Raw genomic sequence first — 57,671 nt, forward strand, 5'->3', positions numbered from 1 at the left:
TGGATTTAATGTAGAGAGATCCTTATAACCCAGGCCTTTCTTCTCCAACCCTCCGGTCTTGAAATTTTCGACCAGGACATCGCATTGTGTCGCCATTTCACGGACCAGGGCCTGTCCCTCGGGTGTCCCGATATCCACGGTAACCGAGTACTTTCCGCGATTCGCCGAGAGGTAGTAAGCCGATTGTGTGGTGGGATTACCATCCCGGTCTTTAAGCCAGGGCGGCCCCCAGTGGCGGGTGTCATCCCCCAACTGAGGTCGCTCGATTTTAATCACTTCAGCGCCCAGGTCCGCCATTATCTGTGTGGACCAGGGCCCAGCCATAACGCGGGACAAATCAAGTACTCGAATTCCTGTTAACGGACCAGGCATGCCGGACTCCTGAATCAGAGTGAGTTTTCAGCGTTGCGGATCATCTGCTTCGCAATGACCAACTGCTGGATTTGGGAAGTGCCCTCGTAAAGCCGGAACAAACGTACATCCCGGTAGAATCGCTCAACGCAATATTCACTGATGTAACCGGCGCCGCCATGGATCTGTACAGCGCGATCCGCTACCCGGCCAACCATCTCCGTGCAATAAAGCTTGCAGCTGGCCGCATTCATGGAAACAGCCATGCCCTCATCGTACGACCGTGCGGTTTCCTCGACCATACATTTACCGGCGTAATACTCGGTTTGACTGTCTGCCAGCATCGCCTGTATTAACTGAAAGTTGGCGATTTCAGTGCCAAACTGCTTCCGTTGAGTTGAATAGGCGACACTCTCGTCGATCAGCCGTTTGGCTGTTCCAACACTCAGAGCGCTGATGTGCAACCGCCCCCTGTCCAGAACCTTCATCGCCGTTTTAAATCCTTGCCCCTCTTTGTCTCCAATCAGGGCGGATGCCGGCACCCGAACGTCCTCGAAAATCACATCGCAGGTATGAGATCCCTGCTGGCCCATTTTCTTATCAGGCTTGCCCAGCGAAATACCCGGCAAATCCGAGTCCACAAGAAACGCCGATACACCCCGGCCACCATCCTCAACGCTGCCGGTCCTTACCATCACAGTGAACACGCCGGCACGAGGAGCGTTGGTGATATACCGTTTACTCCCATTGATAATATAGTCGTCACCGTCACGCCGTGCGGTGGTTCTGACAGAGCCTGCGTCAGACCCGGCATCTGCTTCCGTCAGTGCAAATGAACCGATAAGCTCCCCGGAAGCCAGCTTTGGAAGATATTTCGCTTTTTGCTCGGGGGTGCCGTCTATAATGATCCCCTGCGAGCCGATGCCCACATTGGTGCCAAATACAGACCGGAAAACCGGTGACGTGTACCCCATTTCCTGAACGATCGCCACCTCTTCAGGCATAGTCAGGCCCAACCCACCGAAATCCTCGGGGATAGAAAGGCCAAACAGTCCCATCTCTTTCATTTCCCCGATAACTTCGTCGGGAATCCGGTCTTCCTCGGCAACCTGCATTTCCAGAGGAATCAGACGCTCCCGGACATATCGGCGAACGCTGTCAACGAATTGATTCAAGGTCTCTTTATCCAGTGCCATGATGTCCTCCACAACTATTAGAGACAAGATTTCTTAAAATACTTCACTAACCAAAAGAAATTACAGTGGCTATTTGAGCGACTTAAAATTTCATATCATTAAAAAATGCCCCGACCCATCGGTCGAGGCCAAGTGGGGTATACAGTCTTCGCTAAAATTCAAAAATTGTATTTCACCATGGCCTGTAATCGAGTAGCGTCTCCGCTGACATCATTATCCAGGCTCCTATAGTGATTACTTAACTCAACTCCATAATCAATCTTTTCGACTGGCGACCAAATATAGTTTATATAAAAGCTTCTATTTTCCTCGACCCTGTCGGTTTCTGGTACGGAAGCGTTCAGATTCGCACCATCCCAATCAGCTTTTGCCATTCCATATGAAACATTAAAATTACCAGGCCCAAGCCCAACAGTCAGACCCAGCACACCACCGAAGGAAGCAATAGTGTTTAATTCGTTGTTAGTGGGATCATAATAAGCAGGAGGTGCGGGATTTAACCACAAATACCCGCCGATTCCGTCACCATAGACGACAGCACCTCTGAGGGTGACTGATTGAGACAGCGAAACGCTTGCGGATAAAGCAACACCATATCCCAGCTCTGTTTCAACCTGCGTGGTTATATCGCTATGGACATCAAGCTGCCTCAAAACAAGCGCTGTTGAATATGCCAATCTATCAGCGGAGCCTTCATACCTGACAGAAGCATCCGGAACACTGTTCTTTACTTCGGTGGAAGGCGTATTTTCGAATGGTTGTCCCCCGAGAGTCCCCGGATCTTCCAAAGAAAATGAGAGCCCTCCCCTTGTGTACCTGAGCTGGGTTTGGCGATCGATATTCGTCTGCCCTACCAGTCCGGTAAAATCGATACTCGGGGTGTACGCCAGAAAAGTTGAGAAGTTTGACCAGGTTTGACCAGCCAGAATTCCATTCCAGGAACCATACCCATGTCTGAGTCGAAAGGTGCCACCAGCGCCGTAAAAATCTCCTTCAATTCGTGTCGTGAGATTTCCCTTGTCAGTTGGTGTATTTGTCGTGATTCCCAGACGCGATTCAAAAGCATGGGCATCAAAATGACCATCTGCCCCTTCCTCGTCATCAAGCCGGATATTTTGATGCGATATTGAGTTGCCTAAAGGGGAGTCGAGATCGTAAATGACATCGAGCTTGGCGTAACCATTGACTGATACAACAGTGTCCCCCAATTGCGCCGTTGCGGCGAGGACTGGAATCGGCGTCAAAAAAACTATGAAAAATGCGCGGGCCAGCGTCCTCAAAACGAAACCTACATCTCGTCGATCATTCCATACAGCAGCTTTAATTGTTGTTTTTTTGATCACTAAACTTGCTCCTTTTGTTGATTTTGTGAAAGCACAGTCATGATCCAAGAATTGCTACTTCACTTATTGAATACGCTTATCTTTCTTTGGTACAAAATGGTAAATACATCAGAAATATTTCTGACAGAAAGAACTGAGTGACACAGGAGAGAGCTCCCCAAAAGGGAGAGAAGAGAAAGACAATCGGATGAATCTAGATATCTATCGATATCTAAAATTATTCTATTATTTCAAGAACAATGGAGTCTCAGAAGAATGCTCTGGAGACTTTTGTATTTCTAAACTTCATTGGTGTAACTGAAAACTTATTTTTGAACAACCTGGTGAGATGGCTCTGGTCAGAAAAACCACACTCCATCGCAACAACCTTTATCGGAATATCCGGAGACGACTGCAGCATTTCTTTTGCTTTTTCCAAACGGCGTGCAAGAACATAGGCATGCGGAGGAACGCCCACATCATTGCGGAAGAGTCGTATGAAGTATGACTGGCTAAATCCTACAACTTTGGCCAAATCATCGATTGTTATGTTTTGATCCAGGTTCTCAACAATGAACTCTTCGATCTTTTTCCGTTTTAATGGAGGAATACGCGATTCAACCTGAATTTCACGAAGCTTGCATTGTGCGTATTTCCGAACCAGGTGAATACAAATCTGCATCTCAATGGTAGACGCATAAAGCTCCCCACCAAGCCCTCCTTCGAGGCATTCCCGCTCATAAGACTCCATCAATGCGGTTAATACAGGGTCTTGAGCCGAAGCTATATGCTCTATATTCAGATGATCAATTTCTTTATCGAAGATATCATTCGCAACCCTCGTAACTGCAGACTGAGAGACATAGACATGGGACACATCTATATCTTCCATCCAAAACCAACGAGAGGGCTCTCCTCGCGCCAAAATTGTCACGTCACCGGGTATAACTGACTGTTTCAACCACCTATTTCCGGAATAAAACCCGAGTTTCGAAGCTTCCGACCTCCATCTGACCAGCTTATAGTCTCTCATGGAAGGGATATAAACATCCGTTTTATCAAACCGATAGCCTCTGACCGCCAATCCATTATCAGACGCATTATCCACGGTCCCATCAAAAGTTACCTTGCCGGGAATAACCTTCAGAATCTGGTCTGGAGTTAACAGGCCATCAGCCATGATCAAGCTCCTTGTTATTTTATATTGATCTATATCGTTTATTTAGTTTCTTATTATAACATGAAACCTGTATAGTTTTTGACCAAAACGGTCATTTCCGAAAGAAAATAAAAGAAGCAAGGGAACGGTTAGCAAGCTTTTTTTGGCCTCCCGCTCAGATTATCGCGCGGGAAGCCAAAATCACTACAGCGAGAAACCTCCGTCGACGGCTATTGCCTGCCCGGTAACGTGTGCCGCGCCGGCAAGATATACAACCAACTGGCCCATGTCCTCCGGCGTCTGGGCTACTCCCTGTGGAAGCAGGGTTTTCTGGTGTCGTTCCCAGGACTCCTCTTCAGTCTCGCCTTCCTGGGCCCAGCGGGCGGACAGCCCGGTTTCTCCTCGCCACATTCCGGTCCCGACAACCCCGGGGCACAGAGCATTCACGGTGATGCCATCGTCCGCCACTTCCTTGGCTACCGCATTACTGAACCCAATGACAGCGAACTTGGATGCTGAATAATGAGACAGCTCCGGGAAACCGACCTTTCCTGCGATCGACGAGACATTGATGATCCTGCCGAATTTCCGGGGACGCATGACGGACAGTTCAGCCTGAGTACACAGGAAAACCCCCTTCGCGTTAACCCCCATGACTTTGTCCCATTCCTCGGCCGACAACTGGTCCACGGAACTCAGACTTACAATACCGGCGTTATTGACGGCGATATCCACAGCCCCAAAATCCGCCGCCACTTGTTGAACCATTTTCCTGACGGATTCAGGCTCAACCACGTTTACTTCCAGCGCCAGTGTACGACGCCCGAGTTTCTCGATCTTCTCGGCTGTTTGCTGGGCAACCTTAAGATCCAGGTCCGCAACGGCAACGTTCGCGCCCGCTTCCGCCAAGGCGATTGCAATTCCTTGTCCAATGCCTCGTCCGGCACCGGTAACCAATGCATTCTTTCCATTCAGGGTCATGACTGTTCTCCTTTAAATGTTGTCGCTCGTGATCGTCTTTGAACCACCGACAGTCAATTTTTCTGAGAAACGAACTTGGTAGTGAGATAGCCCTCGAAGGTCTCGCTACCACCTTCTCTTCCGTAGCCACTCTCCTTGATGCCACCGAAAGGCGTCTCTGCAATGGCTAACCCGATGTGATTGACAGAAACCATCCCGGCCTCAAGTCCGTGAGTAATGGCGTGAGCATTGCCCAGCGAAGTGGTATACGCATAGGACGCCAACCCAAAGGACAGGCTGTTTGCCCACTCCAGCGCGTCAGAAACTTCATCGAAAGGGACGATCCCGGCAATGGGCCCGAAGGGCTCTTCCCGCATGAATTTTGCAGTCTTGGGAATATCCGTGATGACCGTCGGCGCGAAAAAGTTTCCAGCACCGGAGAGTGCGTGACCGCCAGTCACGATGTTCGCTCCCTGCTGACGGGCGTCCTCAACAAACCGCTCCATCTCGGCCACACGGCGGGCTTGCGCCAGCGGTCCCATTGTTGTTGACTCATCGGTTCCGCAACCGACCTTGATCTCTTGAGTCTTTTCGACAAATCTGGACACAAACTTTTCGTAGATTCCCCGCTGTACGAAAAATCTCGTGGGGCAAATGCAGATCTGTCCGGCATTTCTGAATTTGAATGCGACAAGATCATTCACGGCGTCTTCAATGTTCGCGTCATCACAGACAATGACCGGCGCATGCCCCCCAAGTTCCATGGTGCAGCGCTTCATATGGGCGCCCGCAAGCGCTGCCAGCTTGCGACCGACCGGTGTCGAGCCGGTAAATGATATTTTCCGGACAACAGGCGACTTGATGAGATAATCGGAAATCATCCCGGAATCACCTGAAACGACATTAAATACCCCCTTTGGCAAACCGGCATCGTGAAACATGCGGGCCATGAGGAGTACGGAAGCGGGGGTATCACTCGATCCCTTCAGAATAATGGAGCAGCCGGCACCGATAGCGGCCACGATCTTTCTGAAAGCCTGGCTGAAGGGGAAATTCCATGGTGAAAAAGCCACACAAACCCCAATGGGCTCGTGCACTACGGTTTGTTGAACATCGTACTTACGGGCAGGAATGATGCGGCCATAAATTCTACGACATTCCTCCGCGTGCCACTCGGCGTGTTCTGCGCAAGACATTACCTCGCCGACGGCTTCCCCAGTCGGCTTTCCCTGCTCAAGCGTCAGCACGTGTCCGGTTTCCTGAGCCCTTTCACGGATCAGCGAAGCGACCTTACGTAATAGCTCTGAACGCTCAATGGCAGGCGTTCGCCGCCAGGATTGAAAAGCACGCTCCGCAGACTGAAGCGCAAGGTCCAGATCGGACTCGTCCGCCTGTGGCAATTTTCCGAGGACCTCACCGTTAGCCGGATTGGTAACATCCTGGTTACGCTCTCCGCGCCCCTCAACAAACTGGCCATCGATGTATAAACTCAAATCAGGGTACATTTTACTCTCCGTTGGAATGATACGCTGCGCTCCCTGACTCAACCCCTACCGCTTATCATTATTCAAAGCGACGGGGGCTGATCAGGGAGCGCATACCTTACGTTGGACGTTAATTCCCTAGGCCGACTTCCTCGACTTTTCAACACCGGAGTCAAACACCATGCCCTGATAATTCGATTCCTTAATTTCCTTCAATTTATCCCCATAGGCTTTGAGACCGCCCATATAGAAATACACCTGGTTCTTTTTACCCGGAATGTTGGAGCCAAATATCCAGGATTCAGCTTTAGGGAATAGCGTCATAGCCGCAATTTCGTTGCACGTATCGGTCCACATTTTTACTGCAGGCTGGCTTGCCTCAACAGATTCAATATCGTTGCTCTCCGCATAACCAATAAGGTCACTGATAAATCGAACCTCAAGTTCAATAGCGGGCGGCAGGTTTGTGAAAGGTCCATTGGGGCCAAGAACCATATACATATTCGGATAATCGTTATTACAGACTCCCAAATAACTACTAACGCCATCCTTCCAGTGGTCTTTCAACAGCTTGCCGTTTCTGCCGCGCACTTCGAACTTGATATAGTTCCCATCGACCGCATCAAACCCTGTTGCAAAAATAATGACGTCAAGCTCATGCTCAACTCCATCATCCGTCAAAATTCCTTTTTCCGTTATTTCCCTGATGGGGTTGGCCTTCACGTCGGTCAAACTGACATTTGAACGGTTAAAGGTTTCATAGAACCCACTATCACAAAGTGGCCGCTTTGCGTACAAATCATAGGGGCAGAGTTTTTCCGCGGTCTCAGGATCTTTTACAATTTCCCGGATCTTGTTTCGAATAAACTCCTGAGCGTATTCGTTGGCACGCTCATCTATTGCGATATCGCAGAAAGTTTCAAACATGAAGCGGAAGCCACCACCGGTGTCCCAGGCCTTCTGGAAGATTGCATCCCGTTCTTCATCTGAAACATCCAAAGCAGACCGGCTGGCCTCTTCTTTCAGGCCGAAGCCAAGATTGGAATTCCACACGTCATCCCAAATGTCATCATAGTTTTCCCTGATGCTTTGCTCGTACTCGGCAGACGTAGGGCCATTTCCTGCAGGAACGGTATATTGAGGGGTACGCATGAACACATTCAGGTGTTGTACGTCGGGAGCTATAGCCGTAATAATTTGGGTGCCGGTTGAACCGTTACCGATAACTCCAACCCTTTTCCCTTCAAGATTGACACCATCCGGCCATTGAGCCGAATGATAACATTCGCCCTCAAATCGCTCTTTCCCTCTGATATTCGGGACATTTGATGCGGACAGTAGACCCAGAGCAGTTACCAGATGCCGAGCGGTATATACCTCGTTCTTATCAGTAGTAACTTCCCAGAGGTTGTCATTTTCATCAAACCGGGCACTCTCAATACCGGTATTGAATTCGATACTGCGTCTGAGGTCATGTCGGTCAGCCACTTCCTTCAAATACGACAGAATTTCCGGCTGCTTGATGTAGTGGGAACCAATAGCACGCTCCTGAAGATGCTCCTTGTCCCAGGAATACCGGTACAAATAGGTCTCCGTATCCGAGAGGGCACCAGGGTAGCGGTTCCAATACCAGGTACCACCGACGTCTCCAGCCTTGTCAAAAGCTTTAACATCCAGATTCTGTTCGTCTCTCAGCTTTTTAAGCGTATAAAGACCACCAAATCCAGCACCGATGATAATCGCATCTAATTTGTTTTTGTCACTCATAACAGATCTCTCTTTCATAGTGTTCGTGATCTTTCAGATTTGTTTTTGTCACAAACATCATGCGGGTTCGGCTCAAGGCCGTATTGAACGGATCTGTCTAAACATTGAACAAAACTGACAAAACAGAGGGCGGGATTTCGGGAGGGGGCGCCGGGGCTACCGACGCCGTGCAGTGTTCTATTCGAATGCAAATATATCCATAGCCAGCACCCCGTACTCGTAGCTGCCGTGCAAGCGCTTGACCGTTGATGCGTTACCCGCGGCGCCCATGGCCACGAACAGCGGTGATATGTGCTCTTCGGTGGGATGATTACGTTTCGCAAAAGGTGCTTTTTCGTAAAAGTTCACCAGTGACTCCGAGTCATTCCGTTCCAGTCGCTCGCTCATCCACGTGGCAAATTCCGTCACCCAGGACGGCACGGGGGCATTTATATCGTGGCCACGCAGCTCGTACAGATTGTGGGTAAGCGATCCGGAACCAATCACCAGCACGCCTTCCTCGCGAAGTTGGCTTAATGCGCGCCCAATCCTCAAATGCTCGTCTGGCGTAGCGCCGCGTACCACGGAAATCTGTGCAACCGGGATGTCCGCTTGTGGGTACATCAGGCTCAAGGGCACCCATGCGCCGTGATCCAACCCGCGGGTGGCGCTCGTTTTGGCGGTCAGGCCTTCGTGTTGCAGAAGTTCCGCGGCACGTGCGGCGGTTTCCGGTGCGCCCGGCGCGTCATACTGAATCTCGGACAAGGCCCGGGGAAAACCGCCGAAATCATGGATTGTTTCGGGTTCGGCCGCCAGGGACAGCGCCGGCCCGCCCACAGATTCCCAATGGGCGGACGCCACCAGGATCGCTGTCGGCTTTGGCAAGGTCTTCCCAAGCCCCAGCAGAAACTGATGTGCCGGGCTCTCCTGAATCGCCAACATGGGTGAGCCATGGGATATGAAAAGGGTCGGCATACGCGCCATCATTATTCTCCTCGCGGGTCCGGATTACTGGCGGGTCCCGCCGGCACAATCCCGGTGGGGTTTAACGCCTTGATGGAGTAATAGCCCGCCTTGATGTGATCAAGGTTCACAGTGTTTGCAATACCGTCAAGCGCCAGAATCCGCTGCATGTAGGCATGCAGGTGTGGCATGGCCCTCAGGGTATTACGGTTACATTTGAACAGCCCGTGATAAGCGGCATCAAAACGCACCAGGGTGACGAACAGGCGCACGTCGGTTTCCGTCAGGCGGTCACCAAACAGGTAGGTGCGTCCGTCCGCTAATCGGGACTCCTGTTCGTCCAACGCGGCAAACACCTTGCTATAGGCCTCTTCATAGGCCTTCTGGCTTGAGGCAAACCCCGCCTGATACACGCCGTTGTTCAGGTCCGTGTAAAGATAAGCGTTCAGGGCATCGATGTCGGCGGCGAGGTCCTCCGGGTAAAGATCCGGGCCCTGATTGACGATCCCCGAGAAGGCGCTATTGAACATCCTGAGAATATCAGCGGACTCATTATTGACGATGGTTCCAGCCTGCTTGTCCCACAGTACCGGTACGGTGGCACGTCCGGAGACCGCCGGATCAGCGCGGGTGTAAAGCTCATGCATATAGCGTGCGCCATTGAGCGCGTCTTCATCGGCACCCGGGTACCCCCCGAACTGCCAGCCCTGATCGGTCAGCCTCGGATTGACAACCGTGACGCCAATAACGTCCTGCAACCCTTTCAGTTCGCGAGCCATCAGCGCCCGCGACGCCCACGGACAGATATACGCAACGTAAAGGTGGTAGCGCCCGCTCTCCGCTTTGAAGCCTTCAGAGCCGGTCGGGCCAGGGGCGCCATCAGGTGTGATCCAGTTCCGAAATGACGAGGTCTGGCGGATAAAGCGCCCCTCGTCGTCTTTCGCCTGCACCGGTTGCCAGTTTTCTTGCCATTTGCCGTTGACCAACATGTACCCTTCTCCTGCTATAGAAGCGCTCCCACTCATGGGGGAGCGCCAGTACCACTGTTAATAGACGAATGTGTCCATGCCAGAGACGTTCACACGTTCGCACGCTGCTGGTACCCGGCTCCACCGAGGCGCTCCAGCAGGACGTTGTCCAGCGCAAGCCGTCCAGCGCCTTGTACGGCCAGGGCCAGCGAGACCACAAACAGAGTCAGGGCATATTCATAACCGTTGTTGGCCATGAACAGACCGTTACCGATATGAACGGAGAATATGGCCACCAGCATGGCAAAGGCCGTAACCAGGGCCGCCGGTCGTGTCAGCAGGCCCAGTACCAGCGCCAGACCGCCAAAGAATTCCGCACCGCCGGCGAGCAAGGCCATCAGGTAGCCCGGCTCCAGGCCGATGCTGGCCAGCCACTGCCCGGTCCCTTCCAAGCCATAGCCACCGAACCAGCCAAAGAGTTTCTGAGCACCGTGGGCCGCCAGGATCAGCCCGACCGGTACCCGCAGAATAAGCGCCGCATAACCGCCGCTGGAATTGAACAACGTCTGTGCAAATTTGGAGTTCATAATGATCACCTTGAAACTTTCTCTGTTGATGTTTCCTGAAGCCCCGCTCCAGATCATGTACTCACTGTACTATCAACTTTTATAAAGACTAAGATGACTAGTGTTGCTTAATTACCAACATCACGTTGATAATCTGAAAAACTTACAGCCACAAGGACAATCCAATGGACCGGATCGATGCCATGCACGCTTTTGTCACTGTGGTGAACGAAGGCAGCTTTACCCGCGCTGCCGAGCGGCTGGAGATGTCTCCACAGTTGGTCAGCAAGTACGTTTCCCGACTTGAGCAACATCTCGGCGTACGTTTGCTCAATCGCACCACTCGCAAAATACATCTGACGGAGGCAGGCACACGCTATCAGCACCTCGCCCAGCAGGTACTTAACGATATCGACAACATGGAGAACCAGCTGGGTGACCTGCAAGGACAGGCCCGGGGTGTGTTGAGAATCAGTGCGCCCGTATCCTTTGCCATTCACCACATGGCCCCGCTGCTGAGCGAATTTCAGAAAGTCCATCCCGCCGTGGGAATCGATCTGCAACTGAACGACCGCAAAGTCGACATTGTGGAGGAGGGGTTCGATATAGCCCTGAGGATCGGCCACCTGAAAAGCTCGTCACTCATCGCCAAACGGATTGCACCGGTAAGGCTGGTGCTGTGCGCCTCACCGGATTACCTGAAACAACACGGCACGCCCGAACGACCTGAAGATCTCAGGAACCATCGTTACCTGCGCTATAGCTACATGGAGTTGGATGCTAACCATCCAGTATACCGATGGCTGCAAAACACGGATCATGACAAAAACACAGAGATGGTCAGTAACAACGGTGATGTGCTCGTCGCTGCGGCGATAGCCGGTGCAGGTATCGCCCTGCAGCCTACGTTTATTTCTGGCTCTGCCATCAAGCAGGGAAAGCTGCAAGTCGTCTTACCAGACCATGAGCCAGAGCCGATGGGGCTCTATGCGGTGTACGCGCACAGGCAGTTACTGGCGAGCAAGGTCCGTAGCTTTATTGACTTCATGGAGGGCTTTTTTGGCGATCCGCCCTACTGGGACCAGTTTGAATAACGGGGCAGAGCGTGGAGCGAGGTGCAACCTCCTATTTTCTTTTGCTTCAGACACTTACAACATGCGACGCCAGAGTCTCAGCTAAGCGTTGAAGTTCATCCGCTTTTTCGAGCCCCTCAAGAAATCGTTTTGGTATACCACTCATACCAACTTGTGCACCCGTGAGAGTACCAGTGAGCATGGCTCGCACCTGATTTTGCCCCCCACCGTTCACCGCGTGTAGCACTGCAGACTCAAAATCGTCATGGAACAAGGAGGACAGGTAGTATGCCGCAGGGAGCTGATGGTAAATGGCGCAAGGCATACCGTATACGAGCGAGACTTTCCAGGCCGGTTCAATTCGAATGTCAGGATCTGATGCAGCCGCAGCCATGAAAGAAGGGGTCAACAATGCATCGGGGGAGGCAAAACGACCCGCGCGTGGCGGATCAGGATCACCGGGGCGAGGTGGTTGCAGGTTGTCGCCAGTGACGGCATGAAACGGCAATTCACCGTTTTTAACTTGGGCCATAAGTTTATCAGACACATCAGCATCCATGCTGTTTCCCTGAATCAGAAGTCCCAATAAAGCCCCAAACGCAACGGTCATTGATACCACGGTATCATCCACTTGGGTCAGAATCGTGTTATCGGTAATGGCAGCCGCCAGTTTGGCAGGTTGGAATGCATAACGGACAGCGATCGCAAGGGTTCGCTCGATAGCTTCAGTTGTATCAGCATGTCCACCGGCTTGGCCCCAGGGCAGGTCTTGCTGAACCCGTTTGTGCCAGGCGTCACGCATAGACTGGCTTGTATAGCCACCCGGCCCGCTTACGGGTGTTCCGTCAAGGAGAGGAAAGAGTTCCTGGTCCAGTCGTCGGCAAAAATCTTTCTCATTGTAACCTTTGGCCTCAACCAGGGACCGCAGCATAAGAGTAAGAATAAAGCCGGCTTGTGATAACTGACCGGCTTTCAGGCCATCATGGTATCTACCGGGTTTTGGATCGGTGTATCCGTCAATCCAATCACCATAATCCCTGCGTAATTCAGAAAGGTCGTAGTACCAATGCGGGCCCAGTGCAAGTGCGTCGCCGATAAAAGCGCCCATTATTGAGCCTACGGCGCGATCCTTGATTTCCGAAGGACTAATCATGATCCCTCCTTTGGATGGGTGAGGTGCTACCTGCGACGCTTTACAATGTGTCAGCACCGCAGGTTCTTGCGGGCGATTAACGCCCGACGTTTAATCCGATTTCTTCAACGTTTCAGAGAAAAGTTCACCTGAGATAGCCCAATCAGAGGTTTTTACATCGTTGAAAATGACATAGACGTACTTCGGATCGATACCGGCATTTTTGGCAATGGACTCGGTTACGGTTTTGGCAATTTCTGCTTTGGCGCTCTCGCGCCCCTCAAACATCTGGATATTAACGACTGGCATGATATTTCCTGCTTCAGTGATTTTGGGTTTTGGTATCAACGATACCGCACGCCAGAAATCCTACAGGCAGGAGCAACAGTGGATAAACACACCGAATTGCCCTTCAGTATGGAATAAAATTCGACAATCATCAGCTGAAAGCGCCCTCTGATGAGAGGTGGACGAACTCGTCGATGATAAATCTTACGCTGGGCATCAAGTGCCGGTTACTCGGCCAGATGATGTGCAGTCCTGTTGGAGATGGCGTCAATGCCGGCAGTATCGGCGTGAGCTTGCCCGCGTTGATCAGCGGGCGCAGTAATGACTCGGGAAACTGCACGATGCCCGCACCTGCGACGCAGGCATCAACCATGGCATCACCATCGCTGATTTGATGATGGGGGGTGGCATGGAAATGAATGTCATCACCCTCATCGGATTTCAACAACCAGGGTAATGGCCGACCGCCCCGCCAGGCCATAATACAGCGGTGCTGAATTAAATCGTTAACAGAGGTCGGTTGACCAAATTGTTCAAGATAGGTTGGCGAGGTGCATAGAATCAGCCGTTGCTCATTGAGTTTACGCGCCACCAGCTCACCGCTGTCTTCCAGGGCCCCGAAACGGAATGCCAGATCAAACCCGGCATTCAGTGGATCAACAAGCTTGTCGTTAAAAGTGAGCGTCAGTTTCAAGTCAGGGTATCGCGCCGCCATCTTCAACAGCACGGGCATGACGACTCTCCGCCCAAAAGCGGCTGGCACGTCAATTCGCACGTTGCCGCTTGGCCGCTGATGTTTTGACTGCAGGGAGAGTTCAGCGGATTTTAGAACACTCAGCGCGGATTCGCAGCTGGCAAGGTAGGCTTCGCCTTCAGTGGTTAAACTGAGCTTGCGGGTGGTGCGGTGGAGCAGCCTGGTTGATAAATGTTGCTCCAGTTTGGCAATACTTTTCCCCAGTGCCGACTTTGATATTCCCAATTCATCGGCAGCAGCGGTGAAACTGCCCGCCTTGGCAACAGCGACAAAGTAAACAATCGAGCGGAGTGAATCAGCCAGTACAGGACTATTCATTCCGAGAACATCTCAAATATCAAGCTGCGCATCCAGCGATTTCCCGCGTCCTGGTGAAAGCGGCGATGCCAGAACATGTTGATGGGGATTTCAGGAAAGGGCACAGGATGCTCATGTATTTTCAGCCCGAATCGATCCTGGGTTGCCATGGCCAGCTTGTCGGTAACCGTCACTACCAGGTCACTGTCACTTACGATATAGGGCACCGCTGCGAAATGTGGCAATTTCAATCGGACTGGGCGCACGATACCCGCCCGGGCCAGTTGTTCCTCCACGACGCCGTGACCGGTGCCCTTGGCGACGACCACCGCATGTTTGGCGCCCATGAAATCATCAAGCTCAAAATCACTCGATGATAAGGGATGGTCCTTGCGCATCAGACAGACGTAGCGCTGAACGAATAACCTTTGCTGATAGAAACCAGCGCCGAGCTGCGGGATCAACCCGATGGCCAGGTCAACCTTCCCTTTCTCCATATCTTGTTTCAGGTTTACGTTATGACTGCGCACCGTGCTCAGGGAGATACCAGGCGCCTCATTTGCCAGGCGTTTGAGCAAACGAGGCAGGAAGAATATCTCGCCGATGTCGGTCATGGCGATATTGAATGTGCGGTCGCTTACCTCCGGGTCGAATTCATCGGGTCGGTTAAGGGTTTCCTGAAGCTTGGCCAGGCAGTCGGCAACGGGTGAATGCAGTCGCATCGCCAGCGCCGTAGGCATTAACCCTTCCGAAGTGCGTTCGAAGAGCTCGTCATTCAACAGGGCGCGCAACCGCTTCAGGGCATGGCTGACAGCAGGCTGTGTAACGCCGAGACGCTCAGCTACCCGCCGGGTGTTCTTCTCCTGGTGGAGGAGGTCAAAGACCACCAGAAGATTCACGTCGATCTCCGTCAGTTTGATCATAGATTTCTCATTTCCAGCAGGTATTTCTACGCACACGAGCATTAGACTAAAGTCTAAGTAAGGGCAACAGAAAACAACACAGGTTTCTGATTTTAATACTTATTAGCCGTGCTAATACTATAAATGCAAGGTGTTGTGTGGACCCAGACAGGTGATACGCCTAGCGTGAAGATTCATTCTCATTTCGTACACGTGAGCAAGACCATGGTATCCAAAACACAACAAAAGAAACTTTCCATTGGCATCATCGGGGGCGGCATCGGCGGTGTCGCCCTCGCCGTAGCCCTGTCTCGTGACCCGGAGCTTGAGGTGCACCTGTTCGAGGCCGCACAGCGTTTCTCCGAGATCGGCGCCGGCGTCTCTTTTGGCCCTAATGCGGTCCGCGCCATTCAACTGCTCGAACTCGAACAATCCTACTATAACATCGCCGACTCATCGCCAAGTCCTTTCGAGGATGTCTGGTTTGAGTGGCGGCGCGGTATCGATGACGCCTACCTGACTTCTTCACTGGCCCCTGGCTGTGGCCAGTCTTCGGTACATCGCGCCGATTTCCTCGACGCTATTGTAGCTAACCTGCCCGACGGGATTGCCCAGTTCGGCAAGCGTTGCGTGGATATCCAACAGGACGCGGATGGCGTCGAGGTGGCGTTTGAGGATGGCAGCCATCACCGCTGCGATATTCTGATCGGATTCGACGGTATCAAGTCAGCGGTTCGCCAGCACGTATTGTCACCGGAGCAGTACCGTGACCTCGCCCCGTTCTGGAGTGGCACTTATGCCTATCGGGGGATGATACCCACCGAGCAGTTGGAGCAGTCCATGGAAGCCAGGGGCGCAGATAAGCGGCTGGCCCTGGTACCGCAGATGTACCTCGGTCCCGACCGGCATATTCTGACCTTCCCGGTGAAGCAATCCAAATTGATTAACGTGGTGGCGTTCATCACAGACCGTTCCACCCCGAACCCGACGCTTCCCGAGGGCGAGGCGTGGGTCAATACCGTCACCCAGGAGGAAATGCTGGACGTATTCGAGGGCTGGGGCGCGGCTTCCCAGGCCATCCTTGAGTGCATTCCCGAGCCAACCCGCTGGGCCCTGCATGAGCTTCCCGAACTGCCTCATTACCGTCGCAACCGGGTGCTTATCACAGGGGATGCGGCGCATGCCATGGTGCCACACCAGGGCGCGGGGGCCGGTCAGGCTCTGGAAGATGCTTACGTCCTGGCCAGCCTGCTGACAGACAAAAACTGCACCAGAGACAACGCCGAAACTGTGCTCGCAGCCTTCGAGACGGTTCGCCACGAGCGCACCTGCAAGGTCCAGCGGACATCCCATGAAGCGGGTGATCTCTACGAATACAGCGCTTCCGACATTGGCAATGACGAGGCGCGCATCGCCGCCGACCTGGAGACCCGCTTCGACTGGCTCTGGAATCACGATCCCCGGAACGATGTCATTGCAGCCAGAAAGCACCTGGCCAAGGACGCCAAGCCACTTACCGCATCAGCCTGAAAGGCGAGCGCATCGACAAAGCCGGCAACCAGTCGGCTGGGGTCTGCTGAGCAGGCCCCAACTTCAAGCCCCAACAACAAAGACAACAACACCGGAGCACATCATGAAACATATAGAAAAGGGCGTAAGCCTCAGGCACGCGCCCCGCGACTTCGTCCGTGACCTCAACGTTGACAACCTCAGCGCAGGCCTCGTTGCCGGTATCTTCGGCCTCAGCGCAGGCATCATCCATATCAGTGCCGGGACGGCTGCCGGGCTCGATTCCCATTTCATCATGATCTGGGTCGTCAGCTATCTGCTGATCAACGGCCTGTTCGGGCTGTTTCTGCCGGCTTATTACCGGCTGCCCCTCCCCATGGCCAACTCCATCCCCGGGGCTTTGCTGTTCGCCGCGATCATTCCTGTCGTTGGAATCGAGGCGGCACTGGGGGCCACGCTGATAGCCGGCTTTATTTCCCTGGTGGCCGGCCTTGCCGGGGTGATGGGCATCGTGATGCGGTTGATTCCCATGCCTATTGTCATGGGTATGGTAGGCGGCATCCTGCTCAAGTTCGGCCTCAATATGGTCGCACCGCTGGAAAATGCCCTCGTGCCGGCCACCATGATGATCCTTGTTTTCTTCCTGTCGGCGCGCTTCCTGCGTCGGATTCCGCCGTTGATTGTGGCCATGTTGGCCGGCATCACCTACATGATCTATTCCGGCGTCGACTTCTCGGGTGTCGAGTTCTCCGTAGCCTTCCCGGAATTCATCGTTCCCACATTCACCCTGGAAGCATTCCTGTCCTACGGACTGCCACTGGCTCTGATTCTGGTGGGCATGGAGACCCCCGCCGGGGTGGGCCTGGTGAAAGGCATGGGCTACAAGGATGTGCCAGCCAACGGCATAACGTCGGTGGGCGGCTTCGCTACGATGATATCCGCCTTCTTCAACCTGCACAGCACGTGCATTGCGGCCCCCGCCACTGGCATCTGCGCGTCGCCGGAGGCCGGAAAGCCGGAAAAACGCTGGGTAGCGGCAGTGATCACCGGAGCTGTTTTCATGCTGGGCGCTCCCTTCTACGGATACGTGGTCAGCCTGATCCAGGCCATGCCGGGCTACTTTATGGCCATCATCGCCGGCCTCGCCCTGATGCGGGTGATCGCTTCGGCGATGCGAATGGCTTTCGCCGGAAAACACGAGATGGGCGGCCTGTTCGCTTTCCTCATCGCCGCCTCTGGAGTACAGATCCTGGGGATCGGCGCCTCCTTCTGGGCACTGATTCTGGGCGTGTGCGTATCGCTGATCTTCGAGATCAGGGATTTCGGTTTCACAACCGCGCGCCCACCGGTCAGCAGACGGCCTCTGGGCAGGAGCACAGGCTAAGAGCTGACTAAGGAAGTAACCGGATCGATGAATCCCGCATTGAAAGTTGCGGTCTCGCACAATCAAAATACAAAAGGGTACCTTTATGACAACGACAATTACTGCGGCAGTTGCACGAGATACCGGAGCACCGCTCACCGTCGAATCACTTGAGCTGGATGCGCTGAAGGATAATGAAGTCCGGGTAGCCATGGTGGCTACCGGCATCTGCCACACGGACGCCATCGTGAGAGATGGCATCTACCCCACGCCACTGCCCGCAGTGCTGGGCCATGAAGGCGCGGGGATTGTAACGGCAGTAGGAAGCGCGGTCAGCAACATCGAGATTGGCGATCACGTGGTCCTCTCAGCGGCTTATTGCGGAACCTGCAAGCAATGTCGGGCCGGTCGCATGGCCTACTGCGAGAACCTTTTCGCCGAGGACTTCGGCGGACGACGCCGGGACGGCTCAACCTCCCTTTCATGCCACGGAGAGTGCATCTCCTCTCATTTCTTCGGACAGTCATCCTTTGCCACCCATGCCAACGTGGTTCAGGAGAGTGTCGTGGTGATCGACAAGGATGTGCCTCTTGAACTGATGGGCCCCCTGGGATGTGGGCTGCAAACCGGAGCGGGTGCGGTTCTTAACGAACTCAAGCCCGAGGCCGGAACATCGTTGGTGGTCTTCGGTGTCGGCGCGGTAGGCTCTGCAGCCATCATGGCCGCCAGGATTGCCGGCTGCACGACCGTCATTGCGGTGGATATTCATGATTCACGCCTGAGTCTGGCCCGTGACATCGGGGCAACGCACACCATCAATTCCAAGGGAAGTGATGTTGTCGATGAGATAAACAAGATCACCGAGGGAGAGGGCATACACTACGCGTTAGACACCACTGCGATTCCCGGTGTCATCAAGCAAGCTGCTGAAGCCCTGGGGATTCGGGGCACCCTGGTCCTGGTCGGCGCGGCAGCTCCCGGTACGGAGGTTCCCTTCGAAGTAGGGAAATCACTGGTCAAGGGATGGACCTTCAAGACCGTGGTCCAGGGCAGTTCGATCCCGCAGGAATTTATTCCACGCCTGGTCCAGTTATGGAAGCAAGGGCGCTTTCCTTTCGAGAAGCTCGTCGAGTTTTACTCGCTGGATGAGATCAATAAAGGATTTGAAGACTCCAGGAACGGGTCTGTTATCAAGCCAATCGTGAGACTGAGGAGTGATTCGGAAAAACGGACATAGAAGCTTCGGCTCCAAGACATACCGATCGTAACCAAGGAAACTGATATGAATTCTGTTAATAGCGATGCCGTGAAAATCGGGCACCTGATTTCGGGTGATATGGTGAATTCTGGTGAGTATCGCGACCATGTGGATCCAGGCAAGCTCTCGGACATCGTAGCCAAAGTAGCCGTGGGAACGGCGGACGATGCCGATCAAGCGATCCGGGCAGCGCATGAAGCCTACCTGTCATGGCGGAAGCTGGAACCAAAGGCGCGGATTGAAATGATCATGAAGGCCGACGAAGTGCTGGGTGACAGCGCTGAAGACCTGGCACCACTGCTGGTTCGCGAACATGGCGGCATGCTGTGGGAAGCACAGACTGACTTTGCGCTGGGCAAAGGCGTACTTCAGCACACCGCCAGTCTCGCCGAGACCTTCCTTGAACCCGTCCATATCGATGATGACCAGTGCACGATTCGTATCGAAAAGCAGCCGCGTGGCGTTGTGGCGGCCATTGTGCCCTGGAACATGCCGGTTGTTCTCACGATGATGAAGCTTGCGCCGGCTCTGGCGACAGGCAACACCATCGTACTCAAACCCTCACCCTTTGCGGCGGCGGCACTGACCCTCGCCCTGCAGCGCATGGCGGCCCTGTTCCCCGCCGGTGTCATCAATGTTGTTCATGGTGACGCCGATGTGGGTGAAGCACTGACAACCCATCCGCTGGTGCGCAAGGTCGGGTTTACCGGAGGCACCACAACCGCTCGCTCGGTGATGGCCAGTGCTGCAGGTTCCATCAAGAACGTTACCCTCGAACTGGGCGGCAATGACCCGGCGATTGTACTGGACGATGCCGATATCGAGACCACATTGGACCGTATGATCCCCGGCATCTTTACGCGTTCCGGACAAATCTGCTTCGCCGTCAAGCGGGTCTACGTGCCCCGGTCCATGCATGACGATTTCGTCGATGTCCTGTGCAAACGAGTTGATGAATTCGTGGTCGGTCATGGTCTGACAGAAGGCGTCAAATTCGGCCCTATGGCAACGGAAGCCCAGTATCATAGTGTTCTTACACTCATTGATACGACTAAAAAAGCAGGGGCCGGGGTTGTTGAGCTCGGCCGTCTGGCGGAGGGCGTCGAACAACAGGATGGTTACTACATTCTTCCCCATGTGGTCGTCGGAGCTTCTCATGATGACGAAGTGAGCTGCTGCGAGCAGTTCGGGCCGATCATTCCCGTGATCCCCTACGACGACGAGGAACAGGTCATTGAGTGGGCAAACGACAGCGATTACGGCCTTGGTTCTTCAATCTGGACCAGCAATCATGAGCGTGGATTGAGCATGGCTTCCCGTATTGAAGCAGGAAGTACCTTTATCAACACCCACTCTTTTGAATCTCTGGATCTGAGGATGCCCTTTGGCGGCATCAAGCTTAGCGGAATAGGTCGCGAGTTTGGCGAGTTCGGGATGGCAGAGTACGTGGAGGATCACTCAATCCGGTTGCTCAAATAGGAGCAAGCTAAAAGGCCTCCGCTAAATCAACATTAGCGGGGGCCTTTTATCATCAAAACCTTTATATTCTCAGACACTAACGGCCATCAAGGTTCTTCCTGTCCCGTAACCGCCGGTAAAGCGTGGCCCGACCAATACCCAACCGCCGGGCAGCTGCCGCGACATCACCGTTTTCGCTGGCCAGCGCATGGTCGATAGCTTCTGACTCCAGAAGTTTCAGGGAGCCAGGCTTTCCATTACCGTTACCATTTCTCCCCGCCCGAGCCTGCTCAATAATCTCCGTCGGCAGATGGTGGGGCTTTACAACATCATCAGCATCGGCAACCACATCCGCATAGGTCAGTGTGTGGCCTAACTCTCGTACATTCCCGGGCCATCCATAACCAAGAAGGACATTCAGGGCCTCATCGGAAAGCTGGCGCCCGTCAGTGTGTTCGTAGCACAGACGTTCAATGAACTCCCGCAGGCCAGAGCGCTCCCGCAACGGTGGCAGCTGAACAGCCATCCCCTTGATTCTGTAAAGCAGATCTTCCCGGAATTGCCCGTCATGCACCGCATCGGATAGCTCCCGGTGGGTCGCGCAAACCAACTGGAAATCGAGTTGCCTGCTTTTTTGCCCCCCAAGACGAGTCACTTCACGGGTCTCCAGCACCCGCAGCAATCGAGACTGCAGCGCCAGTGGCATGTCTCCGATCTCATCCAGGAACAAAGTTCCTTTGTGGGCCTGCTCGATCTTGCCGGGCGCTCCACCCCGTTTTGCTCCGGTGTAGGCGCCTTCGGTGTGGCCAAACAACTCACCTTCAATCAGGGTATCCGGTATGGCAGCACAATTGATGGCGACAAAATTTCCAGCCTGATATCGGCTACCCTCATGCAGGGCCTTTGCCATAACCTCCTTTCCGGTCCCGGTTTCCCCCAGTATCAGCACAGGCAACCCTTTATCCAGCGCCCGCTTTGCAACAACCATCTGGCTGTCGATCCGTGGATCGCCAAAATCCTTAGATGAAGGTGACCGTTTCTCCGGACTTTTTGCGACAATCCGCCTGCTGGACTTTTGCGACCCGTTCTCCACCGGACGAAGCGAGAACGACAGTCCGGAGTGCATTCGAACCGTGATCGGTTGCTTACGGCGCTGGAAACGGTCCACCAGGTCTTCGAAGCGCATATCGAACAAATCCTGAAAGCCCAGGGTCCAGTCGGTCGACGTCAGCCCTGTCAATTCACGTATCCGTGGCGACAGACCTAAGACCTGACCGTCCGGGCCGAGCGCCACTAGCAGGTCACCATGAGCGTCTCGTTCATTCAGCTCCCAGCCCAGACTGACCATCAGAAAGGGCGACAACATCCCCATCAACTGGCGTTCAACCCGAGATGAGCACTGTTGCACCAGTGAGAGGGCGGTGCCGGGTTCCAGCGGGTTTTCCCGGGTAATATCAATGGCGCCAAGCACCCGACCCATGGGGTCTACAATCGGGGAGGCAGCGCAATTGAAAACACGGTTGGCGTGTAGGTAATGCTCAACTCCAGAGACCAGTACCGGCCGCCGTTCCGACACGGCACAAGACATGGCCGAGGTTCCGATCGTCGCTTCAGAAAGATTAATGCCCTGGCGGAACGCCCCGCTGATCAGGGTGTTAACACATCGCTCTGAGCGCCGTGCCGTCAGGGCGACGCCCTTGTCATCGGTCAGCAGAACCGAATAGCCCGCCCCATTAACGGTCTGTCCCAGCTGTTCCACTGGCTGGGTGGCCGCTTCGAGCAACACCCGGTTGCTATCCATAAGTTCCAGCAGGCTGGTTCTGGACACGGTATCGAACTGAACCTGTTCGCTGACGCTTTTGCTTGCCGCGGCACAACGCTGCCAGGAATGCACAATGGCATCATCAACCAGCCCCGTCGGAATCTGACCGTGTTCGAAAAACACTTCACGTGCCTTGGCTCGCCTGTAGTCGGCAGGAATAAGCGCGCGCATTGTCTTACCTCTCTCGCAGGATAAATTATTGTCTTTCGATGCGACCCTGCGTTTTGGCCATATTGGCTCTTTTTGTCATGCCCGAAAACTTTAACACGTATATCGCAATGACTTCCGTAGAAATTCAATAGTGCACCCGGGAACCGTCTCGTTTTGAGACTCTGTCTCGGCATTTCCCGGATTGAGACGCCCAGCGCTTGGAATGCGTTTTACATGAAAATAAAAACACTTATTAAAACAACAGGTTAATTGAAATTCAAAGCAAGTTGGTTGTTGGCACGATAGTCGCTCTCCTGCTTTCGCGTTGATAAAAACAACACGAAATCTGGAGCCCAACTATGCGATCTATCCTGAAGAAAGCCACTCTCGAATCCCTTGCCACGAGCTCAGCCCTGGTCCTTGCCGCAGGTCTTTTTGCCGGCACCGCCCAGTCCGCCGAGATTGCCACCGACCCCGGCGACTACACGCCACTGCCCGCGGGCGTGAATCTCGGCCTTCTCTATGGCCAGTACACCACCCGCGACACGGTCTATGCCGATGGCGACAAAGTGCCCGCTGATGCGGGGCTGGATACCACCATCGGATTGGCCCGGTTTGTCCATTTCACGGACATTGGTGGCGTGATTGTGGATCCGCAGATCATCGTGCCATTCGGCAAGGTAGACCTGAAAGAACCTTCCGGGCCGTTGCAGGCGACATCTGAAAGTGGCGTGGGTGACCCTATCGTCGGCGCAACTGCCTGGGTCATCAACAATCCGGATGACCAGGAATGGGTTGGGCTGTCTGCTTTCGTTTCCGTGCCGGTGGGCCAGTACGATGAAGACAAGGGGCCAGTAAACGTTGGAGAAAACCGTTGGAAAGGTATTTTCCAGGCGGGCTACGTAAAACACTTGACTGACAGTATCGCTCTGGACCTGCTGGCAGAGTACTCGATATACGGGGACAACGACGATTTCCTGGGCTTCAAGCGCGAGCAGGAAGACGCGCAAAGCCTGCAGGCGCACCTGCGTTACCTGATGTCCAAGAAGAGCCACATTGCACTTTCCTACTACCATTCCTTTGGGGGCGAGACCACCGTCGGTGGGCTGGAGCAGGATGATCGGGTGAACACCAATCGGTGGTTGGCAACCTACGCCACCTTCATCGACCCGACCGTGCAACTGCAGGTCCAGGCTGGCCAGGACATCGACGTGGAAAACGGATTCAAAGAAGATACCCGCCTGAACTTCCGTGTACTGAAGGTTTTCTGATCCCGCATCGCCAGAACCACGCCTTCTCAATCCAGGCAATTATTTCGGAGAACACTATGAGTCAGATGAGCGATCAGACCAAAGAAGCCATCGACCAGATCAACGGCCTGAGCCGCCGCAGTTTCCTTAAAGCCGCCAGCGGCCTTGCGGTGGCAGCCTCCATCGGCACCGGGCTTCTCGGTGCTGCGAATGCCTTCGCCTCAATGCCAGAGGGCATCAAAGTGATGTCCGCCAGCGAATACCAGGTTATGCACCGGCTTATGAAGGTGATGCTGGTAACCGAGGGAACTGGCCTGGTTCCCGCCAGCGAAATTCCCGTTATGCAGACCCTCGATGCTGCACTGCTGGCCACCATGGAACCGCACATTCTGGAGGGTCTAAAAGGTGGTATCACCTACTTCAACGAAGGCCCCAAAACCAAGTACGGCAAGCCTTTCGTGGAACTGTCCGACACACAGGCCGCGGCCTTTTGCGACACCTGGGCCGATTCCGATGAGGCACCCCACCGGGCACTGGCCATGGGCCTGAAAAAGCTCGTTGGCCTGGCCTACTGGGCAAACCCGCCAACCTGGGCCCCTCTCGGATACGGCGGGCCGGTGACGGAAAAGTGGAACCTGGAATCGCTGGGCAATGCCCCTCTACCGAAAAGCTGAAAGGCGGGAGTAGATCATGCAAGAAACAATAAAAGCTAAAACAGTGCCTGCCCATGGCTTGCAGGTAACCCAGGCGTCGGATGTCACCAGTGACAACATCGAACTCAATGCCGACGCCGTGATTATCGGCTCGGGTGCTGGCGGTGCGATTGCCGCCTACGAGTTGGCGAAAGCGGGCAAAAAAGTGGTGGTACTGGAAGCCGGCCCCTACGTGCCTTCCGAGAAATTCACCGAGATGATGGCGGTCTCCATGGATCAGCTTTATGCCGACCATGGCGGGCAATCCAATTCCGCCGGCGACATCTCGATTCTGCAGGGGGCCTGCGTTGGCGGTTCCACGGTGGTGAATGCCGCTCTGTGCTTCCGTACCCCGGATTACTATCTCGATCGATGGGCGAAGGAGTTCGGGCTGACGAACCTGACTCCCAAGGTCATGCGCCCTTACTTCGAGAAAGTCGAAGCCAACCTCGGTATCTCCCCCAACAAGGCCTTTGAAACCAGCCCCGGTGCCCAGCTTCTCAAGGGCGGCATGAAGAAGCTGAACCTTCCCGAAGGTAACGCCGTACGCAACATCCGCAACTGCGCCATGACCGGCTTCTGCTTCGCCGGCTGCAAGTCGGACCGCAAGCAATCAATGCTGATCACCTACCTGCCCTGGGCCGTGGCCTACGGCGCAACTATCTATTCCGACACCCGGGCCACGCAGATCCTGGCCAACAATGGCAAGGCAACCGGCGTACTGGCGGAGATCGTCGACCAGCAAAGCAAGACCGTCAAAAGCAAGCTCAGGGTAAACGCTCCGATTGTGGTCGGCGCCGCAGGTCCGATCCAGATGCCGATCCTGCTGCAGAAAAGCCGCCTCGCCAACAGCAACGGCCAGGTGGGCAAGAACTTCGCCTGCCACCCCACCATGTCGGTCACCGGCATGTTCGATGAAGACGTCGACAATTTCTATGGCGCCACCCATTCCCTGTACATGGATAAGTACACCATGCCGAAAGACGGTGGCTACCTGCTGCTGGACGCCATCCAGGACCCGGTTGAAGCCAGCTTCCAGGTGGAGCCGGGCACCGGCAAACCCTACGCGTCCTACATGTCGAAGTACCGGAATACCGTTCGCCTTATAACCCTTATCCACGACCAGAACGTGGGCGAGGTGAACTGGAAAAACGGCGTCAAGGAGATCAAATACTTCGTGGATGATGGTGACTTCGAGATCATGAAAGCGGGGCTGAAAACCAATGCCCGGGTGCTGTTTGCTGCAGGTGCAAAGCAGCTTTACATCCCGACCTCCCAGAAACTGACCATCGACAGCGAAGATCAGATTGATGCCGTCATTGACGGGCTCGACAACGAACCCGCGCGCTACCGTTATACCTCGTTCCACCCCCAGGGAACCTGTCGCATGGGCGCAGACCCCAAGACCACCGTGGTCTCCCCCATGGGCGAAACCCACGAGGTGAAAAACCTTTACATCGTGGATGCGAGCCTGCTGCCCACATCGATTGGCTACAACCCGTCGGAAACCGTGTACGCGCTGGCTCACTACATCAGCGACCAGATCAACCGGGCCCACGCCTGATGACGATGAACAATGTTAAGGAGCACACACCATGGATATGCCAGTAAACCCCGTGTGGCAGCAGCACCTGTTTTTGGGTGCCTGGCAGAGTGGGGACGGAGAGCAGATCGCTGTTACGGAACCCGCAACCGGGGATGTCATCTCACAACTGAAAGCCGCCACCCCGGCTGACGTTGACCGGGCCGCCACGATTGCCAGCGATGCCCACAAGCGGTGGATGGCCGTACCCTTCGACCAGAAAGCCGAGATCCTGCGCAAGGCCGCCGCCCTGCTCAAAGAGCGGGCCGACGAGATCAACAGCTGGAACACCCGCGAATGCGGTTCCATCGGCCCCAAAGCAGACTGGGAGCTACAGGCCACTTACGAACAGGCACAGATGGCCGCTGCCCTGCCTATGCAACCCAGTGGCGAGATATTCCCGTCCAACATCCCGGGCAAGCGCAACTACTGGAAGCGGGTGCCCATTGGCACCGTGGGCGTTATAGCGCCCTGGAACTTCCCTATTCTTCTTGCCATGCGATCCGTGTTCCCGGCGCTGGCCATGGGCAACTGCGTGATACTCAAACCGGACCCCAAAAGTGCCATCTGCGGCGGTGCGCTGATGGCCCAGATACTGGAAGACGCCGGGCTACCCGAGGGGGTTTTCCATGTGCTACCCGGCGGGCCTGACGTGGGAGAAGCGTTGGTTCAGCATCCATTGGTCAGGATGATCTCGTTCACCGGTTCAACCTCAGTGGGCAAGAAAATCGGCGAAACATGCGGTCGGATGCTGAAGAAAGTCGCACTGGAGCTCGGCGGCAACAACGCCCAGGTGGTGCTTGAAGACGCAGACGTGGATATCGCCAGTTCCTGCGGCGCCTGGGGCTCGTTCCTGCATCAGGGGCAGATCTGTATGCAGACCGGGCGTCACCTGGTGCATCGCTCAGTGGCGGATGAGTACATTGAGCGTCTGGCCGCCCGTGCTGGAAACCTCGCTTGCGGTAACCCAGCACAGGAGCAGGTTCACCTTGGCCCCCTGATTAACGAGACCCAGGCACAGCGTGTCGAAGACATCGTCAATCGCTCTGTTGCGATGGGTGCAAGGATCGTCGTCGGCGGCAAACGCAACGGCAACTATTACGACGCCACCGTCATCGCGGACGTCACTCCGGATATGCCGGTCTTCTCCAAGGAAGTCTTTGGACCGGTGGCGCCGGTAATGGCCTTTGGCTCAGATGCGGAGGCTTGTGCGCTGGTCAACGAATCCCCCTATGGTCTGGCGGCAGCGATCCATTCAGGTTCAACAGAACGGGCGTTGAAAATCGCCAACCAGATACAGGTCGGGATGGTTCACATCAACGATCAAACGGTTAATAACGAGTTCCAGGTGCCCTTTGGCGGCATGGGCAGTTCAGGCAACAGCGGTCGTTTTGGTGGCCCTGCCAATATTGAAGAATTCACCGCCAGCCAGTGGGTGAGCGTAATGGAGGAAGGTATCCAGTACCCGTTCTGATCTTTACCCGCCGTATCTCGATTATCAGGACCCGCAGGACAGTCCTGTCCTTGCCCGGCCCCCTCGCGTCCGGGCTTTTTTATTCATGCACATCACGGACATCTATCTGCGCTAATTGGGTAGAGGCACTTACCCTATCTCCTCGAGCGAGATCGGCCTCGCCAGCGGCTATATGACATTCGGCACTGACTCGGGTCACCGCAACGCGGATGCCTCGGGGCCCACGGAGATGGCGTCTGGATAAACGATGCGGAAGTGGAAACGCTTGGTCAAGGCGTCGTAGCTGCCTGTGACGAGGGACGACAGCCTCTCCGCTGCGCAAGTTGGTCTGGTTGAGGCCATCGGTTCGCGTTACAGCTTCAGCTCAACGGATTCAGCTCACTCGTATTGCTCAACAATCGATTCCAGCTCCCCCGCACTCCGGGCCGCATCCATAGCATTCCGGAGCGCAGCGACAATCTCCGGAGATGTTTCGTTACTGACTGACAAATACAGTGGGGTCTCCTTGAATTCCAGCACAGGATTCAATCCTTCAATCCCGTACTCTGCCTTTGCTACAAGCGGCCCCATAACAGCGTCGGTTACCCAAAGATCAACCTGCCCCAACACCAAGCGCCGGGCATTTACATCTCCCGAGGCACCCATCGTCAGGTTAAAGCCCTGATCCACCAGATATTGCGACATAACATCGCCCTTGTAGCCGGCAATACGCAAGCCCCTGGCGTCTTCAAGATCGGACAGGGTGATGTCGGATTTTGGGGCCGAAAACAACGTCCATCTAAGGGTCATCAATGGCCCCACCCACTGGAACAGGTCTTCGCGCTCATTCGTGCGAGCGGTACAGAATACACCGTGATTTTCACGTCCCTGAACCCGATTAAAGGCATAGCTCCAGGCCCGCATTTTCATCACATAGTCGTACTCTGTCCGGGCCATGATTGCTTTCACCATGTCGCTACACACGCCCTCGATTTCATCTTCACTGTGAGCAAAATCCTGACCGGATTTGGAAGCGTGTAAGGGTGGATAGTTCTGCGTAAAGAGATAAAGGCGCTCCGCAGCCAGCGCTTCAGGGCTGGCTGCAACCAGTCCCATTATGAACATTACAGCCCTGGCCGTCCGAAAAAAGCAGCCCATGGTGAGTGCGGTCATGATGTGCATTTGAAAATCCTTTGTCGATTCTTGTTGGATAGCGCGAAACACATTGGCTTCAAATCTAAAAAATAATTACAAATAGTTATCTCGAATAGAGCGATACGGCCTGGTTATCGACCAGAAGTATCACCGCAAATTATCGATGATTTTTTATCGCGCCAATATCCTATTAAAGAAACCGTATTATCCGTTTTCTGAAGCCTCCAACCCGACCGCGCACCGCCAACTTCGCTGATGGCGCATTCAATATCGAACCCAAGCTCGCGGATGCATGTAGGGGACACCTCTGTGCAGAAAACGGATATCTCTTGAAAGCCTTCCAGAATCTAATGACAGAACCCAAAACAACAATCTGAGGTGTTGAAATGAGCAGGACCAAAACGCTTGCCAGCGCTGTTCTGGCAACCACCCTTACCGCCGGGCTTTCAACCTCTGCCCTGGCGGCTGCCGGTGACCCGGTCAAAATCGGCATCATGCTGCCGTTCAGCGGTATTTATGCGCAACTCGGCGAAGCGGGCCGCGATGGCCTGAAGCTGGCGCTGAAGGAAAAGGCTTCCCAACTTCACGGTTCCCCGGTTGAATTCATCGAACTGGACACCGAAGCCAAACCGTCCCGGGCGCCGGAGCTGGCATCATCACTGCTCAACCAACACGAAGCAGACTTCGTCATTGGCCCGGTTCACTCCGGGGTAGCCATGGGCATGATCAAGATGCTGCGCGGCAAGGACACCATCATGATTATCCCCAACGCCGGTTCCGCCGCGGCCACCGGCCCGCTATGTTCACCCAACGTCTTCCGTACCTCTTTCTCTTCCTGGCAGCCGTCTTATCCGATGGGCAAGGTCGCACTTGAGAAGGGCTACAAGAAAGTTTACGCCATCAGTTGGAACTACGGCATGGGCCGCGAAAGCCTGGATGCCTTCGCCGAATCGTTCGAAGCCGGCGGCGGTGAGATTGTCGAGAAGGTGCTGCTGCCCTTCCCCTCCACCAACTTCCAGTCTCATGTCAGTGACATTGCCGATGAGAAGCCGGATGCCGTCTTCACCTTCTTTGCCGGCGGTGGCGCCATCAAGTTTGCCAAGGACTTTGATGCCATGGGCCTGCGCGGCAAGATCCCGCTGCTGGGTTCCGGCTTCCTGACCGAAGGTACCCTGGAAGCTCAGGGCCCGGCCGCCGAAGGCATCATGACCGGTCTGCACTACGCCGAGCAGCTTGATGTTCCCAAGAACCAGGAATTCCGCGAGGCCTTCAACACAGAATACGGTCACTATCCGGACATCTACGCCGTTCAGGGCTACGACGCCGGCCAGGCCATCGCTGACACCATCGGCCAGCTTGGTGGTGACATCTCGGACAAGCAGGCCGTGATCAGCACCATGGAGAAACTGACCATCGACAGCCCACGGGGGGAATTCACCTTCTCCCGGGCCCACAACCCGATCCAGAACATCTATCTGCGGGAAGTGAAAGATGGCGTGAACGTGGTGCAGAGCGTGGCTGCCGAAGCGCTGGAAGATCCGGCTCGCGGCTGCAAGCTCTGAGCACGGGTTCCACTGGCTCCCGGCAGCCGCCGGGAGCCTCTCCGAAGCTGCCTGCCCGCCCCTGAACTGATTTATCCGTAAAACCGTTGGGTATCACTATGTCTACCGAACTTTTCTTCGTGCAACTCATTAATGGTCTCCAGTATGGGTTGCTGCTGTTTCTGATCGCCTCCGGCCTGACCCTGGTATTCGGCGTGATGGGCATCCTCAACCTGGCCCATGGCTCCATGTACATGGTAGGTGCCTATCTGGTGTGGTATTTCGTCGCCGTAACCGGCAGCTTTACCGCATCCGCCATTCTCTCGGCGGTCATCGCACTGGGCCTCGGCATATTCATTGAGCGGGTTCTGATACAGCGGCTGTATAACCGTAACCACCTGGACCAGGTGCTGCTGACCATCGGCATGATCTTCGTATTCAACTCCCTGCAAAGCATTCTCTGGGGCAACGATCCTTACGGCGTTGCTGTTCCAGACGCGCTTGGCGGCTCTGTGCCCTTCACCGACAACTCCAGCTATCCGGTGTACCGCATTTTCGCGGCGCTCATCTGTATCGCTATCGCCGCCGCGCTGTATTTCGTGGTGAGCAAAACCCGCCTCGGCATGCTGATCCGCGCTGGCGAATCCAACCGGGAAATGGTGGAAGCCCTGGGCGTCAACATCAAAAGCCTTTACACCATCGTGTTCGCCATCGGCGTCATGCTGGCCGCAGTTTCCGGCATTATTGCCGCCCCCATGCGCTCCATTGTTCCGGGTATGGGGGAAAGCGTGTTGATCACCTGTTTCGTGGTGGTGGTTATTGGCGGCATGGGCTCAATCAAGGGGGCCTTCGTCGGTGCCTTGCTGGTGGGGGTTATCAGCACCTTTGCCGCGGTACTGATGCCCACCATGTCCAACATGATTATCTACATCTTTATGATCCTGGTGCTGCTGGTGAAGCCCCAGGGCCTGTTCGCCAAGTAAGCGGGAGCCGAACATGATTTTCGAGAAACGCACCGAACGCATCTTCCTGGCGATCTTCTTTGTCATCGCCCTCTGTATTCCCCTGTTCCTGGAGGCCAACTCGTTCTTTGTGGGCAAGGTCACCACCATCCTGATCCTGGCAGTGTTCGTGATGTCCCTGGATTTTCTGGTGGGGCGTGTTGGCCTGGTGACCCTGGGGCACGCACTTTTCTATGGGCTGGGGGGCTATCTGTTTGTGATCCTCACGCCGGAGTATGAAGCCGTCAACTTCTGGGTCTACGCCTTCTATATCCTGGGAATCAACGCTGTGGTCGCCCTCGTTATCGGTGCTGTGGTGTTACGCACGTCGGGCATCTACTTCATCATGATCACCTTGGCCATATCACAGATGGTCTACTACTTCTTCTTCGACTCCCTGGAGTTTGGCGGAAACGATGGCCTGTTCATTTTCATGAAGCCGGAGACCAGCATCTTCGGGCTGAGCTTCCTGAACCTGGATAACCCGACGCACTTCTACTATCTGGCATTGCTGGCCGTGCTGGTCACCCTGCTGGCCATCAAGATCATCCTGCGTTCGCGCTTTGGTCGAATCGTCGAAGCGAGCCGCCTGAACCCGGAGCGTACCGAGGCCCTGGGCTACAACATCTTCGCCTTCCGCCTGATCAGCTATGTCATCGGCAGCACCCTGGCCGCCTACGCCGGTTTGCTGTTTGCCCTGCAGTACGGCTACGTGAACCCGCAGTTCATGACCTGGGAAATGTCCGGCACCGCGCTGGTGATGTCGATCCTCGGCGGCATGGGCACGATCTACGGCGCCATTCTCGGCACCATCACTTACGAGGGCCTGCAGTATTTCTTCGAGCACATGAGCGAAGACTGGATGCTGTTTATGGGCGGCGCCATCATCCTGATGGTGTTGCTGCTGCGTAAAGGCCTGGCCGGTTACCTTGAAAAGCTGCTGGAGAAATAATCATGGCCAACGACATCATTCTGGAAACCGAATCCCTCAGCAAACACTGGGGCGGCATCAAGGCGCTCAACGACATTTCGCTGCAGTTCCACGATAAGCAACTGCACGGCGTGGTCGGCCCCAACGGCGCGGGCAAGAGCACCCTGCTCAACATGTTGTGCGGCACCCTGAAGCCCACCAGCGGTTGTATCTTTCACAAGGGTGCACAGATCGAAGGCATGAAACCCTGGAAGTTCGTGCGCCGGGGTATCGGCCGCAGCTTCCAGAAAACCAATATCTATGCCGACGCCACCTGCCTGGAAAACTGCGCAGTGGCCGCCCAGCGCCGCTTTACCGGCAGCTTCAATCTGTTTGCGTCACGCCACTCCAACCAGTTGGTCAAACAGGCCGCGGAAAAGGCCCTGCATCAGGTCGGCCTGGAAAGCCGGATCAACACCGTTGCAGCGGAAATTTCCTATGGCGAGCAACGCCAGTTGGAACTGGCCATGGTACTGGCAACCGATCCCTGCATCCTGCTGCTGGACGAGCCCATGGCCGGCATGGGGCATGAGGAATCCCAGCGCATCATCGAGCTGCTGAACGAACTCAAGCAAACCTACTGCATCGTTCTGGTCGAGCACGATATGGACGCCATTTTCGAGCTGTCAGACCAGCTGACCGTGCTTGATAACGGCACTCACCTGGTCACCGGCACCGTCAACGAAGTACGCAACGAGCCCCGAGTGAAAGAAGCCTACCTCGGGAAAGAAGAGGAGGAGGAAGCGGCATGAGCAACAACCTTCTGGAAGTCCGGAACATCAACACCCTCTATGGTCGCAGTCACATCCTCCATGACCTGTCGTTCCAACTGGGCAAGGGTCAATCCATGAGCCTGATGGGGCGCAATGGCATGGGCAAGACCACCACGCTGAAATCCATTCTCGGGATTGTGACGCCGCGCAGCGGCCACGTGTATTTTGACGACGAAGATGTCAGCAAACTGCCCACCTGGAAACGGATGCGAAAGGATATTGCCTATGTGCCCGAGGGCCGGGGCATGTTCCATAACCTGACGGTCAGGGAACACCTACAAATGGCCGCACGCCCCGGCAGCAACGGTGAGACCAACTGGGACTATGACCGCGTGCTGGAAACCTTTCCCCGCCTGCAGGAGCGCTTGTCCAACCTCGGAACAGAGCTGTCCGGCGGTGAACAACAAATGCTCGCCATTGGACGCGCGCTGGTCACCAATCCCCGGCTAATGATTCTGGATGAGGCCACGGAAGGGCTGGCCCCGCTGATTCGCCAGGATATCTGGAACGTCATCGCCACCATTCGGGAATCGGGCATATCCACCCTCGTTGTCGACAAGAACATCAAAGCCCTGAAAAAGCTGTGCGACCGCCATGTGGTGATCGTGAAAGGCAAAGTTCACTTCGATGGCAGTTCCAAAGAGCTGGACAACAACCTCGAAAAAGTGGAAACAGCACTCAGTGTATAAAATGGATAGGGATGGTTATTAACCAGATATTCGTGCCCAGGATCACCATCAGTTGATCACCGCGCCGAGCGACTCAGCAAAATAATCAAGCAACATTCGCACCTTGGGCGACAGATGGCGGTTATGGGGATACACGGCCCAGATGCCATCATCATCCTCCTGGTGATGGGTCAGAAGCGGTAACAGGGCACCAGACTCCAGTGCCGGCTGAACGTAGTAATCCGGCAACTGGACGATACCAATGCCCTTGAGTGCTGCATCCAGCAGGGCCCTCCCGCTGTCGCAGCGGACGTTGCCGCTTACCCGGATATTGCGGGGCTTGCCCGCTTCCTGAAAGCGCCAGTAATCGAGATTGCCCTGAAGGCAGTTATGGTGTTCCAGTTCAGACAATGAATGAGGGGTACCGTGGACCGAGAGATAGGCAGGCGAGGCACACACATACAGGGTCCGGGAGGCCAGGCGTCGGGCCATCAAGCTGGAGTCCTCGAGCTTACCGAGTCGCACTGCAAGATCGTATCCTTCGGCCACCAGATCCAGTGTCTGGTTGGTGAGGTTCATTTCGACGTCGAGTTCCGGGTAACGCAATACAAAGTCGTTGACCAGGGGTGCTATCGACTTCTCTCCGTAGGTCACCGGTGCAGTCAGCCTCAGCCTGCCCCGGGGGACGAGCTGCATATTGGTGATGGAACGTTCCGCCTGTTCAAGGGCATCGAGCACCGGCCGACAATGCTGATAGTAGATCTGTCCGGCCTCGGTTACGGAAACCCGCCGGGTCGTTCTATAGAAAAGGCGGGTGGATAACCGTGATTCAAGCGCACTGACCTGCCGGCTAACCTGGGCTGTCGAGACACCCAGTCGTTTCGCAGCACGGGTGAAACTTTCTGTTTCTGCCACAGCAACGAACTCGTTCACGCCTTCCCAGTGATACATACCCTACCCTATGTCGTTTCTTCCGGCCCTTATTGTTGCACACAGGTAAAAGTGATTTAACGGGATCCGCCATTATCAATCAGTTTGAGGTAAATACAATGGGCTGATGAGTCGGGCGGCTTCCCGCCTGCCACGTATGACCAACGGAGAGAGTTATGGCTGAGATGATCAAATCGAAAGCGGCAATTGCCTGGGGACCAGGCCAGCCACTGTCAATTGAAGAAGTGGATGTCATGCCCCCGCAAGCGGGAGAGGTTCTGGTGAAAGTCATCGCCACCGGTGTCTGTCACACCGATGCGTTCACCCTCTCCGGTGAAGATCCGGAAGGCAACTTCCCGGCGATCCTCGGTCACGAAGGCGGCGGCATCGTGGAAGCGGTCGGTGAAGGTGTCACCAGTGTCGAGATCGGGGACCACGTCATCCCCCTGTATACGCCGGAGTGTGGCGAGTGCAAGTTCTGCCTGTCCGGCAAGACCAACCTGTGCGGTAAGATCCGTGAAACTCAGGGTAAGGGGCTGATGCCCGATGGCACCAGCCGTTTCTATAAGGACGGCCAGCCCATCCATCACTACATGGGCTGCTCCACCTTCTCCGAATACACCGTGCTGCCAGAGATCTCCCTGGCCAGGGTCAACAAGGACGCGCCGCTGGAAGAAGTCTGCCTGCTGGGTTGCGGCGTGACCACCGGTATGGGCGCGGTGATGAACACCGCCAAGGTGGAAGAAGGCGCAACCGTGGCGATCTTCGGGCTCGGTGGCATTGGCCTGTCCGCCATTATCGGCGCCACCATGGCCAAAGCCAGCCGCATCATCGGCATCGACATCAACGAGAGCAAGTTCGACCTGGCCCGCCAGCTTGGCGCAACCGACTGCATCAACCCGAAAGACTACGACAACCCGATTCAGGAAGTGATCGTCGAGCTGACCGAGGGTGGCGTGGACTATTCCTTTGAATGCATCGGTAATGTGGATGTGATGCGATCAGCCCTGGAGTGCTGCCACAAGGGCTGGGGTGAGTCCGTCATCATTGGTGTCGCCGGGGCTGGCCAGGAAATCTCCACCCGTCCGTTCCAGCTCGTCACCGGTCGGGTCTGGAAAGGTTCCGCCTTCGGCGGCGTCAAGGGCCGGTCCGAGCTGCCGGGCATTGTCGAGCGCTACCTGCAGGGTGAGTTCAAACTCAATGATTTCATCACCCACACCATGGGGCTGGAAGACATCAATGAGGCCTTCGAGCTGATGCACGAAGGCAAGAGCATCCGCAGCGTCATCCATTTCGACAAGTGATCCTAATGGCCGCCTGCCCTGTCAGGCAGGTGGCCCGTCGACGGAGTTTCCAATGACCCTTGAAAACCTGAGCAGCAACAAAAGTTTTGGTGGCTGGCACAAGCAGTACAGTCATCGGTCCGACAGCCTTGGCTGCGCCATGCGCTTCGCGATTTACCTGCCACCGCAGGTCGCCAATGGGCAAAAGGTACCGGTGCTTTACTGGCTGTCCGGCCTGACCTGTACCGATGAGAACTTCATGCAGAAAGCCGGCGCCCAGCGCGTGGCAGCGGAGCTGGGCATGGCCATCGTGGCGCCGGACACCAGCCCGAGAGGCGAAGGTGTTGCCGACGATGAGAGTTACGATCTGGGCCAGGGTGCAGGCTTCTATGTCAATGCCACCGAAAGCCCCTGGAACCGGCACTACCAGATGTACGATTACGTGCTGAATGAGTTGCCGGCTCTGGTCGAGGGCGTTTTCCCGGTCACTGACCAACGCTCAATCGCCGGCCATTCCATGGGCGGTCACGGAGCTCTGGTGCTGGCACTGCGCAATCCCGAACGCTACCAGTCAGTCTCCGCGTTCAGCCCGATCAGCAATCCGGTCAACTGCCCCTGGGGCAAGAAAGCCTTTACCGCCTATCTGGGCAGGGACACCGCTCACTGGGCGGATTACGACGCCAGCTTGCTGATGCGGAAAGCGCGGCAGTTTGTACCGGCCCTGGTCGACCAGGGGGACGCCGATAACTTCCTGAAGGAACAGCTACACCCGGAAGCCCTCGAGTCTGCCGCGGCCATAAGCGGTTATCCGCTGGAGCTGAACCGGCGCGAGGGCTATGACCACAGCTATTACTTCATAGCCAGCTTTATCGAGGAACATCTCCGGTTCCATGGTCGTTACCTCAGGTAATTCGCTCACATTATTAAATGACGGGCATCCGGATTTAATGGTTAATGGTGGCTCTAATGTCCTTCTCTTTACATGGCCACGAACGGGGCCTCGCGATGGCGGCCGTCGGTGTCACGGTCCTGAGCTTTGACAGCTTGCTAGTCCGGCTGGCGGCGACGGATGGGTGGAACATCATCTTCTGGCGAAGTGCCCTGATGGGACTATCGCTCGGCTTGCTGTGCCTCACCGGGCGCCGGCTGGCGACGCTGCGCGGGAATCTTGGCGTATCACTGTGCTCCGCGATACTGCTGGGCATCACCTCCAGCCTGTTTGTCCTGGCTGTCATGAACACCAAGGTAGCGAATGTGGTGGTCATCCTGAGTGCCGCCCCCCTGTTTGCTGCCATCTTCACCCATTGCTTTCTGCATGAGACAGTGGCCATGCGAACCTGGATGGCGATCATCTCGGCCATGGCCGGCATGCTGATCGTCTTCTCTGGTTCGCTGTCCGGAGATGGCCTGGTCGGCGATGTCTATGCGGTGATCGCAGCGGCCGCCGTCGGGGGTAACCTCACCCTCCTGCGCCGGCACCCCAACCTGGACAGAATTCCCCTCATCGCCATAGGGGGCGGCTTATCAGCGCTGATTGCCTGGCCGATGGCAACGCCACTGGCCCTCACGACACAAAGCTACGGCGTATTGGCCCTGATGGGGCTATTGCAGATGCCATTAGCCACCGCACTGATCAATAGTGCAACCCGCCATCTGCCGTCCGCGGAAGTTGCCCTGTTCTATTTGATTGAAGCCGTGCTTGGCACCCTGTGGGTTTGGTGGTGGTTGGATGAGCAGCCACCACAGGCGACCCTGCTGGGCGGTTCATTGATCCTGTTGACGCTCTTCGTCAATGCCTGGTTTGGCCTACGAACCTCCCGGATGGTGCAGCCCGCTGGCGAGTACCGCACCCCGTAGCGATCAACTCACTCGTCTGGAAGCAACTTCTACATACAACAATTTGTCCGCCCGTTGCACCTCACCCATCAACAACCACCAACCTGTGCTATGTTCTTTGGTACCTTCCCAAACAGGCAGGCGGTGCACATGAGCAACCCAAAACACACGTTGTTCTGGATGACACTATTCCTTGCCGTTGTGGTGGCTGTGTGCGCGCTCATCCACGCGCCCCTGACCACAGCGTTTATGGCCAACTGGGTCTTCAACCTGTTGATCGTCTGTGTGTTGGTCATCGGCATCGCGTTGACCTACCGGCAGGTTTTCATACTGTTCCCCGAGCTGCGCTGGATTGCCCAGTTCCGTACCGGCAACGCCGGGCTTTCGGTTTTGCAGGAGCCGCGGCTGCTCAAGCCACTGGCGAAACAGCTGGGGGACGAATATAAGCGTGATCGTTTCACCCTTTCCACGCTCTCGCTGCGCACGGTGCTTGATGGCATCCACTCGCGCATGGACGAGCAGCGGGAAATCACCCGCTACTTCATCAGCCTGCTGATTTTTTTGGGGCTGCTTGGCACATTCTGGGGGCTACTGGGCACGATCAACGCGGTAGGTGATGTCATCACCAACCTCAACATGGACCAGGACGATTTTGGCGTTGTGTTCGCCGATCTGCAGGCGGGCCTGCAAACGCCGCTGCAGGGCATGGGCACCGCGTTCAGTTCGTCCCTGCTGGGGTTGGGTGGATCACTGATCCTGGGATTTATGGACATCCAGGCGGGCCATGCCCAGAACCGTTTCTATGACGGGCTGGAGGAATGGCTTACCAGCGTCACCAACCTCGTGGATACCGTTGAAGATCATGGCCAACAGATCGGGTAATGCCTCGTGATCGGTTCCAAGCGCCGCGCCCGCAGCACCATCAATGTCTGGCCGGGTTATGTGGATGCCCTGTCAGCACTGCTGATGCTCATCATTTTCATGCTGCTGATTTACGTCGTCAGCCAGCTGTACCTGTCCCAGACCCTGTCCGACCGCAACATGGAACTGGCGCGGCTGAACGATCGCCTGAATGATATTTCCCGCCTGCTGGGCCTGGAGAAAGACAAGAATACCGTGCTCCAGAGCCAGCTGGAGGCAAGCCTGACCCGCAACGAAGAACTCCAGATGCGTTTCGAGAGCGTGCGAAACCAGCTCATGCAACAGTCAGCCGAGGCGCAAGCCCGGGAAGAACAGCTGAACGCCCTGCACCAGGCGGCGGAAGAGCGTGAACAGGTGCTGGATGAAAAAGACGAACTCTCCGCCAGCCAGCAGGACATGATCCTGCGTTTGTCCAACCAGATTGCAGCCCTTGAGCATCAACTCAGGCAGATTGCCTCCGCCCTGAAACTTCAGGAACAGCAAACGGCGGAAAAAGAAGCCGAACTGGAGGATGTGAGCCGGCGGCTCAATACCCTGCTGGCCGAGCGGGTGAACGAACTGGAGCAATATCAGTCGGAGTTTTTTGCCCGGTTACGGAGAATTCTGGAAGAAAACGAAAATATCCGGGTGGTCGGCGACCGCTTCCTGCTGCCGTCGGAGCTGCTGTTTGCCTCCGGCTCGGCGCAACTGGGCGAAGATGGTCAGGGCGAGTTGGATAAACTGGCGGAGGTGTTACTGGATGTGGTCGAGCGGATACCGGGGGACATCGACTGGATTCTGCGGATCGACGGGCACACCGACGTAATTCCCATCAACACGCCCCAGTTCCCGTCCAACTGGGAGTTGTCCACTGCTCGCGCGGTGGCGGTAGTTCGCTACCTGGCCGAACAGGGCATTCCCGAGCGGCGCATGGTCGCAGCCGGCTTCGGCGAATTTTTTCCTGTTACCGAAGGCACCTCACCGGAAGCACTTCAGCAGAACCGGCGAATTGAGCTCAAGTTGACCGACCGCTAACCTCAATCTTACGCACTTCCCTGATATCTCATAAGGTTATATCAACCTGCATGCCACTGCGGCCTTCTGAACGTTGGCCGGATTGAACCCGCCCAATTGTAAATCTCTGTAAAATCTGGCAATTACGGCGCAAAAACTGGTCAATTTGCCGCCCCTACCGGACTTTTCGGCCAATGCCCGCGCACAAACCAATGACGTATGTTCCGAACCATTAACAATTAGAAACATTCTGAAACATTTCGCCAAAAGTATACCTATCTTACGCGCCGACGGATCACCGGGCGATAACAAAGAATCAAAAACGTGAAAAGGATCACACACCTATGACTCAACTCCATAAATTACTGCTGGCCGGGTGCATCGCATTGCCCGCCAGCTGGGCACACGCCGACTCCGAACATTTTCCGCTTTCATACAGTTTCATCGGCGCCGAAGTGGGCTACGTCGATTCCGGTAACTCCAAAGACAAATCCTCCAACATCGACAACCTCTCCAACTATCCGGAATACGGCCTGACACTGGGCCACCAGTTCACGCCTAACTTCACCCTGATGGGAGCATTCAGCTACGGCGATTCCGAAACCCGCTCAACCAACATTGATACCGAGATTCTGAGAGGCTCGCTCGCAGGCCGGATTCATCCAGGCAAGTTCCGGCTCGCCGGCTGGCGACCATTTGCCGGCCTGGGATACAGCTATTCAGACATTGACGTGGACGGCGCGCCCAGCTCCAAAACCGAGGACGCCATCTACCTGGAGGGCGGCTTCCAGCGCATGATGACGAAGCGTTTCGTTTTCGAGGCCGGTATACGGGCCCGCACCGAAGTTGAAGACGGATACGTGGATGGCCAGGCTTTTGCCGGCGTCCAGTTCCTTTTCAACCGCTCCTACCCCGAGCGTCCCAAAGACACATTAAGCAAACGCCCGGAACCCGTCGAACCGCCCAAGGATTCGGACGGCGATGGCGTTGTGGACCCCCGTGACCTGTGCCCGGGCACCCCGAAAGGCGCTCTGGTGGATTCCGACGGTTGCGCCAAGGAGCTCACCAAAGAAATCAAGGAAACCCTCTACGTCGAGTTCGACCTCGATGGCACTGACGTGAAACCCGAATACTTCGATGAGATCGGGCGCCTGGCGGACCTGATGACCCAGTATCCAACCAGCCGGATGCTTCTCGAGGGCCACACCGACAGCACAGGCAGCGCACGCTACAACCAGAACCTTTCCCAGAGCCGTGCCGACTCGGTGATGAAGGTATTGGTCAAGGAATTCGATATCAGCTCTGAACGCATCTCAACTACGGGCATGGGGGAGTCCCAGCCCATCGCGGACAACGCGACAGATGAGGGCCGCGCGCAGAACCGCCGGGTAGAGGCCATCCTCACCGGCAAACACACTGAAATAATGAAAAAATAAAGAGGCTCAACATGGCTAATATCCGATATCAACTGGGGGTGGGTGTCACGGCCCTTTCCCTGATGATCGCAGGCTGTGGCGGTAGCGGCGGCCCCAGCGATCCACGTATTCCCGCGGAAAACACGCCTTCCGGCAACAAAGACTCAAATGTCGGCGGCGATTCGGAAACCTTCTGTTCCTCCGAGAGCACCGCATTTGAAGTGGCCGAATTTGTTCCGGCGGATGGAGAGCAGGGCGTTGAACTGAACCGCAGCCTTCGGGTGACCTTCAACGCTGATGTCGATGAAGCGTCTGTCAACCAGAACTCCCTGCCGCTGACAATTAATGGCAACGCGACTGTGGTGTCCGCAACCTACAGCGTGATGGGCAAAGCGGTTGTGATTAACCCCAACCAGGATCTTCAGGCCAACACCGACTACATGGTGAGCGCAACGTCAGACCTGCGCGCCCTTTGTGATCAGGAAGGTGACCTGACCAAGAATCTGACCGAAAACGACTCCGCCGCATTCAAGACAGGTAGCGAAGTGGATGGTCAGGGACCGTCAGCTGTTTCCTCCTCGCCTGAGGATGGCGAAACGCTGGCTCCGACGGACACCAACATCTTTGTCGAGTTCGATGAAGAGATCGACCCCCAGTCCGTCAACGCAAAAAACTTCACTGTCACGGAGATCGACGAGAACGGCAACCCGGTTGCTACCGTCGAGGGTGTGATCAACCCGGTTGGTAACTCTATCGAGTTTGACCCCGAAGCCAACCTGGATTTCCAGACCTTCTACGAGATCACCGTCGATACCACGATCACGGATCTTGCGGGTAACACCCTTGAATCGGAAGCGACCTATACCTTCCGCACGGGCGGCCTGGTTGTCATGCTCGATAACACCTTGCTGGCCGAGCCCCAGACAGCCCAATCCGGAGAGGGTTTTGACAGCGGGATACTGGTCGATGGACTGCATACTCTTGGTGGAACCCTGTTGTCCGCCCTGGAGTTCGGTGATTCCGAAGACGGCCTGAACAGCGTTGATAATGCGCTGATCCTTCAGATCCCGCTGGTGGAGGACCTGGCAAACGCCCTCACGGGCCTGAGCGCAGGTGAAACGCCTTCATTGGAAGGCACCGACCCCGCCGAATACTCATCTGCGCTTGTCGCTGTTTGTGATCCGAAATCAATCAGCACCACGGATCCAAAAGCAGATTGCGCCCTTGGCCTGGACCTCGGTCTGGATGCAACCCAACTCCAGAGCCTGGCCGATGCCTTTACCGGCGGTAACCCGGAGCAGGTTCCCGCTCTGATACAAGCCATGGCAGAGACCTTTGCGTCTGGCGACTTCAACAACCTTCCGCCGGAACTGTCGGAGGCTCTGGGAGGTCAGCTGTTCCCGGCTAACGATGGGTTCGGTGTCGAGTTCCGACTGGTGGACGACAGCAGCATTCCGCTGCCTGCCCAGGGCGAAGACGCCCTGCTGGAAGTGCTGGAAGCGTTCAACGCGATTCCGGTGCTCGGTGACCTGTTCAACTTGAATGATGACAAAGCGTTGGTAGATCTGGGCCTGTTTGAAGGTTCCCTGCTTGGTGTTGACCTGGGCGGACTGGCGTCACTGGATGTCCTGAGCGGTACCGAAACGTTCATCGGTGAGAAAGGCGTTCTGAACCTCGGCGGCTCCCTGTTCGATATGCTGCTGGAAATGGTTCCCGAGCCGGGCGGTACGCCAGGCGATATGCCGATCGACCCCGAGGATCTGCCTCTGATCGGCGATCTGCTGAACATGGAAGACAGCCCGCTTGATCCCGCCCGTCTGGGGGAACTGGCTGAAATGCTGGAGCTGCCTGAGGGCTTCGAGTTTGATCCAGAGACTCTGCCGCTGATCGGCGATATCCTCTCCGCGCTGCCCAGTGACTTCCCGGGCGAAGGCGGTGAAACGCCAGGGCTGGATGATCTGCCCGTGCTGGGCGACCTCGTCCAGTTGCTGGATCCATCCAGTCTTGAGGAGCTCGACGGCGATCAGCTGACATCCATTCCGGTGCTGGGGGATCTTGCTGAGCAACTGCTGGCGCTGAGCGATGGCGGCGAGGTGGATTCACTGCCGCTGGTTGGTGAGCTGACCACGCTTCTGGATGGTGGCGATCTGGGCGGCGACAGCCCTCTCGGCCCACTGACCAATCTGCTCAACCCGGATCAGCTGAGCGATCCGACGACGTTGTTGGAAGATCTCCTGGGGCTGCTGGATCCGCTGGGCCTGCTAAGCCTTTAAATTCAGGCATTCAGCCATCAAAAAACCCGCCAATTGGCGGGTCAATCTGAGGAGCTCCCCAGGGAGCTCCTTTTTTATGTTCGAACTACCCGATGATACGGGGCGCAGGCTTACCGACTCAAAAGTGAATCACCGACCGAATACTCTTACCCTCATGCATCAACTCAAACGCTTCATTAATATCCTCCAGCGGCATGTTGTGGGTAATAAACACATCCAGCGGGATCTCGCCTTTTTCGGCTTTTTCCACATAACCCGGCAATTCCGTCCGGCCTTTCACACCACCAAACGCCGAGCCCTTCCAGACCCGACCGGTCACCAGCTGGAACGGACGTGTACTGATTTCCTCGCCGGCGCCAGCCACGCCGATGATGATGGATTCACCCCAGCCCTTGTGGCAGCACTCCAGGGCTGAGCGCATCACGTTCACGTTGCCGATGCACTCGAAGGAGTAATCCACACCGCCGTCCGTCATTTCAACGATGACTTCCTGGGTCGACTTGTCGTAGTCCTTTGGGTTGACCACGTCGGTGGCACCGAGTTGCTTCGCAATATCGAACTTGCCCGGGTTGATGTCGATGGCGATGATGCGGCTGGCTTTAGCCATGGTCGCGCCGATGATGGCCGCCAGGCCGATACCGCCGAGGCCGAAGATGGCGACGGTGGCGCCCTCTTCCACCTTGGCCGTGTTCAGCACCGCACCAATACCGGTGGTAACACCACAGCCCAGCAGGCAGACCTTATCCAGTGGTGCTTCCTTGGGAATTTTCGCCAGGGAGACTTCCGGCAGCACGGTGTATTCAGAAAAGGTGGAGCAACCCATGTAGTGATAGATAGGCTCACCTTTATAGGAGAAACGAGAGGTGCCATCGGGCATCACGCCCTTGCCCTGGGTTTCGCGTACCGAACCACACAGGTTGGTCTTGCCGGAGGTGCAAAATTTGCACTTGCCGCATTCGGCTGTATACAGAGGAATCACGTGGTCACCCACTTCCACCGACGTGACACCTTCGCCGACAGCCTCGACAATGCCGCCACCTTCGTGGCCGAGGATCGCCGGGAAGTTGCCTTCGGAGTCGGCGCCGGACAGCGTGTAGGCATCGGTATGGCACACGCCGGTGGCGACAATGCGCACCAGCACTTCCCCTTTCTGGGGCGGGGCGACATCCACTTCCACAATTTCCAGCGGTTTGTTGGGGGCAAACGCCACCGCAGCACGGGATTTAATCACTTTCAGGCTCCTTTCGGATACGTTGAACAGGCTCTGATTACTACGCTGTTCACTCATTGTAGATGACCGTATCCACTAAAAGGACTGTTTCACGCAATTCCGACCGGATTCTTTCGCACTGTACAACGCCGCGTCTGCACGCTGGATGAGTTCATGGGGCGTATCTCCTGGGCGAAACGCGGCAACGCCCACACTGATAGTGACGGGTTCCGGGATCGAGAAACGGTGGCTTTCAATGCTGTTCCTCAAGCGGTCAGCGACCGGAACAGCACTGTCCAGGGGAGTCTCTGGCAGGATAATCAGGAATTCTTCGCCGCCCCAGCGACCGGCAATTTCCGACTCACGAATGCCGTTGCTGACCAGGGTAGATACGCTGGACAACACCGCGTCCCCCTCATTATGGCCGTAGCGATCGTTAATCGACTTGAAATGGTCCAGATCAAAAATGATGAGCGAGAAGCTGCTCCCGTATCGGGTGCAACGCGCCACTTCCTGATCCATGAAACTTTCAATCTTGTGGCGGTTGTAGAGACCGGTCAACTGGTCATGCACGGCCTGGTAGGTCAGTGAATGCAGCAGCTGATTACGGTTCAGCGCACTGCCAAACAGGTTGGCCATCAGCTCTGCGGTCTGCGACCTCTGGGGCGTCCACGGATTAACTGCGGCGGTCATCTGAATACCCAGGATGCCCGACACCCTGTCACCCCGATGCACCATGGCCAGCAGAACCGATTGTTTGCTTCTCAATGCCAGCAAGTCCTGCAGGAACTCCAGTTGCGGGGGAATATCACGTTCAGTCGAGAAAATCACACTCGCCTTACCTGCAAAAACCTTGGCCAGGGCCGCGGTAATAACCGGATATTTTCTGGTGGTATGCTGGCACAGTGTATAAAAACCCTCACCAGCCCACTCGTGGCTGATCCACACCTGCTGACTGGCTTCCTCCAGCTGACACAGGAACACCCGATCCGCGCGGTAGAAATCACCCAGGGCCCGGCAGGTGCTGGTAAGTCCCTCGTCGGTCTCCTCGGGATCCAGGGTTAACAAATCCGTGCTGATACGACGAACCATCTGCTCTGAAAGCACCATTTGCTCCAATTGGCCTTTCGCCTGGTGGCGCTCAATGGCCAGACTGGCAATGGCGATGGGGTCGGTCAGGGCATCGATATCATCATCTCCCGGCGTCCAGGGCTCGTCGTGATAGACATCAAAGGTACCCAGTAACTCTCCGCTGCTACCGATGACCGGTTCAGACCAGCAAGCCCGCAACCCTGCCAGCTCGGCATCGTCACGATAACGATCCCAACGGTCATCAGAGCGCACATCCCGAGTGACCACCCGCCCACGGATAAACACGGCTGTGCCGCTGCTGGCGGCGCCAAAAGCCACGGGCAGGCCATCCAGTGTTTCGCGAAACACTTCCGGCAGCGACCGGCCACCAACCCATCGCAGGCGAGCGCCTTCCACGTTGTGCACCATGACCCCACAGCGCGCGCCGGCCATGCGGGATTCCGCCATTGCGGCAAGGTGATCGAGAGTCACGTGCAAACTGTTGTCGTTGGCCATGGATGTCATGGCCTTGTGGCGATAGCGATCGGCTTTTTCGGCGTATTTTCGGTCGGTGATGTTCACGCCAGTGAACATCAGGGCCTGCCCGCCCTTGTAGGAAATGAGGGAAAGTGAGCTGTCGAGCCAGACCGGACGTCGGCCACTGGGCTCAAAATACCATTCGAACTTCTGTAAACCCGATCGCCCGGTCTTGTAAATGATTTCTTCAAAGTCCAGCAAGCTGAACGGAGCGGCTGACCACGCATCCGGCTTTTGCATCACGTTGGCGGTTAGCTGCTCTTCGGTTCTCACGCCAAATGCCGTCATGGCGGTTTCATTGGCGTACAGTACCGACTTGTCCGAACGGTCCAGTAGCATCACCGCAATGGCGGACTGGTCGAACAGCGTGCGGAGATCCCGGTCTGCATTGCGCAGGGACCGGCTGGCAGAGCCCATTTCAAGACTGAGCCCCTGCACCCGGCGATTCAGACGCTGATATCTCAACACGGAAAGCACCAGCAACGCCGATAGTACCGCCGTCACAAATGGAAGAGCAACGGCCAGAGCGTTCTCTGAAAATAATGCCCAGTAATCCGATACTGTTGAGTCCACTTAGTCGCCGTCCATGCCTGAAACTGGATTCACTCCTCCACTATAGACACATTTTCAATGAGTTGTGTTGTGTTTTGGTTAGCGTTGATGACGGTCACCGACATGTTGCCGGGATTCACGCCGAGTGCTGCCAGCAGGGGCGCTACAACACTCTCAACAACCTCACTCACAACACCGGTAATCGGGTCGAGAAGCGCAGTCATCAAAGTGTCCAGATCGCTGCTGTTATCGCACGAAAGGTGGAGTGAAGTGACAGCTACATCCGAATTGAAGTTATCCGCAGAACCATCGGAGGTCGCTTCTCTGTTGGCACATTCACCGTCCACACATTGAAGTGGATAGTTCTCAATGACCGACGAGGAGACATTCTCACTGTACAAGTCAACATCCAGACCAACATTGGCACAAAGCTTGGAAACGGAGACCCCAAGTAACTTGATCTCCAATATCTCCGCCCGAATAAGGTCAGGGTCTACGGCGCCACTAACCGGATCAACCCGCCCAGTCTCAATATCAACCGCGGTATCTCTCAGGTCAAATCCCAGCGTGACGTCATTGTCATTGCCGCCACTGGCACATTCCCCCGATACAAAACTGCCACTACCACCGCCAGCCTGGACCGCCAGAGGGATGACAATTTCTTCCAGGAGCTCAAGATCAATCAGTCCAAGAGACAATGTCGAAATCAGGTCATTTATCCCGCCCTCGCTCAATCCAGCCGTTACAATCGTCTCCAGACGAATGTCCGCGGAACGGAACCGGGTCACCCACTGTCCGTCCGCATCCTGCCGCGCCGGGCCATATACCATTCTCGGCGGTTCCGCTACATACAGGCCCAGATCTATCTCCAGATTTGCAAGCTCATCGGTAGTGCTGGTCACCCCCTGCAATAGCGTGGAATCGGACGTATCCAGATCCAGCGAGAGAAGCGAGCCGGAGTCACTCAAAACCCTTGCGCTGTTCATAACCGTACTGATCACCAGGTCATACACCGGAAAACTGGCATTTGCCGGCACGTCCGTGCCCTCAACCACCTCGAGCACATCACTCACATTAAGGCCGTTGATACCAGTCGCGGCCGTCAGGTCGTCTACCAGCATTCCAACGGGCTGGGCAGACCCGCCAGCAAGGCTGGTCACCCCTGTCAGCAGGTCAATGAGAGGCTCATCGACCAGATCCGCCACACTGGCAACCCCCATCTGATCCAACAGGTCGCCAACATTAACCAGGGTGTTTTCAAGACTGTCCAGCTGGGTAGGGCTAAGGCTGTAGGATGGGTCGCCCAGAACAGCACCCACCAGATCGCCTAACAGACCACCCTCGACGTCAGCAGCGGAGCCGGCCGCGCTGATCGTGGCGTTCACTTCCTTGCGCACGGCGGCGGAGGTCTCAAGGGTAATGGAGCCTACAGGGATAAGCCTCGAAATAGGCTCTTCACGGGTCATGGATACCCGAACACCGTTGCTGCGATTGAGGGCAGATTCCGGAACACTACGAAACACCAAATCGGTATTTTCTTCCGTGGATTCCAACAGACCGGGTAATACCTCCAGCGCCCCACCATCCCCTTCGTAGCCGGAAGCCTGAGCAGCGGCCAGAGCCCTGGCGGACATGGTCGACATCGCTATATCCGCACCGCCACAGGCCTGGGCGCCGTCGGCAGCGGCACTCGCAGCAGCGTTCACCTGGTTCTGCATTTCCGATTGCAGGGCCAGCAGGCGGGCGCCATCGATAGCCAGCACCATCATCAGAACGATCGCGGTAACAATCAGCGGGGTAATAAAAATCAGGACCCCACGCTGCTTCCGCACGCTCTTACTCATCGTCACGTGACGACTCCGATATTTTGTCGGGAATGGCACGCCGGAACGTCTCGGCTATTCTTTCCTGGCTGTCGACATAGGATTGAACAGATAATTCACTTGTCTCCGCCGCCCCGTTTTGCACTTGCCTATCGAGTCTTTGTCGAGTCTCTGGCACGCTCTCGACGACAACGACTGAGTTGGACAGGCCGTATTCTGGCTGGTCCTGGCCAAGTACTGATATCGGAACAAGCACCAGAAGCAAAGTCAGTATTTTTTTCATCTGAACCTCCTGATCCTGGTAGCCAATTTTTCAGCATGGGCGACTTCGTCCACGGACAAATCGTATTTGCGCTCAAGCATCGCGATGCCGGAGCGGTCGTCGGTAATGAAATAACCTGCGGCCAGGTTCTGGCGCGCTGCGCCCTCCCCATTGGCCAGTTCAAGCGCCGTCCGCAACTCGAAAACCGCATCGGAGTAGCCACCGATCAGCAACAGTGCGTAACCATAATCGTTGCGAATATCAGATGATGAAGGAGCCAGTTGCCGGGCTTTTCTCAGCTCACCGACACCTTCGTTCAGTTTTCCCCGTTTCAAGTAAACAAGCCCCAACCCGTGGTGCCCCATCGCTGAATCACATTGTGTGGCCAGCGCCTGAAACACCTCTTCCGCTTCAGCAACCTGATCGGTCGAAGCCAACAGCTGCCCACGCCTTACCCAATGCTGAGATGTTGCAAGGCCTTCGCTCTCCAGCTTTGCCAAAGCCGCGTAGGGCTGTGAACGGGACATCTGGGCATCAACAGCGTCCAGTTGCAGCTGATGCTCGGGTTGCAAGGTGGTGGTGCAACTGACCTGGAGCTGCGGGTCATTCCCCGCGCTGCCGCCCATGGTCGAGCAACCGGTAATGGCCAGTGAAGCTGCCAGCAGCAGAACTCCCCGACCGCGAGTACTCTTGCATAATCCCATAATGTCTCCTGACAGGGTTCTATTCATTTATCTCCAATCCTGAACGCCAGCCTTAACGGTCCAGCGTTTCCAAAATTGCCATCACCGCCGGACCACCAATCAACAGAAACAACCCCGGCAAAAGGAAGACCATCATCACAATGGTCATCTTGGCGCCAACCCGATTGGTCTCCTCGTTCAGATTGCTGCGCTCTCTTTGTTGCGCTTCCTTGATGATCTGATCCAGGCTGGAGGTTACCCCCGCCCCCAGGGTTCCACTCTGTTTCATCAGGTTTACGTAACTCCGCAACACCACAATGCGTCGGTTCCTACCCAGCTCGTCCAGTGCCGCTGTCCGGTCCGCACCGCTTTCCATCACCCGGTTAAAACGGTCAAGCCTGCTTGCCAGGTGGGGCATGACGGGGCGGGCCTGAACAGCAATGAGTCGCAGGGCTCGCTCAATGGACAGGCCAGCTTCCATCAGCATTCGAGTCATATGGCAGAGTTCAATGGCTTCAAGGTTCTGTTGCTTTTCGGCGGTGGCCCCCATAGTCCGAATAACACGGCGAGGCAACAAAAAGGCCACGGCAGTGATGATCATGCCGGCAATGGGACCGGTAATAACAAAACCCAGCACAATCACACTAAGTGGCAGGAACCAGCACAGAACCATGTACGTCACCTGGCTTTGCTGACGATTACGCCCCGTGGTTTCCAGTGCCGCCTCCATGTCTTCATAATCACCCTGAATCGACGACAGACTGGTAAAGCTTTCCCCGAATTCCGCGAGGAAACTGGAGATCTCATCGTCACCGCTCACCCCAGCGCCCCGATTCTTCAGGCGTTCATGAATCCGGGCTTTCAGGGCCCATCGGGGCGCCATGTAACCGGCCATCCACAACGCAAAAAGAGCCGCTGCCGCGGATAACAGAAACCAGGTATCAACCACGGCCCACCCCCTGGATCATGCGCCAGATCACCACCATACCCAGCACCTGGAGAGTCCCTGCCGTCATCAGCAACGAATGGCCGGTGGACGTGTTCAGCAGCACGTCCGAATACTCGTCATTAACCAGCACCATAAATGCGGCCAATGCCGGTGGCAGGACAGCAAACGTAACCGCCGTAAAACGGGTTTCCGCACTGGCCGCGAGGAATTCACGCCGCATGGCCTGTTGTGATCTCAGGGACGTGGACACCTGCTCAAGCACGGGACGAATCGACGAGCCGAAGCGTGATGTCGTACGCAGGGCTATGGCCACCAGAACCATGGCGGGCACTTTGTAGAGGTCTGCGAAATCCTCAAACAGACGGGTATATTCACGGCCTGCTTCCACGGCATTGCGCAGCCGGAAAACCAGCGGGCTGAACACTGGCGACGACTCGTCAAACGCCGCAATCAGGGAATGCTCCAGGGACCGGCCGGCGTCGATGTTTCTCAATACCGCATCCACAACACCCGGAAGCTCTTCATGAATGATCTGGCGCTGTTTCTGGAACCGCATACGCCACCAGACACCAAGCGCAACAACCACAAAGAACAACACAACCAGTAAAACCACCATGCCCCGGGACATAGCAATAAAAGCCAACGCAAGCAGCAACACCGACGACATCATGACCAGACGCCGCATACGCCAGCGAATATCCGCCTGTACCAGCAACTTCTCCAGCGGTCCGAGGTCTACCCTGGCGCCACCAAGTCCGGAACTTTCACTCGTTGGCGTCAACCGGGATCTGATCGCCTGAGTGATCTGATGATGATTCCGCAGGTATCCCCAAACCAGCTGCACCATCACCAGCACCGTGGCCAGCAAGCCCGCAAGCAGGGCCCCGACAAACCAGATCTGGCTGCTCACCTTGGTGCCTCCCCGGTCAGTGGCGCCAGGTGATCACCGCCCTCTCGCTCTGCGCGGTACAGGGTTTCCATTTTATAGGGATCATCCGGCGTGCCCTTCATTGCGACCACTTCACTGACAAAGCGGCGGCCGTTGGGCAGCCGGGAAAGCTGAACAATGACATCCAGTGACGAACCGATCAGACGACCAATAGCCCGTTCACCGGCGTCGTACCCGTTCACCGCCAACAGGGTTTCAATTCGCACCAGCGCATCCCTGGCAGTATTGGAATGAATGGTACTCATGGAGCCTTCATGGCCAGTGTTCATGGCCTGTAACAGCTCGATAATTTCACCGGACCGGACCTCGCCGAGAATAATCCGGTCTGGCCGCATCCGCAGTGCGTTGATGACCAGATCCCGCGCCGTAATCTTACCCGATCCTTCGGTATTGGCCGGGCGGGTTTCCAGGCGAACAATGTGGGGGTGATTGAGCTGCAGTTCCGCCGAGTCCTCAATGGTGACCACCCTTTCATCCCTGGGGATATACTGGCTCAGCAGGTTGAGAATGGTCGTTTTGCCGGTACCTGTACCGCCACTGATCAGGATATTGCGACGGGTTTCCACCAGCGACATCAGAATTTCCAGGCATTCGGAAGTCATCGACCCACTGTTAACCAGGTCCTGGGCCGTCAGGTGTTTCTGGGTGAACTTCCGGATGCTGATGGAAGGGCCGTCAAGGGCGATGGGGGGAATAATGGCATTAACCCGGGAACCGTCCGGCAGGCGGGCATCCACCATCGGGCTGGACTCGTCCAGGCGTCGCCCCAGGGGAGCCAGGATGCGGCGAATGACGCGGGTAACATGGTCGTCATCAATAAAGCGGGTCTGTGCCCGCTGCAGTACACCTGACACCTCAATGAACACGTCTTCCGGCCCGTTCACCAGTATGTCGTTCACGCTTTCATCCGCAAGCAACGGTTCCAGGGGACCAAAACCGGCCACTTCATCGAAAGTTTCCCGGGCCAGCAGTGACAGGTCCTGTGCGGACAATGGCATCCGATGCTGGGACACGAAGCTTTGCACGTTGTCCTGGACAAAGGCATAGAGAGTTTCACGTCCGGACTTGCCAACTTCCACGCCTTCTTCGTCCAGCCGCTCCACAAGAAAATAGTGAACGCGCTTTTTCAGGTCCTGATATTCCTGATCAACTCGGGTAGCCACTCAACCTTCTCCTTAACCAACCCGTAAGAGCTTGCGTCTCACATCATGCTGGCCTTCCCTGTTCTCTCCAGCCGCGTATCGCTTCAGGATGCTTTCCAACTGTTTCTGGTAGGGGCTTCTCTGGGGCAGTTTATGCAACGGCAGGCCCGCATTGATGGACATCAGCCTGCTGGTCCAGTCCAGGGGCAGGTTGCCCATGTAATCAATTCCCACCGCACGCTCAAGCTCTCCAAGCGCCGGGGAACCTTTCTTTTCATAACAATCCAGCACCAGGGATTTACGACAGTCCCGGGTCAGGTGTTCACGCCAGCTATCCAGTTGCCGACGCGCTTCATGGGCCTGCTCGACAATCGGCTGAATCACCATCACCAGGTCCTTGGCATGCAGGCCCACCGCGCTCACCCAGAAATCCGCAACCACGGGATCCACGTTGACGACAATGTAGTCAAACATGCTCATCAACTGGCTGACTGCGATAAACAGATCCGCGTTGCGATCATCACTGAGGGCTTCGGGCGACAGCTTGCCCGCCAGCAACCGAAGATTCGGAGCGTATTCCTCCAGTGCTGTTTCGATCATCGCCTGATCGAGCGATTCGGGGTTCTGTAACAGGCTTTCCAGGGTGACCCGGTTATTACTGTCCAGGTAGAAGGCATGCCGATCCGTCGCCGACGTATCAAGCGCCAGGATCCGCGCGTCCGGAAATAGCTTATTGGTGGTGAAGGCCAGGTTCTGCGCGAAAAAGCGCGTATCCACCACCGGGCTGGAACTGGTCACCAGGGTAATCTTGTGCCGGCCACTGGCGGCAGGCCGGGAACCAGCTGTCACCGGCTCGGGCGTAGCCTTCAGAAACTGCTGGATCCGGGTGCGGATTTCTTCGCCATCGCTGCTGGCGATAAAACAGTCCCTGGCGCCGGCACGCATGCTCCGCAGCAGGAAATCCTGACTCACCCGGCGGGTCAGTGACACCACCGCCAGATCCTCGCGGGATTTGGTGAGGGCACTGATGATCCTCAGGGCTTTTTCCGCGTCGTTTTCATCCGCCGCCACCATGACGAAGCGGCTACCGGTGGCCTCCACCAACCGGCTGACGCGGGAAAGGTCTGATGGCGCAACGAACTCCACCGGCCACATGCCATCCAGCGTTCGCTCCAGCCAGGTCCGGATGCCAATGTCATCCGCCACACAAACCAGAATGTCGTCTCTGCTCATAGGATCACCAGCTCAGTCCGTGTTTGATGGGGCGCTCGCCGGGGCTGGAATCGGTCGCCATGTCCAGCCAGCCTGTGCTGCTGCGATGGTAGTCCCGGGCGATGGTTTCCAGCTTGCCGTTGCCCTGTTTACCAGGGCTGACCAGATGAGGCGTAACCACCATGATCAGTTCGCGATCTTCCCTTGATACACGGTCGGAACGGAACAACGCGCCCAACACCGGCAAATTACCAAGCCCCGGAATTCGATCGCTGTTGTTGAAGGTGTTGCGACTGACCAGACCACTGATAATGAAGGTTTCACCGGATCCCATGGCCACGGTCGTTTCCGTGCGCCGTACCCGCAAACCGGGAATGGTAATACCACCGGTGCTGACACCGGCGGTTTCATCCAGATCACTCACTTCCGGCGCGACCTTCAATATGATCTGGTCTTCGCCCACCACCGTCGGTGTCAGGCTCAGGCTGACGCCGAACTGTTTGAACTCCACCTGTATGCCATCATCGTCACTGCGCACCGGAATCGGGAATTCACCGCCAGAAAGAAAGGTGGCACTCTGACCACTCAATGTGACCAGTGAAGGTTCCGCCAGTGTGTAGGCAAAACCACCAGACTCGAGGGCGCTCAGAATACTCAGGGAGCTGTTGCCAAACCGGAAAAAGTTGAAGCCATTGGTAGCGATGCCATTGGCGCCGGCAAATCCAGGCACTGTTGAGTCCGGCGCCGCAAAGGACGCGCCCAGGCGCCCGCCATCAAACAGTTTGGAATAGTACATTCCCAGTTCATTCAGTTCGTTGCGGTTCACTTCAACAATGCGAATATCAGTTTGCACCTGAGTCCCGAAAGGCAGCTTCTCACCCAGGGTGGATGCGACAACGACCGGGGAGCGCAAAGGCTCGGAGCGGCCATTGAGCCACACAGTCAGAATCGCGCTGCCTTGTGATTTGGCGGTCAGCAACAATTCCCTGTCATCTGACACCGAGACACTGGCCACCTCAGGGTCAGACGTTGCAACCTTGGCCAGCGTATCCGGGAATGTCAGTACCTTCTGCTCCCCCTTGCCCAGTTTGACCGGTGCGCCATCCACCATCTCATTGCCCTGGGCCGCTGCGGGCATGACCACTGCCAGGCTGAGCAGCAGGGCCGCTAACCAGAAGGCGATCGGCTTACCGTACATAAACACTCCTTGATTCGGACCCTTCGAAAATCTGAACTCGGGTGGAAGGTGGCGGTGCGGTGCGCCGGGTCGGCGCGGGCTTGGGAGGCGACGGGAACAGATCTTCCAGGTAGACCGCCTTGACCGTGCGTTCTTGCTCTTCCGTACCTGGCTCTGGCTCCGATGCCTCCTCCCGTTTCGGAGAGACCGCCACAAGCCTGAGGCTGCCTTCACTGGAAGCAAGCAACAAGCGCGACACTTTGTTTTCGGGAACCGACAGCACAACCGTGTTATTACGGCGGGAATCGTTGTCCTCCCCTGCTTCTCCGTTGTAGGGAACCCCCTTGACTGCCAGAACCAGCACATTGCCCAGCAGTTTCAGGGCGGCGGACTTGTCCTTATCTGAACGGCGGAATGAGGCAATCACATCCACCCGGTCGCCGGGCCGCAGCAAGCCGCCGACACCAGACACCTCATCCACACCAATAGCCATGGCCTGATGGTCCTTCGGTACCAGGGTTTCCAGCACGCTGTCGGTTCGCAGGTTCGCCGCCGTCAGCATCTGGCCGGCCGCCAGTGACGTCTTGATGGGCTGGCCGAAGGGGGCGTCATCAGCGCGGACGGCATCAGGCACAGAGTCGGAGGACGAAACCGGCATAAAACCGTCTTCTTTCATCACATCGCCGGGGGACAGTGCCTGGTTGGCTACCAGATAACGATACTCCGGCGCCGCTGGTACAGTTTCAGGCTCGGATTCCTGACTTTGCGAAGGGGGTGTCGCAGGCTGGTCCTTGACGGACAGAAGACCAACGATGGCCAGGCCAAGTGCCACCAACGCCAGTACCGTTGCCGGCAGTGCATATATCAGTCTTTTATTCATTATTGTGCCTTAGTCATCCAGAACTAGAAGGCCATGGTCGCTTCCGCACGCATAGAGTCAGGCATCGGGGGAAACTTCCCCAGAAAACCGAACGTCAACTGGGGGACCATGGGCGCTTCCTGATTGTTGCGGGAAATGACGCAGCTCAAAAAGTTGATCCCCGTCGTTTCCACAACATCACAATCGATAGAATCCGTTCCAGCTCTCAGGCGCTGGGATTTCGATGCCCAGCTTTGTTCCAGGGTCGTATTGGCTGTGGCCACGATCTGGCCAGAGAGATCATCGGCGGAGAAACGGGTCCGATCCACCCGCAATGCAGACGAGGCGGCCTGGTCCACGACACTCTGCATTTCATATTTTCCGAAGAACAGAATGCCGTAGGCCGCCGCCCCATACAGCATGGCGACGACCATGGGAAAGAGAAGCAAAAACTCCAGAGCGACTGCCCCTCGACTATCTCGCATGAATCGTGCCTCGTGCCCACAAGCTCACGAACACCTAAAACTTAAGTGCCAGAGCCATCACCAGCGGAAGCAGCATCAGTGAAAAGGCCAGTAAAGGCTTTAACCACCTCATCGCCAACTCCTGAAGTCACAAGCAGAGTGAGTATCCCGATTAACGCAGCGGCAAGAACAATGTATTCGAGCGCAGAAGCGCCTTTCTGTTTTGACTTAAGCGGCAACTTCCTAGTCTGGATGTTGGCTGCAATACGGGTAGACAAGTTATTGGTCCTTTCGATGCTCATGGCAAACTCCATCGCATGTGTTGTTGTATGGTTTCAACGTAGATTAGATATCGCCTCTAAAGCGACAGTTTTTGTTTTGTTTTTTGTTACTGACAGTCATGTTTCTTTGCGTGCGTCAATTGATTCAGTTCAAGAAAATGCCACTGAAATCCGGTTCAATTGTCGAACACGTCACAAGACAGTAACACCACTTCAACCCTTAAAATATTGCCCGTAATGACAAGTAAATTAGCCATATCGGCCAATAGCCCAAGGGTGAAATCGCCCCCAAACCCTCGCCAAAGCCCCGATTCCCGCGCTGTTGCCCGCCACCAGGGCCAAATGGGATACTGACCCACGAATTCAGCTCCGGAACGCCTTATGACTACGCCCCATCAGGCCGTTGCACGAATCATTGACACTACCCAGCCACGCACGCTGCTGGTTTGCGGCGCGCTGGCGGAGGAAGTGGGCAAGCACTGGCAGTTACACAATGAGGGTGTTCATATAACAACCTTGACAGAAACCGCCCCCAACGACGCATTCCCATTGCCCGAAGTTCAGGACCTGGCGCTGATTACCGGTGTTCTTGAACACCTCCCGAGGGATCAGGGGGAGGTCCTGTTGGGCCAACTGAGAAACTACGGCACGCATCAGATCGCCGTGGTGGCAGAGCCGGACCGGGGCTGGAGCTTTACCGACTTTATCGCCCTGGGGTTTCGGCGCCAGGCCGAACTGACCGATAATGGTCATTCGTCGACGCTCTACACCTACAATATCGACACCTACAATCACAAACGGGCCTGGAACAATCCGGACAACTGGGCCAACCCCGAAATGTGGGGTAAAGCCTGGTGGTAACGGACCAACATTCAATCTGACAGGATCAAGCATCATGCCCGTCTTCAGCCAGAAAAACGCAGAAAACCAGTTAAACGCAGAAGCAGACAAGGTCCGGCGTGAAGACCTGGAATCCCTGCTGGCCAGGCAACGCACCATAGAAGACAAGGTCAAAGGCAGCGGCAAGCTCAACCGCTTCAGGG

53 protein-coding genes (2 of these 53 only partly in view) are annotated in these 57,671 nt (G+C 55.8%); 23 read left to right on the forward strand and 30 right to left on the reverse strand.

Annotated features, from left to right (window positions below):
* From ACJO5Y_RS07065 to ACJO5Y_RS07110, 10 genes are all read right to left on the reverse strand, one after another.
* Positions 1 to 372, reverse strand: partial view of a CaiB/BaiF CoA transferase family protein gene (locus ACJO5Y_RS07065; protein WP_406985721.1) — the 5' portion only. 852 nt of this gene lie to the left of the window's left edge; 372 of the gene's 1,224 nt are visible here — the first part of the coding sequence; the start codon lies at positions 370 to 372; its stop codon lies off the left edge, out of view.
* A gap of 14 nt (positions 373 to 386) precedes the next feature.
* Positions 387 to 1,547 carry an acyl-CoA dehydrogenase family protein gene (locus tag ACJO5Y_RS07070; RefSeq protein WP_406985722.1) on the reverse strand — a complete coding sequence of 387 codons (1,161 nt, stop codon included), beginning with the start codon at positions 1,545 to 1,547 and terminating at the stop codon, positions 387 to 389.
* Between the two features lie 158 nt (positions 1,548 to 1,705).
* A complete protein-coding gene (locus tag ACJO5Y_RS07075; RefSeq protein ID WP_406985723.1) occupies positions 1,706 to 2,890 on the reverse strand; it encodes a DcaP family trimeric outer membrane transporter in 1,185 nt (394 codons plus the stop codon).
* A 247-nt stretch (positions 2,891 to 3,137) separates the two neighbouring features.
* Positions 3,138 to 4,049 (reverse strand): helix-turn-helix transcriptional regulator, encoded by a 912-nt coding sequence (locus tag ACJO5Y_RS07080; protein ID WP_406985724.1) that lies wholly within the window; start codon positions 4,047 to 4,049, stop codon positions 3,138 to 3,140.
* A gap of 183 nt (positions 4,050 to 4,232) precedes the next feature.
* Positions 4,233 to 5,009, reverse strand: coding sequence for an SDR family NAD(P)-dependent oxidoreductase (locus tag ACJO5Y_RS07085; protein WP_406985725.1), 777 nt, complete (start codon positions 5,007 to 5,009; stop codon positions 4,233 to 4,235).
* A gap of 53 nt (positions 5,010 to 5,062) precedes the next feature.
* Positions 5,063 to 6,493, reverse strand: coding sequence for an NAD-dependent succinate-semialdehyde dehydrogenase (locus tag ACJO5Y_RS07090; RefSeq protein ID WP_406985726.1), 1,431 nt, complete (start codon positions 6,491 to 6,493; stop codon positions 5,063 to 5,065).
* A 117-nt stretch (positions 6,494 to 6,610) separates the two neighbouring features.
* Entirely contained in the window at positions 6,611 to 8,239 is a 1,629-nt protein-coding gene (locus ACJO5Y_RS07095) for a flavin-containing monooxygenase (RefSeq protein ID WP_406985727.1), read from the reverse strand.
* A 177-nt stretch (positions 8,240 to 8,416) separates the two neighbouring features.
* Positions 8,417 to 9,193 carry a DODA-type extradiol aromatic ring-opening family dioxygenase gene (locus tag ACJO5Y_RS07100; protein ID WP_406985728.1) on the reverse strand — a complete coding sequence of 259 codons (777 nt, stop codon included), beginning with the start codon at positions 9,191 to 9,193 and terminating at the stop codon, positions 8,417 to 8,419.
* An 11-nt stretch (positions 9,194 to 9,204) separates the two neighbouring features.
* Positions 9,205 to 10,170 (reverse strand): glutathione S-transferase family protein, encoded by a 966-nt coding sequence (locus tag ACJO5Y_RS07105; protein WP_406985729.1) that lies wholly within the window; start codon positions 10,168 to 10,170, stop codon positions 9,205 to 9,207.
* Positions 10,171 to 10,259: 89 nt separating this feature from the next.
* A complete protein-coding gene (locus tag ACJO5Y_RS07110) occupies positions 10,260 to 10,736 on the reverse strand; it encodes a DoxX family protein (RefSeq protein ID WP_406985730.1) in 477 nt (158 codons plus the stop codon).
* Between the two features lie 164 nt (positions 10,737 to 10,900).
* On the opposite strand from ACJO5Y_RS07110, the gene ACJO5Y_RS07115 reads away from it, so the two are divergent.
* Positions 10,901 to 11,809, forward strand: coding sequence for a LysR family transcriptional regulator (locus tag ACJO5Y_RS07115; RefSeq protein WP_406985731.1), 909 nt, complete (start codon positions 10,901 to 10,903; stop codon positions 11,807 to 11,809).
* A gap of 46 nt (positions 11,810 to 11,855) precedes the next feature.
* On the opposite strand, the gene ACJO5Y_RS07120 is transcribed toward ACJO5Y_RS07115, so the two are convergent.
* The 4 genes from ACJO5Y_RS07120 to ACJO5Y_RS07135 form a co-directional block, all read right to left on the reverse strand.
* Entirely contained in the window at positions 11,856 to 12,941 is a 1,086-nt protein-coding gene (locus tag ACJO5Y_RS07120; RefSeq protein ID WP_406985732.1) for an ADP-ribosylglycohydrolase family protein, read from the reverse strand.
* Positions 12,942 to 13,031: 90 nt separating this feature from the next.
* Entirely contained in the window at positions 13,032 to 13,229 is a 198-nt protein-coding gene (locus tag ACJO5Y_RS07125; RefSeq protein WP_406985733.1) for a tautomerase family protein, read from the reverse strand.
* Between the two features lie 130 nt (positions 13,230 to 13,359).
* Positions 13,360 to 14,280, reverse strand: a complete 921-nt coding sequence (locus ACJO5Y_RS07130) for a LysR family transcriptional regulator (RefSeq protein ID WP_406985734.1) — start codon at positions 14,278 to 14,280, stop codon at positions 13,360 to 13,362.
* Positions 14,277 to 15,182: a LysR family transcriptional regulator gene (locus tag ACJO5Y_RS07135; protein ID WP_406985735.1), complete on the reverse strand. Its 906-nt coding sequence runs from the start codon at positions 15,180 to 15,182 to the stop codon at positions 14,277 to 14,279. Before ACJO5Y_RS07135 ends, ACJO5Y_RS07130 begins: the two co-directional genes overlap by 4 nt.
* A 204-nt stretch (positions 15,183 to 15,386) precedes the next feature.
* Here ACJO5Y_RS07135 and salA point away from each other — a divergent pair, with 204 nt between their 5' ends.
* The 4 genes from salA (at position 15,387) to ACJO5Y_RS07155 (ending at position 20,770) form a co-directional block, all read left to right on the forward strand.
* Complete coding sequence (gene salA / locus ACJO5Y_RS07140; protein ID WP_406985736.1) at positions 15,387 to 16,691, forward strand: salicylate 1-monooxygenase; 1,305 nt, start codon at positions 15,387 to 15,389, stop codon at positions 16,689 to 16,691.
* Positions 16,692 to 16,794: 103 nt separating this feature from the next.
* Positions 16,795 to 18,054, forward strand: coding sequence for a benzoate/H(+) symporter BenE family transporter (locus ACJO5Y_RS07145; protein ID WP_406985737.1), 1,260 nt, complete (start codon positions 16,795 to 16,797; stop codon positions 18,052 to 18,054).
* An 85-nt stretch (positions 18,055 to 18,139) separates the two neighbouring features.
* Positions 18,140 to 19,270, forward strand: coding sequence for an NAD(P)-dependent alcohol dehydrogenase (locus ACJO5Y_RS07150; RefSeq protein WP_406985738.1), 1,131 nt, complete (start codon positions 18,140 to 18,142; stop codon positions 19,268 to 19,270).
* 45 nt (positions 19,271 to 19,315) lie between these two features.
* On the forward strand, positions 19,316 to 20,770 hold the full coding sequence (locus ACJO5Y_RS07155; RefSeq protein WP_406985739.1) for an aldehyde dehydrogenase family protein: 1,455 nt from the start codon (positions 19,316 to 19,318) through the stop codon (positions 20,768 to 20,770).
* 76 nt (positions 20,771 to 20,846) lie between these two features.
* On the opposite strand, the gene ACJO5Y_RS07160 is transcribed toward ACJO5Y_RS07155, so the two are convergent.
* Complete coding sequence (locus tag ACJO5Y_RS07160; protein ID WP_406985740.1) at positions 20,847 to 22,742, reverse strand: sigma-54-dependent Fis family transcriptional regulator; 1,896 nt, start codon at positions 22,740 to 22,742, stop codon at positions 20,847 to 20,849.
* Between the two features lie 338 nt (positions 22,743 to 23,080).
* On the opposite strand from ACJO5Y_RS07160, the gene ACJO5Y_RS07165 reads away from it, so the two are divergent.
* The 4 genes from ACJO5Y_RS07165 to ACJO5Y_RS07180 are packed head-to-tail and all read left to right on the forward strand — an operon-like array spanning position 23,081 to position 27,719.
* Positions 23,081 to 23,992, forward strand: coding sequence for a transporter (locus tag ACJO5Y_RS07165; protein WP_406985741.1), 912 nt, complete (start codon positions 23,081 to 23,083; stop codon positions 23,990 to 23,992).
* A 56-nt stretch (positions 23,993 to 24,048) separates the two neighbouring features.
* Positions 24,049 to 24,645 (forward strand): gluconate 2-dehydrogenase subunit 3 family protein, encoded by a 597-nt coding sequence (locus ACJO5Y_RS07170; protein ID WP_406985742.1) that lies wholly within the window; start codon positions 24,049 to 24,051, stop codon positions 24,643 to 24,645.
* A gap of 16 nt (positions 24,646 to 24,661) precedes the next feature.
* The gene (locus ACJO5Y_RS07175; protein ID WP_406985743.1) at positions 24,662 to 26,227 is read left to right on the forward strand and encodes an FAD-dependent oxidoreductase; all 1,566 of its coding nucleotides are present in this window, start codon (positions 24,662 to 24,664) and stop codon (positions 26,225 to 26,227) included.
* Positions 26,228 to 26,258: 31 nt separating this feature from the next.
* Complete coding sequence (locus ACJO5Y_RS07180) at positions 26,259 to 27,719, forward strand: benzaldehyde dehydrogenase (protein ID WP_406985744.1); 1,461 nt, start codon at positions 26,259 to 26,261, stop codon at positions 27,717 to 27,719.
* Between the two features lie 378 nt (positions 27,720 to 28,097).
* Here ACJO5Y_RS07180 and ACJO5Y_RS07185 read toward each other — a convergent pair whose 3' ends face one another.
* A complete protein-coding gene (locus tag ACJO5Y_RS07185; protein ID WP_406985745.1) occupies positions 28,098 to 28,880 on the reverse strand; it encodes a substrate-binding periplasmic protein in 783 nt (260 codons plus the stop codon).
* 359 nt (positions 28,881 to 29,239) lie between these two features.
* On the opposite strand from ACJO5Y_RS07185, the gene ACJO5Y_RS07190 reads away from it, so the two are divergent.
* The 5 genes from ACJO5Y_RS07190 (at position 29,240) to ACJO5Y_RS07210 (ending at position 33,827) form a co-directional block, all read left to right on the forward strand.
* Positions 29,240 to 30,415, forward strand: a complete 1,176-nt coding sequence (locus tag ACJO5Y_RS07190) for an ABC transporter substrate-binding protein (RefSeq protein WP_406985746.1) — start codon at positions 29,240 to 29,242, stop codon at positions 30,413 to 30,415.
* A 98-nt stretch (positions 30,416 to 30,513) separates the two neighbouring features.
* Positions 30,514 to 31,377 carry a branched-chain amino acid ABC transporter permease gene (locus ACJO5Y_RS07195; RefSeq protein ID WP_406985747.1) on the forward strand — a complete coding sequence of 288 codons (864 nt, stop codon included), beginning with the start codon at positions 30,514 to 30,516 and terminating at the stop codon, positions 31,375 to 31,377.
* A 13-nt stretch (positions 31,378 to 31,390) separates the two neighbouring features.
* A complete protein-coding gene (locus ACJO5Y_RS07200; protein WP_406985748.1) occupies positions 31,391 to 32,347 on the forward strand; it encodes a branched-chain amino acid ABC transporter permease in 957 nt (318 codons plus the stop codon).
* Between the two features lie 2 nt (positions 32,348 to 32,349).
* Positions 32,350 to 33,117 carry an ABC transporter ATP-binding protein gene (locus ACJO5Y_RS07205; protein ID WP_406985749.1) on the forward strand — a complete coding sequence of 256 codons (768 nt, stop codon included), beginning with the start codon at positions 32,350 to 32,352 and terminating at the stop codon, positions 33,115 to 33,117.
* The gene (locus ACJO5Y_RS07210) at positions 33,114 to 33,827 is read left to right on the forward strand and encodes an ABC transporter ATP-binding protein (protein ID WP_406985750.1); all 714 of its coding nucleotides are present in this window, start codon (positions 33,114 to 33,116) and stop codon (positions 33,825 to 33,827) included. Before ACJO5Y_RS07205 ends, ACJO5Y_RS07210 begins: the two co-directional genes overlap by 4 nt.
* A gap of 48 nt (positions 33,828 to 33,875) precedes the next feature.
* Here the strand turns inward: ACJO5Y_RS07210 and ACJO5Y_RS07215 are convergent, their stop codons facing one another.
* A complete protein-coding gene (locus ACJO5Y_RS07215) occupies positions 33,876 to 34,757 on the reverse strand; it encodes a LysR family transcriptional regulator (RefSeq protein WP_406985751.1) in 882 nt (293 codons plus the stop codon).
* Positions 34,758 to 34,921: 164 nt separating this feature from the next.
* Between ACJO5Y_RS07215 and ACJO5Y_RS07220 the strand changes: the two genes are divergently transcribed.
* From ACJO5Y_RS07220 to ACJO5Y_RS07250, 7 genes are all read left to right on the forward strand, one after another.
* On the forward strand, positions 34,922 to 36,040 hold the full coding sequence (locus ACJO5Y_RS07220; RefSeq protein ID WP_406985831.1) for an S-(hydroxymethyl)glutathione dehydrogenase/class III alcohol dehydrogenase: 1,119 nt from the start codon (positions 34,922 to 34,924) through the stop codon (positions 36,038 to 36,040).
* Between the two features lie 52 nt (positions 36,041 to 36,092).
* On the forward strand, positions 36,093 to 36,929 hold the full coding sequence (fghA, locus tag ACJO5Y_RS07225; RefSeq protein ID WP_406985752.1) for an S-formylglutathione hydrolase: 837 nt from the start codon (positions 36,093 to 36,095) through the stop codon (positions 36,927 to 36,929).
* A 56-nt stretch (positions 36,930 to 36,985) separates the two neighbouring features.
* On the forward strand, positions 36,986 to 37,876 hold the full coding sequence (locus ACJO5Y_RS07230; RefSeq protein WP_406985753.1) for a DMT family transporter: 891 nt from the start codon (positions 36,986 to 36,988) through the stop codon (positions 37,874 to 37,876).
* Positions 37,877 to 38,005: 129 nt separating this feature from the next.
* On the forward strand, positions 38,006 to 38,737 hold the full coding sequence (locus ACJO5Y_RS07235) for a flagellar motor protein MotA (RefSeq protein ID WP_406985754.1): 732 nt from the start codon (positions 38,006 to 38,008) through the stop codon (positions 38,735 to 38,737).
* Between the two features lie 6 nt (positions 38,738 to 38,743).
* Entirely contained in the window at positions 38,744 to 39,790 is a 1,047-nt protein-coding gene (locus tag ACJO5Y_RS07240; protein ID WP_406985755.1) for a peptidoglycan -binding protein, read from the forward strand.
* 323 nt (positions 39,791 to 40,113) lie between these two features.
* Positions 40,114 to 41,205 carry an OmpA family protein gene (locus ACJO5Y_RS07245; protein ID WP_406985756.1) on the forward strand — a complete coding sequence of 364 codons (1,092 nt, stop codon included), beginning with the start codon at positions 40,114 to 40,116 and terminating at the stop codon, positions 41,203 to 41,205.
* Positions 41,206 to 41,216: 11 nt separating this feature from the next.
* Positions 41,217 to 43,457, forward strand: a complete 2,241-nt coding sequence (locus tag ACJO5Y_RS07250; protein WP_406985757.1) for an Ig-like domain-containing domain — start codon at positions 41,217 to 41,219, stop codon at positions 43,455 to 43,457.
* Positions 43,458 to 43,575: 118 nt separating this feature from the next.
* Here ACJO5Y_RS07250 and ACJO5Y_RS07255 read toward each other — a convergent pair whose 3' ends face one another.
* The 13 genes from ACJO5Y_RS07255 to ACJO5Y_RS07315 all read right to left on the reverse strand — a co-directional run bounded on the left by ACJO5Y_RS07255 (position 43,576) and on the right by ACJO5Y_RS07315 (position 56,649).
* Positions 43,576 to 44,688, reverse strand: coding sequence for an S-(hydroxymethyl)glutathione dehydrogenase/class III alcohol dehydrogenase (locus ACJO5Y_RS07255; protein ID WP_406985832.1), 1,113 nt, complete (start codon positions 44,686 to 44,688; stop codon positions 43,576 to 43,578).
* A gap of 75 nt (positions 44,689 to 44,763) precedes the next feature.
* Entirely contained in the window at positions 44,764 to 46,848 is a 2,085-nt protein-coding gene (locus ACJO5Y_RS07260) for a sensor domain-containing diguanylate cyclase (protein WP_406985758.1), read from the reverse strand.
* Positions 46,849 to 46,877: 29 nt separating this feature from the next.
* Positions 46,878 to 48,677, reverse strand: a complete 1,800-nt coding sequence (locus ACJO5Y_RS07265; protein ID WP_406985759.1) for a Tad domain-containing protein — start codon at positions 48,675 to 48,677, stop codon at positions 46,878 to 46,880.
* Complete coding sequence (locus ACJO5Y_RS07270) at positions 48,664 to 48,933, reverse strand: hypothetical protein (protein ID WP_406985760.1); 270 nt, start codon at positions 48,931 to 48,933, stop codon at positions 48,664 to 48,666. Before ACJO5Y_RS07270 ends, ACJO5Y_RS07265 begins: the two co-directional genes overlap by 14 nt.
* Positions 48,930 to 49,643, reverse strand: coding sequence for a tetratricopeptide repeat protein (locus ACJO5Y_RS07275; protein ID WP_406985761.1), 714 nt, complete (start codon positions 49,641 to 49,643; stop codon positions 48,930 to 48,932). Before ACJO5Y_RS07275 ends, ACJO5Y_RS07270 begins: the two co-directional genes overlap by 4 nt.
* Before the next feature lie 25 nt (positions 49,644 to 49,668).
* On the reverse strand, positions 49,669 to 50,544 hold the full coding sequence (locus tag ACJO5Y_RS07280) for a type II secretion system F family protein (protein WP_406985762.1): 876 nt from the start codon (positions 50,542 to 50,544) through the stop codon (positions 49,669 to 49,671).
* Positions 50,537 to 51,454 (reverse strand): type II secretion system F family protein, encoded by a 918-nt coding sequence (locus ACJO5Y_RS07285; RefSeq protein WP_406985763.1) that lies wholly within the window; start codon positions 51,452 to 51,454, stop codon positions 50,537 to 50,539. The genes ACJO5Y_RS07280 and ACJO5Y_RS07285 overlap by 8 nt, the downstream gene beginning before the upstream one ends.
* Positions 51,451 to 52,656, reverse strand: coding sequence for a TadA family conjugal transfer-associated ATPase (locus ACJO5Y_RS07290; protein ID WP_406985764.1), 1,206 nt, complete (start codon positions 52,654 to 52,656; stop codon positions 51,451 to 51,453). The genes ACJO5Y_RS07285 and ACJO5Y_RS07290 overlap by 4 nt, the downstream gene beginning before the upstream one ends.
* 12 nt (positions 52,657 to 52,668) lie before the next feature.
* A complete protein-coding gene (locus ACJO5Y_RS07295) occupies positions 52,669 to 53,868 on the reverse strand; it encodes a CpaE/TadZ family protein (RefSeq protein WP_406985765.1) in 1,200 nt (399 codons plus the stop codon).
* Between the two features lie 4 nt (positions 53,869 to 53,872).
* Positions 53,873 to 55,045 carry a type II and III secretion system protein family protein gene (locus ACJO5Y_RS07300; protein WP_406985766.1) on the reverse strand — a complete coding sequence of 391 codons (1,173 nt, stop codon included), beginning with the start codon at positions 55,043 to 55,045 and terminating at the stop codon, positions 53,873 to 53,875.
* A complete protein-coding gene (gene cpaB, locus ACJO5Y_RS07305) occupies positions 55,035 to 55,904 on the reverse strand; it encodes a Flp pilus assembly protein CpaB (protein ID WP_406985767.1) in 870 nt (289 codons plus the stop codon). The genes ACJO5Y_RS07300 and cpaB overlap by 11 nt, the downstream gene beginning before the upstream one ends.
* Before the next feature lie 23 nt (positions 55,905 to 55,927).
* Entirely contained in the window at positions 55,928 to 56,368 is a 441-nt protein-coding gene (locus tag ACJO5Y_RS07310) for a TadE/TadG family type IV pilus assembly protein (RefSeq protein WP_406985768.1), read from the reverse strand.
* A 41-nt stretch (positions 56,369 to 56,409) separates the two neighbouring features.
* Entirely contained in the window at positions 56,410 to 56,649 is a 240-nt protein-coding gene (locus ACJO5Y_RS07315; protein ID WP_406985769.1) for a hypothetical protein, read from the reverse strand.
* A gap of 360 nt (positions 56,650 to 57,009) precedes the next feature.
* Between ACJO5Y_RS07315 and ACJO5Y_RS07320 the strand changes: the two genes are divergently transcribed.
* The gene (locus tag ACJO5Y_RS07320) at positions 57,010 to 57,489 is read left to right on the forward strand and encodes a DUF6231 family protein (protein ID WP_406985770.1); all 480 of its coding nucleotides are present in this window, start codon (positions 57,010 to 57,012) and stop codon (positions 57,487 to 57,489) included.
* Positions 57,490 to 57,523: 34 nt separating this feature from the next.
* Positions 57,524 to 57,671, forward strand: partial view of a YkvA family protein gene (locus ACJO5Y_RS07325; RefSeq protein ID WP_406985771.1) — the beginning only. Its footprint extends 266 nt past the window's final position; 148 of the gene's 414 nt are visible here — the first part of the coding sequence; it begins with the start codon at positions 57,524 to 57,526; its stop codon lies beyond the right edge, outside the window.

It is taken from the genome of Marinobacter alkalisoli (assembly GCF_045449855.1).
Taxonomy (GTDB): Bacteria; Pseudomonadota; Gammaproteobacteria; order Pseudomonadales; family Oleiphilaceae; genus Marinobacter.

What these genes read in the sequence shown, in the direction of transcription:
- ACJO5Y_RS07070 (WP_406985722.1), bottom strand. Translation starts at nt 1,547, where the DNA reads ATGGCACTGGATAAAGAGACCTTGAATCAATTCGTTGACAGCGTTCGC.
- ACJO5Y_RS07080 (WP_406985724.1), bottom strand. Translation starts at nt 4,049, where the DNA reads ATGGCTGATGGCCTGTTAACTCCAGACCAGATTCTGAAGGTTATTCCC.
- ACJO5Y_RS07085 (WP_406985725.1), bottom strand. Translation starts at nt 5,009, where the DNA reads ATGACCCTGAATGGAAAGAATGCATTGGTTACCGGTGCCGGACGAGGC.
- ACJO5Y_RS07090 (WP_406985726.1), bottom strand. Translation starts at nt 6,493, where the DNA reads ATGTACCCTGATTTGAGTTTATACATCGATGGCCAGTTTGTTGAGGGG.
- ACJO5Y_RS07095 (WP_406985727.1), bottom strand. Translation starts at nt 8,239, where the DNA reads ATGAGTGACAAAAACAAATTAGATGCGATTATCATCGGTGCTGGATTT.
- ACJO5Y_RS07100 (WP_406985728.1), bottom strand. Translation starts at nt 9,193, where the DNA reads ATGCCGACCCTTTTCATATCCCATGGCTCACCCATGTTGGCGATTCAG.
- ACJO5Y_RS07105 (WP_406985729.1), bottom strand. Translation starts at nt 10,170, where the DNA reads ATGTTGGTCAACGGCAAATGGCAAGAAAACTGGCAACCGGTGCAGGCG.
- ACJO5Y_RS07110 (WP_406985730.1), bottom strand. Translation starts at nt 10,736, where the DNA reads ATGAACTCCAAATTTGCACAGACGTTGTTCAATTCCAGCGGCGGTTAT.
- ACJO5Y_RS07115 (WP_406985731.1), top strand. Translation starts at nt 10,901, where the DNA reads ATGGACCGGATCGATGCCATGCACGCTTTTGTCACTGTGGTGAACGAA.
- ACJO5Y_RS07120 (WP_406985732.1), bottom strand. Translation starts at nt 12,941, where the DNA reads ATGATTAGTCCTTCGGAAATCAAGGATCGCGCCGTAGGCTCAATAATG.
- ACJO5Y_RS07125 (WP_406985733.1), bottom strand. Translation starts at nt 13,229, where the DNA reads ATGCCAGTCGTTAATATCCAGATGTTTGAGGGGCGCGAGAGCGCCAAA.
- ACJO5Y_RS07130 (WP_406985734.1), bottom strand. Translation starts at nt 14,280, where the DNA reads ATGAATAGTCCTGTACTGGCTGATTCACTCCGCTCGATTGTTTACTTT.
- ACJO5Y_RS07135 (WP_406985735.1), bottom strand. Translation starts at nt 15,182, where the DNA reads ATGATCAAACTGACGGAGATCGACGTGAATCTTCTGGTGGTCTTTGAC.
- salA (WP_406985736.1), top strand. Translation starts at nt 15,387, where the DNA reads ATGGTATCCAAAACACAACAAAAGAAACTTTCCATTGGCATCATCGGG.
- ACJO5Y_RS07145 (WP_406985737.1), top strand. Translation starts at nt 16,795, where the DNA reads ATGAAACATATAGAAAAGGGCGTAAGCCTCAGGCACGCGCCCCGCGAC.
- ACJO5Y_RS07150 (WP_406985738.1), top strand. Translation starts at nt 18,140, where the DNA reads ATGACAACGACAATTACTGCGGCAGTTGCACGAGATACCGGAGCACCG.
- ACJO5Y_RS07155 (WP_406985739.1), top strand. Translation starts at nt 19,316, where the DNA reads ATGAATTCTGTTAATAGCGATGCCGTGAAAATCGGGCACCTGATTTCG.
- ACJO5Y_RS07160 (WP_406985740.1), bottom strand. Translation starts at nt 22,742, where the DNA reads ATGCGCGCGCTTATTCCTGCCGACTACAGGCGAGCCAAGGCACGTGAA.
- ACJO5Y_RS07165 (WP_406985741.1), top strand. Translation starts at nt 23,081, where the DNA reads ATGCGATCTATCCTGAAGAAAGCCACTCTCGAATCCCTTGCCACGAGC.
- ACJO5Y_RS07170 (WP_406985742.1), top strand. Translation starts at nt 24,049, where the DNA reads ATGAGTCAGATGAGCGATCAGACCAAAGAAGCCATCGACCAGATCAAC.
- ACJO5Y_RS07175 (WP_406985743.1), top strand. Translation starts at nt 24,662, where the DNA reads ATGCAAGAAACAATAAAAGCTAAAACAGTGCCTGCCCATGGCTTGCAG.
- ACJO5Y_RS07180 (WP_406985744.1), top strand. Translation starts at nt 26,259, where the DNA reads ATGGATATGCCAGTAAACCCCGTGTGGCAGCAGCACCTGTTTTTGGGT.
- ACJO5Y_RS07185 (WP_406985745.1), bottom strand. Translation starts at nt 28,880, where the DNA reads ATGCACATCATGACCGCACTCACCATGGGCTGCTTTTTTCGGACGGCC.
- ACJO5Y_RS07190 (WP_406985746.1), top strand. Translation starts at nt 29,240, where the DNA reads ATGAGCAGGACCAAAACGCTTGCCAGCGCTGTTCTGGCAACCACCCTT.
- ACJO5Y_RS07195 (WP_406985747.1), top strand. Translation starts at nt 30,514, where the DNA reads ATGTCTACCGAACTTTTCTTCGTGCAACTCATTAATGGTCTCCAGTAT.
- ACJO5Y_RS07200 (WP_406985748.1), top strand. Translation starts at nt 31,391, where the DNA reads ATGATTTTCGAGAAACGCACCGAACGCATCTTCCTGGCGATCTTCTTT.
- ACJO5Y_RS07205 (WP_406985749.1), top strand. Translation starts at nt 32,350, where the DNA reads ATGGCCAACGACATCATTCTGGAAACCGAATCCCTCAGCAAACACTGG.
- ACJO5Y_RS07210 (WP_406985750.1), top strand. Translation starts at nt 33,114, where the DNA reads ATGAGCAACAACCTTCTGGAAGTCCGGAACATCAACACCCTCTATGGT.
- ACJO5Y_RS07215 (WP_406985751.1), bottom strand. Translation starts at nt 34,757, where the DNA reads ATGTATCACTGGGAAGGCGTGAACGAGTTCGTTGCTGTGGCAGAAACA.
- ACJO5Y_RS07220 (WP_406985831.1), top strand. Translation starts at nt 34,922, where the DNA reads ATGATCAAATCGAAAGCGGCAATTGCCTGGGGACCAGGCCAGCCACTG.
- fghA (WP_406985752.1), top strand. Translation starts at nt 36,093, where the DNA reads ATGACCCTTGAAAACCTGAGCAGCAACAAAAGTTTTGGTGGCTGGCAC.
- ACJO5Y_RS07230 (WP_406985753.1), top strand. Translation starts at nt 36,986, where the DNA reads ATGTCCTTCTCTTTACATGGCCACGAACGGGGCCTCGCGATGGCGGCC.
- ACJO5Y_RS07235 (WP_406985754.1), top strand. Translation starts at nt 38,006, where the DNA reads ATGAGCAACCCAAAACACACGTTGTTCTGGATGACACTATTCCTTGCC.
- ACJO5Y_RS07245 (WP_406985756.1), top strand. Translation starts at nt 40,114, where the DNA reads ATGACTCAACTCCATAAATTACTGCTGGCCGGGTGCATCGCATTGCCC.
- ACJO5Y_RS07250 (WP_406985757.1), top strand. Translation starts at nt 41,217, where the DNA reads ATGGCTAATATCCGATATCAACTGGGGGTGGGTGTCACGGCCCTTTCC.
- ACJO5Y_RS07270 (WP_406985760.1), bottom strand. Translation starts at nt 48,933, where the DNA reads ATGAAAAAAATACTGACTTTGCTTCTGGTGCTTGTTCCGATATCAGTA.
- ACJO5Y_RS07275 (WP_406985761.1), bottom strand. Translation starts at nt 49,643, where the DNA reads ATGAATAGAACCCTGTCAGGAGACATTATGGGATTATGCAAGAGTACT.
- ACJO5Y_RS07295 (WP_406985765.1), bottom strand. Translation starts at nt 53,868, where the DNA reads ATGAGCAGAGACGACATTCTGGTTTGTGTGGCGGATGACATTGGCATC.
- ACJO5Y_RS07300 (WP_406985766.1), bottom strand. Translation starts at nt 55,045, where the DNA reads ATGTACGGTAAGCCGATCGCCTTCTGGTTAGCGGCCCTGCTGCTCAGC.
- cpaB (WP_406985767.1), bottom strand. Translation starts at nt 55,904, where the DNA reads ATGAATAAAAGACTGATATATGCACTGCCGGCAACGGTACTGGCGTTG.
- ACJO5Y_RS07310 (WP_406985768.1), bottom strand. Translation starts at nt 56,368, where the DNA reads ATGCGAGATAGTCGAGGGGCAGTCGCTCTGGAGTTTTTGCTTCTCTTT.
- ACJO5Y_RS07315 (WP_406985769.1), bottom strand. Translation starts at nt 56,649, where the DNA reads ATGAGCATCGAAAGGACCAATAACTTGTCTACCCGTATTGCAGCCAAC.
- ACJO5Y_RS07320 (WP_406985770.1), top strand. Translation starts at nt 57,010, where the DNA reads ATGACTACGCCCCATCAGGCCGTTGCACGAATCATTGACACTACCCAG.